Raw genomic sequence first — 52,526 nt, 5'->3', positions numbered from 1 at the left:
GAGATACTACACCCCCGCTCAATTTCCTGAAAGCTTTCCACCAACACCCGCCCCGCCGTCGCCCAAACACTCCAGCGTTGGGGAAAACGATCGAGCATCTCTTCTACTATTGATGCAAGGGTTACTTCACGGTTCGATCGCCCTAAATCCCCCAGGGCTGTTTCATTATCCGTAGGGGCCGTGCCCCCGTGCCGGCCCTCTTGGTCTGACCTCCCGATCGAATCGTCTGGGTCGGGGGTAGGCACGGGGGCACTACCCCTACCAAATTCACGTTTTTGGTGAGAATCGTCTGGGTGGGGGGTAGGCACGGGGGCACTACCCCTACAAAATTCACGTTTTTGGTGAGAATGAAACTGCGCTGTGGGCTGGGGGGGATCGAGAGGGGTTGGGGAAGAAGTCATCCCCGCAGCCGGCAAAATCTCACACAACGCCCGATAAATTTCACAATCCTGGGGATACAGACGATAAGCCTTCAGTATCGCCTCAGCCGCCCTCTGATATTCCCCGGTATGGAACAAGAAACGCCCGTAGGAATACCAACCCCTCGGATGATTCGGGTGTTCCTCAGTAAACCGTTCCAACACCCCAACCCCGTTAGCCGACTCCCCCCGGAACAGGTGATAATATGCCAGCAACTCGCGGGCATCCGCCGCATCAGGAGCCAGTTGCAGCACAGAACCAATCATCTGTTTAGTCTGCTTCCCCTCCTCACCGGATACCAATCTCATCCGGCAACGAGTATCCGCCAGTCGTTTGAGCGCTCGGAAATCACCCGGAGCCACCTCTAGCGCTTTGCTCAACCGCCGCTGCGCTTGGCGCACGTTCCCCACCGCCTGACTCGCGTCATAGCTGTCAATCAGCGCTACAACATCATCCGGGTTCAGTGACAAAACCCGATCGAACGATCACAAAGCTGCAACCGCATCCCCTCTCCCCATTTGCACCTGCCCCAACGCCAGCCAGTGAGCCGCATTATCTGGTTCTAGGGTTGCCGCCGACTCAAAAGCCAGTATCGCTGCCTGAGTGTCATTTCTACAGAGTGCGATCGATCCGCTGATATGCTGCCGAGTCGCCTCATTGCCTGCATTGGCCAAGGCACTTTCATAAACCGCTACTGCCTCAGCCTTTTGTCCCATAAGCTGCAAGAGTTTCCCCAATTGCAACCGCACGCCAATCAATGGTTGCTGCCGATCGATCACTTGGCGATACTCCTCAACCGCCTGCTCAATACGACCCATTGCATACAGCAGATTCGCCAATTCCAACCGTTTCTTCCATCCCGAAGGATACTGCTGCACGTACTCACTTAATGTTTTCAGCTTCTGGTCAATTCGGGCTGGCTTGGAGTCTAGAACCAGGTAAGCATTCAACTCCACCCCAGAGGACTGAGTGAGGGATACCACCCGGAGTGTAGTGTTTCTAGACATATTGCTGCTACCTGATAATTAATTGTCTCGCCAATGTTCTCTGTCATCGGGGCGATCGAGTCGGATGCGATCGTTTCATCGGATTGTAGGGGCAATCGGCCTGCGATCGGCCCACCCACGCGCGGCGAAGCTATCCCGTAGGGAATCGGCCCACAATCTTGACGGGGTAGGCACGGGGGCACTACCCCTACAGCAAAATCATTTGCGATCGAGGCAACGTCCCCCTTTTTAGACGACTCGGAGGAATCTAACAAACCATCATCCAACCCTGACAAATACCTTCTCAAACGCTTTTGCAGAATTTCTCGTGCCTGTTGAATGCGCTTGTAAACGTTATTGAGCGAGAGAGCAAGTTTTTGGGCAATATCTTGATAGGCAATCTGGTGGCAGTAACGCAGGATAAACGGATTGCGTAATCGAGAAGGAAGAGTATCAATAGCGCGGCGAATGTACTGTCCCAACTCATGATGTAGAAGTGCCTCTTCAGGAGAGTTCAAACCAGAAATAAATGCTGAGCTTCCTGTAGCAGCTACTTCTTCAATATCCTCGATCTGCATTGCCTTCCGGCGACGTTCTCGTTGTATATCTATACATAGATTATGGGTTAAGCGGGTGAGCCAAGCTCGGAGGTTGGTGATTTTTTCGGCATAGTCTGGCAATTTATCCCAAGCTTTGAGCATGGCGCGACTGAGCACTTCTTCGGCATCAGTAGGATTCCCCCCCATCCACCTGAGACAGCAACGGTAAAGATCATCTCGGTTCTGTTCCCATAGCTGCCAAAATGCTTTCTCTATATCTTCAGGACAACACCGAATGGGGTGCATCTCAGTTTGGCAAATACATCAAATTGAAAGTTGACCGTTGAGATAAGCACAGCGAAGAGCAAGGATAGACGAAACGTTCTCAATATTCCATTGTGCTCCCGATATTTTTACCCTTAATCCTATGCGTTTAATTATTGATTCAATTGTTCCCGAACCAATCGAACTTATGGATTCTTCTTTGTAGTATTGGTAATTTACTATTCGGCAGCGATGGGTCTCTAAATAATTACAAAACGTTTTAAATGCTTGACCTTTAAAGTCTTTAAATATTTTTATAACTTCATCTATTTTGCCTTGCCATAACATAGTTTCTGCTGATTTTAATCGTTTTATTGAACCCCCTACCTTGTAGAGATTTTCTTGTTAGATGATACCAATCTAAGATTTCTTGTCTTTGTTCATTATCTCCAATTTCTTTAAATATGTTCCAAATTCCGGCATGACCATCTCAACCGTCAATACAGAGGGTGTAGTAATTTTTGGCTATTAGTCCAATCAATTAAGTCTTGATTATTTTGAAAAAAGGCTCCCGAATAAACATTATCTAAACACACGGCTTTATAGTCTTTCCAGTAACAGCTCTCGCCCTTGGTTTCGTTGCGGAGTCTAACTTTACCGCCATCTAATGTAATTTCTTTGACTCCTTGTTTAGATGTAGGCAATTCAAATTCTTGTCTTTTGACTAATCTTTGTAATGTACTGTGAGAAATTTTGATTCCCGTAAATTTTTCCAAATCTTTTTCTGCCATTTGATAAGATTCATTCGCACTGATTAATAGACAGCAATTTTCCATGAGGGGGCTAAATTGACTGTAAGCTTTTAAGTCAAAATATTTTGCCTGATTATCTGTAATGTCGAGCGATCCAATTATTGATTTTATTTTTCGGGGCTTTCCTGTTTTAATTCCTGATACTGATGAAAAAAAAAGCTACCTAGTTCTGGGCCGACTTCTTCTAACATTTTCTGACGCAGTGATTTTTCTATACTTTCAAAACTTTTTAACTCGGTTGGATCTGTATTTCTGTAAAAAATTTCTGCTACCGCTTTTAAGTGGGCTTTTAGCTGTTGTTGGTCTGATGGTGTCATTTTATTTGCCTCATCTTTATTTAACGATTTTACTAGCTTTTTGATTTTATCTCTTTTTTGACACATTTGCCAAAGTGAGATGCACCCACCGAATGTCTGTTGCAATAACCGATTGAGAATTTGACATGATTTTAAAGGTGGTGAAAAATAAATTTGAAGGAACATTCCTCTGTTGCTTTTTTCGTTGCACCCCAATCCCGCAAACATCTAGTTCAGTGTGGTATCAGTATTTATGCGGATAAAGATTGGATTCAGTTGCTCTTTTTTTGAGGCTGCATCCTTTCCATGTTTGTATCAGGACTCCCCTCCGCCGCCCCTGTCAGTCGGGAAAGTCGGATCGGAAAGTCGGAAAAGTCGGACGGCCTGGTTTTGCTATCTCTCTTTAGATAGAGCCGATCGACAGCAGGAGTGGTACTCTTCTATTTTTTTTGGTAGATGCTATTAATAGTATGTTTGGCATAACGGCATAAAGCAAGTCGGAAAAGTCGGATCATAAAGTCGGAAAAGTCGGATCATTTGGAGCGTTATGTAAATAGGAATGACGCATGGGGCCGGTGAAACCGGGTTTGATGGAGGAAAATACACAGGTTGCAGCCCGCACACTCGGTAAAAAACCCGGTTTCGAGGAGTCTGAGTGCCTCCAAGACTGGTGAAGAAAGAGGTGGGCAAAAATGTCAGCGAACAAACTCAAAAAGCTGACCGGGGGACAAGCAACTTAAAAGCTTTGCAATTTAAGGGTTTAAGCCATCGCCCTCAAAAAGAATTAGGCGGCCGCGATCCCCTTTTTCGGGTTTCGACAAGGTGGAATCGGGATCGGGGGCGATCGTCCCGGAGCGTAATTGTCAATAAGTCTGTCATAATAGCTATTAGAAATTTCTCCACCGACTTAGTACGGTGCATAACTCAAAGCTAGGGTGCAAAACTGAAAAACCTTACCCGATGAGATTGATTTGTATATGACTTTTGAAGAAGCCCTAGAATTTATCGAATCTGCCTTAGAGTCCAAAACCAGTAAACCGTTAAATTTTCTTGAGCAGGAAATCTTAAAAGCTGCTTGGAAAAACGCAACTTATAGTGCTGTTGCTGACAGCTTGTACCTCAGTGTAGGACATATCAAAGATTTATCTTCCATCCTGTGGCACCGCATTTCAGAGGTAATGGGGGAAAAAGTTACTAAGAATAACTTCCGCTCTCTGCTAGAGAAGCAAAGCACTACCACTGCGCTCAGCGAGGCCGAAGTCGAAGGCGAACCTATGACGATGGCTTCGGTAGGAGAAAGTGACATCAATGAATTAGAAACTTACAAAGGCAACATTTTAATTGTTGATGATCTCCCAGAGAATCTGCGTTTTCTCACAAGAATTCTCACTAAGGAGGGGTATAAAGTTCGCTGCGTCACCAATGGTGCGATGGCCTTGAGGACTGTTCGCCATTATCCCCCCGATGTTGTATTGCTGGATATTAAAATGCCAGACATGAACGGCTATCAAGTCTGCGAAGCCCTCAAATCCGATGAAAACACCTCAGAAATTCCGATTATTTTCTTAAGCGCACTTGACCAAGTTTTTGATAAAGTTAAAGCTTTTAAGGTAGGGGGGTCTGACTACATCTCTAAACCTTTTCAGTTGGAAGAAGTGGTAGTTCGCCTCGAAACTCAGCTCACTATCCAGCACCAAAAACGCCAGCTTAAAGAAGCAATTGAGCGACACCAGCAAACCGCAGAAATTGCCTACCAATCTCGCAGCCTGCTGGCAAATTTGCTAAACTCATCTCTGGATGGCATAGCTGCGGTGGAGGCGGTGAGGGGAGATATCGCTGGAGAAATTGAAGATTTTCGCTGCTTGGTAGTTAACCCTGTCTTTGCCAGACTCTTAGGGAAAAAACGAACAGATTTCGCTCGCGAACCAGTGCTGAAAAAACTGCTCAATCAATTGAGTCCAGGAGTGTTTGATTTATTAGTAGAAGTTGTTGAGACTGGAGAATCGCTTGAAGGAGAGGTTCATCTAGAAAGTGATTACCTTGGCAAATGCTATTATTTCACTGCTGTTAAATTGGGAGACGGTTGCTCAATTACCATCCGCGATATTACAGACTTAAAACACTCGGCATTAAAGTCAATGATCGAACAGAACCAACGGCGTGTTATCAAATAGGATAAACGGCGCTTACGCAATCTGACCCAGAAACCGGGTTTATGAAGTGCAGTTCCAGCAGCAAAACGAGGTTGTTAGTAGCTTCCGGGAGGCGAGAACCGGGGAGAAGGGCGATCGTCCGAACTCCCGGCATTAACTGCAAATCTTTGCCCGTAGAATTGAGGTTGTCCATGACAGGATTGCCGACAAACTGAGCTTTCTTTAAACCCTGTCGGTTTAAGTCAGCAGCAGTCAAAGCATCTCTAGTAAAAACCGCCAGACATTTCTCTGAGCAAAGCAACTGCCACAAGATTAAACCCAAATCGACTCGCCCCTCGTAATAACTAGAATGGGCCGATAGAAAAATTATATAGGGGCGGTTGCTGGCATGGGCGATCGCAGCCGCGACAATATCCCCAGTGGCCACCACCAAATCGCAGTGGCGCGAATGCGTCCAAACAGCCTGCAATTGCTGCTTTCGTCAAAGCAATCAGCCCGGCCCCAATATCTTTGAGGAAAAACAGGGGATTCATGTAAAAAACGCCCCCAGACGGCATTTGACTGGTGGGCCCATTGGCACGGTCGATCGGCGGTAAGCAGCCCCGTCACCGACAACCGGCATGGCCGAAACATCAACATCCGCGCCAGATGCTCTCAAAGCTTGAGAATTTGACAGTTAATCGAGTCTTCCCCGTGGCCGTTGCTGAGGAAAAGAATCCCCTTCGATTTCATAAAATCCAATCAATATCAGGCTTTTTAAACTCATTTGCGCGATCGCTACCTGCCGACAGGCTACGATTTTGTTACTCTAATTTAAATACATTGTGGAAGTGAAACAGCGTGAATATTGAAATTGGGCGGGGCAAAAGTGCTCGCCGAGCTTACGGCATAGATGAAATCGCGCTCGTACCAGGACAGCGCACCCTCGATCCGAGTTTGGCAGATACCAAGTGGCAGATTGGCGGGATCGATCGAGAAATCCCGATTATCGCCAGCGCAATGGACGGAGTAGTCGATGTCCGCATGGCCATTTTGCTGTCGGAATTGGGAGCAATGGGGGTGCTCAACCTAGAAGGAATTCAAACCCGCTATGCCGATCCCCAGCCAATATTAGAGCGCATCGCGAGTGTCGGGAACCACGAATTTGTTTCCCTGATGCAGGAACTCTATGCCGAACCCATCAAGCCAGAATTAATCGAGCTCAGAATTAAAGAAATTAAAGCAGGAGGAGGGATTGCCGCCGTCAGCGGTACACCGGCGGCGGCGAGCAAATACGGCCGGGCGGTTGCTGAATCGGGAGCCGATATATTTTTTGTGCAAGCAACAGTAGTCTCGACAGCTTTCCTTTCCCCTGAGTCGATCGCGCCTCTAGACTTAACTCAATTCTGTCAAGAGATGCCGATACCAGTAATTTTGGGCAACTGCGTCACCTACGAAGTCGCCCTGAATTTAATGAAAACTGGCGCTGCGGGCATTCTCGTGGGCATTGGGCCGGGGGCTGCTTGCACATCTAGGGGCGTATTGGGTGTCGGCGTTCCCCAAGCCACAGCGGTAGCAGACTGCGCCGCCGCGCGGGACGACTACTATCGCGAAACAGGCAAATACGTGTCGGTGATTGCTGACGGCGGTTTAATTACCGGCGGCGATATCTGCAAGTGCATTGCCTGCGGTGCCGATGGAGTGATGATTGGTTCGCCCTTTGCCAGGGCCGCCGAAGCTCCCGGCCGCGGCTTTCACTGGGGAATGGCGACTCCCAGCCCAGTTTTGCCGCGCGGCACTCGCATTCGCGTGGGGACTACGGGTACTGTGGAGCAAATTTTGCGCGGGCCGGCCCTCCTAGATGACGGTACGCACAACTTGCTCGGAGCTCTGAAAACTAGCATGGGCACCTTGGGCGCTAAGGATCTTAAGGAGATGCAGCAAGTGGAAGTGGTCATTGCTCCTTCTCTGCTGACTGAGGGTAAAGTCTATCAAAAAGCTCAGCAGTTGGGCATGGGTAAGTAGATTTACTGATCGAATCCCAGCATACCTTGACAAAATTTGTTCAAGAGTTGGACTTGCACAGCCCAAAAGTTCACCAAAGTTTGTCATACTTAACTTGACTAATTAACATTCTGGGCGGCATGATTAAATCAATGCCGAAAAAAAGGCTTAATTATCTGGGAAAGTAAACCGATCGTGCCAGTCAAAACTGACCAGCCTGTCACAAGGTCGAACGGGAGCCCGCGTTTCGTTAAATTGGTTGAAAATAGTGGATGACTCATGGCTAAAAGCTTCAACCAGAATTAATTCAATTAGGGCGTTGCTCCACCCGAATTAACGCCTGTGGACAAGTTGCGAGCCGGCTTTCTTGGGTGAAGCAGGAAACAGACCCTTCAGGAGTCATTCTGATTGAATGGTGAGGCTTAAATAAGTTTAGCCAAGTTTTGTGTAGCAGTCTCGAAATTTACAGAATATTGTGGAATTATCGAGAAGGAGATGTCACAATAGAAGAAGCGGAGACGCATGTTTCCGTTCACTCCTCACACCACACTCCGCCCGGACTACTGTTCGGGCGGTTCCTTTTTTGCCGGAAATCTTGGCTCTTGCTTACTAGATACAGAATTGAGGGTTTTAGCTCCGGAGAGGCGGAGAGTGTCCGAGTGGGAGAGTCTGGGATGGGGAAAATTTTTCTTCTACATATAGCGGTTCTCAAGCGTGGTGAGGTATGCCCACGGAGGCCTATGCCCACGGAGGCCTATGCCCACGGAGGCCTATGCCCATGAGTACCTCATATGAGAGCTCGAAAGGCTATAAGTGCATTCTGCCTTCGGAAACATAAGTGCCTTCGGAAACATAAGTGCCTTGTTCCTTCAGAAACCTTGTGCCTTCTTCCTTCTACCGTCTTCCTTCTTCCTTCAGAAGCCTTCTGTTAAAATCGTTGACGCAAGTGGTTACACTTTTTGCTAAACTTGTTATCCGAGAAATAGTATTTACAAGGATGGCTAGGGATGTCAGCAGCCGCGCAAGTAACCGACTCTACCTTTAAGCAGGAAGTGCTCGATAGCGAAGTTCCAGTTCTAGTGGATTTTTGGGCTCCCTGGTGCGGGCCCTGTCGGATGGTGGCGCCCGTCGTAGACGAAATTGCCCAGCAATATGAAGGGCAGGTCAAGGTAGTAAAAGTTAATACCGACGAGAATCCTAACGTGGCCAGCCAATACGGTATCCGCAGCATTCCGACGCTGATGATATTTAAGGGCGGTCAACGTGTGGATATGGTGGTTGGGGCAGTTCCGAAAACTACTCTGGCCAACACTCTGGAAAAGTACATTTAACTCAACTGCGAGCGGTTTCGCGCTGTTCTTTTTGGGCAGCGAAAGCTCACTCGCTTCAGAACCGGGGCAAAGCTACTGGAAAAGTTATTAGTGGCCAGCAGGGCAATTTGCTGGTCGCTATTAGCTTCTAAATTTAGCTTGCCCCTTAATTTTTAGTAGCGACAATTTGTTATCGTTTCGGAAAAATTCATGATTCGTTCTGGGTCTGGTCAAGGTTTTGAGTCCCTCCAAGCTGAAGTGATGGATTTGCTCGATCGCTTGCCAATGTTGAAGCACTCTGAGTGGATCGAACGATCGCTCTCTACTATAGTGCAAATGGCCAGAGAGGATCTCGATCGCCTAGACTTGAAGATTATTGCGGCGTCGCTCCGAGATATGGAGAGCGCTTTTGAGATGTTTTATCCTTACCGCCACGTTCGCAAAATTGTGATTTTTGGTTCGGCGAGGGTGTCACCGCAATCTGCGGAATATTTGATGGCCAGAGACTTTGCGCGGGCGATGGCCGAGCAGGGGTTTATGGTGATTACTGGCGGCGGCGGGGGAATTATGCAGGCGGGGAACGAGGGGGCGACTGCTGAACGTTCTTTTGGGCTGAACATTCAGTTACCTTTCGAGCAGAGTTCTAATCCTTTTATTGCCGGCGATCGCAAATTGCTCAATTTTAAATATTTTTTCACTCGCAAGTTATTTTTTCTCCGGGAGAGCGATGCTTTAGCTCTGTTTCCGGGCGGTTTCGGCACTCTGGACGAGGCTTTTGAGTGTCTGACTTTGATTCAAACTGGCAAGTTCGGGCCGGCTCCTGTGGTATTGATCGATCGACCGGGAGGAGATTATTGGCACGATTGGAATTATTTTGTGCAAAAACAATTGCGCGGCCGGGGTTTGATTTCAGTCAACGATCGCAGCCTGTATACGATTACTGACGATGTAAATGTCGCTTGCGAGGCGATCGGTAGTTTTTATCTGGTTTATCACTCCTGCCGCTACGTGCGCGAAAAATTGGTAATTCGCTTGAAAACAGAGCTTTCTGAGGAGAATGTCGATCGGTTAAATACTGATTTTAGCGATATTGTTGTTACCGGAAAAATTGAAAAAAGTCAAGCTTTGGAACCGGAAATAGGAGATGCAAGTTTCGATATGCCGCGCCTAGTTTTGCATTTCAACCAGCGGGATTTGGGGCGGCTTTATCAGCTAATTGCTGCTATTAATCAAATGGGTGCAGCTTCGCCGGCGGCGGCGCATCCAGAACAAAAGTAGTTATTAGTTATCAGTCATTAGTCATTTTAAATATGGGTGAGATTAGATAGAAGTTGGACAACTTGTATTTTGACAAAAGCGCTCTGCTGAGATAAGTTTTTGTAAAAAGTAAAGAAAAAAGCGTCCAAGAGCCAAAGAAAATATTGTCAATACCTTGATGGCGTTGTTTGGGAAAAAAACAGCAAAATGCTAGACCTGCTGCTAATTGCAATTTTGGGATTTCTCGGCAGTTTCGGTCACTGCGCTGGGATGTGCGGCCCGCTGACAATGGCGTTTTCTCTTTCTAATTCCCGCAACGATAAATTAGCTGCTTTCCGCTTTCATTTGCTGCTAAATTTGGGGAGAATTACTGCTTACGCTTTGGTTGGTGCTGCAATTGGCGGGCTGGGTTCGGTGTTAATTGCTGGCGGACTTTTGGCAGGTACGGGTAGCGAATTGCGGCGGGCGATCGCACTTCTGACGGGCATGATGCTGATTTGGTTCGGAGTAGTGCAAATTCAACCGAACTTGCTGCCGGGATTGCCGCTGCTGCACCCAATGTCGCACGATCGAGTCGGACAAGCAATGAGCAAGCTTTCGGCACAAAAAAAATGGTGGGTGCCGGTTGCTTTGGGTTTGCTTTGGGGTTTGATTCCCTGCGGTTTCCTCTACGCGGCGCAGATTAAGGCGGCGGAAACCGGAAACCCGGTTTTGGGTGCGGCGACGATGCTGGCTTTTGGACTCGGCACGCTGCCAACTATGCTGGGAGTGGGTTTTTTGGCTGGCAGATTGAGCGCGGACAAGCGCAGTCAACTGTTTCGTGCGGGTGGTTGGGTGACGGTGGCGATCGGGATTCTTACCTTGCTGCGAACCGATGAAATGGTTGATTTTACCGGCCACGCAGCGCTGCTGTGCTTGATGCTAGCACTGTTGGCGCGTCCGGTTAGCAAGTTTTTGCCGCAACTGTTGCGCTATCGCCGCGCCTTGGGTGTGGGCGCGTTTGTCCTAGCACTCGCCCACACGTTTCATATGCTGGATCATACGCTGAAGTGGAATTTTGACGCGCTATCTTTTATGTTGCCGCAGCACCAGTTGGGAATGGTGGCTGGGATGATGGCGCTGCTGTTGATGTTGCCGGCGGCGGTTACAAGTTGCGATCGCATTCAAAGTTATTTAGGCCAACTGTGGCGAATGCTTCACCTGTTAAGCGTTCCAGCTTTCTTGCTGTGCGCTGTACACGCTGCACTCATCGGTTCCCACTATCTCGGCGGTTTTGAATGGAAGTTGCACAATCAACTGCTGACAGCGGTGTTAGCGCTGGTTGTGGTATTAGTTATGTTTGTGCGATCGCGCTTATTTTGGTCAGTTTTATCACTAGAAAATTTCTATGTTTCCCCTGTCAAACAAAAGTAAAAGTTTAGGATTGTTAGTATTTTTGGGATTGCTAGTTGAAGCAGAAATTCCCAGTGCGTCGCAGTTAAACTCAATTTCAGTTTTAGCGCACGAAGTCGAAGTATCCGGGGATGTCGCAGCTACCTTTCACCTCGAACCCAACCACAATCCCCGCGCCGGACAGCCTGCGAGAGTTTGGTTTGCGCTGACTCGCAGGGGCGGTCAAATTATCCCCTTAGAGCAGTGCAATTGCAAATTAGCGGTTTATCCAAAAGAGCGCCAAGAAGGGGATAAGCCACTGATGCAGCCGCCTTTAAAAGCCATATCTGCCGAGAAATATCAAGGGATTCCGGGAGCTGATATCGTGTTTCCCAAGGCTGGAATTTACGAAATTGAATTGAGCGGAACCGCCAAAAATAAAGCTAATTTTAAACCCTTTAAACTGACTTATAGAGTCACAGTTCGCTAAGAGAATCTTTCCATCACCGAACATAAATCTTGTAGGGTCGGGTTCACCGATAAGAATTGCCTAAAACCCACAATCTCATAAACCCGCCCCCACCCAACGGCAAATCATAATCTAGCTATTTTAACATACAAGAAAATACAATCGAAATCTGTATAAAACCTTAAAAATTCCCAACTCTACAAAATGTCACAAATTTTTACACTACATTATAACCAGTGTCCATTATGGAATTTGTGCAAGCTAACCTCTTTTGAACTGAGCAAAGGATATAACGATGGATATCTTATCTAACACCGTGGCGCTATCGCGGATGCAATTTGCGCTAACCGCCATATTTCATATGCTGTGGCCAGTTCTGACAACTGGAATGGGGATTTATCTGGTAATTGTTGAAGGAATGTGGCTGAAAACTCGCAATCCCGACTACTACCATCACGCTCGTTTTTGGTCTAAACTCTACGTCCTTAACTTCGGTATTGGAGTAGCTTCAGGAATTCCGATGGAATTTCAGTTTGGCACTAATTGGGCACCATTTTCTGAAGCTGTTGGTGACTTTTTTGGCAGCATTTTGGGCTTTGAAGCTTCAATGGCATTTATGCTAGAAGCCGGCTTTTTAGGAATTATGCTGTTTGGTTGGGAGCGCGTTCACCCGATCGTCCATTATTTCGCTACAATCATGGTAGCCTTCGGCGCTAACCTATCCACAGTCTGGATTTTAGTCGCTAACTCTTGGCTGCAAACTCCTGCGGGCGGAGAAATGGTCAATGACAAGTTTATTGTCAGCGATTACTTTCAAGCAATTATGAACCCGTTCGCATTAAACAGCATTCTTCATATGTTTTTTGCGACGTTAGAAACTTCGCTGTTTGTCATTGGCGGAATTAGCGCGTGGTACATTCTCAATAAGCGCAATCAAGCCTTTTTTTCCAAGTCTTTAAAAATTGCCATAGCGACAGCAATCGCCGTTGCACCTTTGCAGATATACATCGGACATTTGAGTGCCGAACAAGTTTATCACTATCAACCCACTAAATTAGCAGCAATCGAAGCTAAGTGGGAAACTTCACCAGCGGGAGAGTCAGCCGATTGGACTTTGCTAGCTTTGCCTAATGAAAAAGCCCAAAAAAATGATTGGGAAATTAGCATTCCCAATGGCTTAGGATACGTTCTGGAATTCAAACAAAAACTCTCCGAACCCGTACTCGGATTGAAGGAATGGAAGCCAGAAGATAGACCCCGGATGGTGGGTTTAATCTACTATTGTTTCCGCATCATGTCCGGGATTGGATTCTTCTTTTTAGGACTGATGCTGTTCAGTATAATTCAGTGGCTGCGAGGCAAACTTTCTGCTGAAAATATTAGCAGTCAACCTTGGCTGATGCGCGCTTGGGTATTAGCTGCTCCGCTGGGATATATTGCTGTAGAATCGGGTTGGATTGTCCGCTGTGTCGGCAGACAACCGTGGGCTTTATACGGGCAAATTCGCACTGCTGACGCGGTGTCAAACATCCCCGCCAGCAATGTTTTAACTTCTCTGAGTCTCTTTGCCGTTGTTTACAGCTTTTTGTTTGTTTGTGCCTTGTATTTTGGCAGCCGAATTATCCGCACAGGCCCTAATTTAAGTCTGCCTGTGCCAGGTTTAGACAATGAACCTGCAATCGAAACTCAACCTGCAGAACACATTCCCGATCAACGTCCCGTAGAAGCACAACAATAGGAGATTTTATGCAAGCTTTGGAGCATTTTCTCCCACAAGTTTGGTTTGTAGTTTTGGCTTTGTTTCTCCTGCTATATGTCATGCTAGACGGTTTTGACTTAGGAGTAGGCATCCTGTCTCTGACTGCTGACGACGAGGAACGCAGGGGCATTTTAATGACGAGTTTGGGCAACGTTTGGGATGCTAACGAAACTTGGCTGGTGTTGATGGGAGGCGCTTTATTTGGCGCATTTCCCCTCGCTTACGGCACGATTTTAACAGCGCTGTACATACCGATTTGCATGATGCTTTTTGGTTTGATATTTCGCGCTGTAGCCTTTGAATTTCGCGAGCATTCTAATCGCAAATTATTCTGGAATTATGCCTTTGGTGCTGGCAGTTTTTTAGCAGCTTTAGCTCAAGGATTTGCCTTGGGGGCCGTGCTCGAAGGCATTGCGGTTGATGAAGCCGGTCACTTTGTAGGTTCTACTTGGGATTGGCTGGATTGGCGATCGCTCTTGGTTGCTTTGACGCTGATTCAAGGCTATGTTTTGATCGGTTCAACCTATCTAATTATGAAAACGGAGGGCGAACTGCAAACAAATCACTACCGCACGGCTAAAATTGCGGCGGTGACAACTTTAATCGGAGCGATTTTAATTACAATTGCCACTCCGATTTTTTACGAAAGTGCTAGATCCAGGTTGTTTGAGAAACCGCTAGTTTATGTCTTTGCCGCGATTCCTTTGTTGGGAGTGCTGTTGGTGGGACTGCTGCTGAAAAGTCTCGAAAACAAAGAAGAACGCACGCCGTTTGTCTGGACGATTCTGATTTTTTTGCTTACTTTCATCGGCTTGGGATTGATTGTTTTTCCCTACATTATTCCCTCGCAAATCACGATTTACCAAGCCGCAGCTTCCCCCAGCGCCCTGGTATTTATGATTGTGTTTATGGGCATTCTGATCCCGATTATGATTTTTTACAACATCTACAATTATGTTGTGTTTCGGGGTAAGGTTGTCGGTGGCCACTACGGGGAGTAAAGCATAATAAAACCGCCGATGCAGGCAAATATACGCAGATAGTATCAAGTTTATATACTGGTTTATCTGCGTATATTTGCGGTTAAAAATTACAAAATATTGTTTTATGATACCATCAAAACTTACGCAACCATACTAGACATAACATAGCGCCAATAGTGCAGAATAGGGAAAGGAACTGGTCGAGAATTAGCGATCGCACGTCATGCGATTTGAAATTTGAGATGTGAGATTTGAGATTGCTCGCACGGATGAGTCCGGGGCTTGCGATCGGGAGGCGCAGCTTTTTCCACAGGTACACGGCTGAATCTGGGGGCTTGTGACCAAATTGCTTGATTGTCAAATAATAGTTGATAAACATAGGGAAAAAATTACAGTTAATTCTGTGCCTAGCGAGGGTGCAGAGTTGGCGATCGCTATCTTTGTCAAATAATAAAATACAATGGAATAGAAGGTTTTAATTTAACTGTTTTATAATAAAGGGTCAACCAGTTATGGATGCGATCGCCCATTTGTCAGGTTATGAGATTACAGAGCAACTTTATGCAGGTACACGTACCCTAGTCTATCGAGGCATCCGTACCCGTGACCAATATCCAGTCGTCCTCAAACTGCTGCGAAACGAATACCCCACCTTCAACGAACTCGTCCAGTTTCGCAACCAATATACCATTGCCAAAAATCTAGACTTCCCTCACATCGTCAAACCCCTGACGCTGGAAGTATACCAGAATAGCTATGCCCTAGTAATGGAGGACTTTGGCGGAGTCTCCCTACCTACTTATCTCAAAACAGCAACAAATCAAACCCAATCATCTCAAGCTTTACCTTTAGCAGAATTTCTCCAACTCGCCATACAACTAACAGACATTATCCAGTATCTCTACCAAAAGCGAGTCATTCACAAAGATATTAAACCCGCTAATATTCTCATTAATCCCGACACCAAACAAATTCAACTAATTGACTTTAGTATTGCATCCCTCCTACCACGAGAAACCCAAGAAATCCAGAATCCGAATATTTTAGAAGGAACATTAGCCTATCTCTCCCCCGAACAAACAGGACGGATGAATCGAGGTATTGACTATCGTAGTGACTTTTATTCTCTGGGTGTGACCTTTTATGAATTGTTAACAGGACAGTTGCCATTTATCTCTGATGATCCGATGAAATTGGTGCATTGTCACCTCGCCAAACAGTCGAAACCTATCCATCTAATAAATCCAGAAGTTCCCATAATTTTATCAAAAATTGTCAGTAAGCTGATGGCGAAAAATGCCGAAAAACGCTATCAAAGTGCATTAGGACTAAAGCACGATTTAGAAAATTGTTTATTTCAGTTACAAAAAACAGCCAAGATAGAAGATTTTGAACTCGGAAAGCGAGATATTAGCGATCGCTTTACTATCCCCGAAAAGCTCTACGGTAGAGAAAAAGAAGTCGATCGACTATTAGCTGCCTTTGAGCGAGTTAGCACAGGCAGCACCGAAATGATGCTAGTAGCAGGTTTTTCGGGAATTGGGAAAACCGCCGTTGTCAATGAAGTTCATAAACCCATTGTCCGTCAGCGCGGCTATTTTATCAAAGGCAAATACGATCAATTTCAACGGAACATTCCATTCAGTGCCTTTGTGCAAGCCTTCCGAGACTTAATGGGTCAATTGCTATCAGAATCGGATACCCAACTGCAAACATGGAAAACCCAGATTTTAGCAGCAGTGGGAGACAACGGACAAGTCTTGATTGATGTGATTCCTGAGTTAGAACGCATAATTGGCGCTCAACCTCCTGCAACAGAATTGTCAGGAAGTGCAGCCCAAAATCGATTTAATCTGCTCATGCAGAAATTTATGCAAGTTTTCACGAGCAAAGAACATCCTTTAGTGATGTTTTTGGATGACTTGCAATGGGCGGATTCAGCCTCCCTGAATTTGCTACAATTATTGATGAAGGAGACAGGATATTTATTAGTATTGGGGGCATATCGAGATAATGAAGTTTCGCCAGTGCATCCATTTATCTTAACAGTGGATGAGATAGTTAAAACTGGGGCAACAGTGAATACGATTACTTTGCAACCGTTAAGCGAACCCGATATGAATTTGTTGGTGGCGGATACGCTGAATTGCGAATCATCCCTTGCCCAACCTTTGACAAAATTAGTCTATCAAAAAACTCAGGGCAACCCTTTCTTTGCCACTCAGTTTCTCAAGGCATTACATGACGATAAGCTAATTACTTTTAATTGGGATATTCGCCATTGGCAGTGTGATATGGCCCAAGTCAAAACCTTAGCTATCACTGATGATGTCGTGGAATTCATGGCATTGCAATTGCAGAAGTTGCCCAGAGAAACTCAGGATTATCTCAAATTAGCTGCTTGTATTGGCTCGCAGTTTGATTTGAATACGTTAGTAATTGTCAGTGAGAAATCTGCTGGAATGACGGCTGCGGCTTTATGGAAAGCATTGCAGGAAGGTTTGGTGATTCCCACAACCAAAATCTATAAGTTCTTTACCCAATCGGATAGTAATGAAGTTTTCAAGGCTTCAGCTAATCCAACTTATCGATTTTTACACGATCGCGTCCAGCAAGCTGCATATTCACTCATTCCCGATTCACAGAAAAAAGCAACGCATCTTAAAATCGGACAATTACTCCAGCAAAATTTATCAGAAATAGAGCAAGAGGAAAAACTCTTTGAGATTGTCAGGCATTTGAACCAAGGAGAAGAGTTAATTACCCAACATAGCGAACGAGAAGCATTAGCTCAAATAAACTTAAAAGCGGCACAGAAATCCAGAAGTTCTACAGCTTATGCTGCGACAATAATCTATGTACAAACCGGGATTGAGTTACTGACAGCTAACTGCTGGCAAAGTCAGTATGAATTGACTCTAAACCTCTATGTTGGTGCTACCGAAGCTGCTTATTTGAATGCTGACTTTGACAGCATGGAACAAATGGCAGAATTGGTGTTGAAAAAAGCTCAGTCGATTTTAGACAAAGTTAAAATTTATCAAATTTCAATCACTGCACAGACAGCTCAGGGCAAAATATTAGAAGCGATCGCAGTGGGCAGAAACGCGCTAGGACAATTAGGAGTTGAACTCCCCACTGAACCTGACGAAGCCTCGATCGGCAATGCACTACAAGCCCTGGCCAGCCAACTCCAAAACAAACGGATTGAAGAACTAGCTAATTTGCCAGTAATGACCGATGCCAAGGCTAAGGCAGCAATGGAAGTGATGGCAATGTTGTTTTCACCTATTTTTATTGGAGTACCAGGTTTGCTGCCCCTACTTAGCTCGGCTATGGTGAGTTTATCGCTCTCCTTTGGGAATACATCCGCATCGACGGTAGGGTATGTAATTCATGGCATGGTGCTGTGTGCCTTTTTTGGAGATGCAAAAAGGGGCTACGGTTTTGGCAAATTGGCGATCTCATTGTTTGACCAGTTTAATGTACAGGAATTCAAATCCGTAATTGCCAATCTATTTGGAAGCTTTGTTCAGCATCACCAGGAAGCCGTGAGGGCAACGATACCGATGTTGAAAGCTGGATACACGGCTGGCATGGAAACTGGCGATTTTCTTAGCGCTGGCTTCAGTATATTGGATTATTTCTACGCCAACTTTTTCAGTGGGGTAGAACTAGACACTTGGGAACCGGAAATAGCAGGTTATAGCGCTGCTTTGGCTCAGGCAAAACAATATACTCCTCTGGCTTATTTGGATATGAAGCGGCAGACGGTACTGAATTTGACTGAAGCCGTTAGTCAACCGGATTGCTTAATGGGAACTGCCTACGATGAAACAGTGATGCTTCCCAAGCACCATCAGGATAATGAACTCAGTGCGATCGCTCTTGTCTACATTTACAAACTACTGCTTGCCTACTCCTGGGGCAATTATCCGGCTGCCTTAAACTACATTTGCCAAGCCAATCCGTATTTGATGGCATTATCGGGATTGGTTCATGTTCCCATTTTCCATTTCTATGCAGCCCTGACGCACCTGGCACTTTTACCCACACACCCAGAAACCGAGCAAGCTTCCATTCTTGCCTCTGTGGAAACCCATCAAACGACTCTGCACCAATGGGCGCAAAATGCTCCTATGAATCATCTGCATAAGTGGTATTTGGTTGAAGCAGAACGGCAGCGGGTTTTGGGCAATAAAGCAGATGCACTTGAAATGTACGATCGCGCCATCCAACTAGCTCAAGAAAATCAATTCATCAACGAAGAAGCCCTCGCCAACGAACTAGCAGCGAAATTCTACTTGGAATGGGGCAAAGAAAAAGTAGCTCAAGCCTACATGATTGAAGCATATTATTGTTATGCCCGATGGGGAGCTAAAGCCAAAATTGAGGATTTGGAAAAACGTTATCCTCGCCTACTCGGTATTATCCTTCAGCAACCTCAATCCTCTACTTCCTTTAAGGAAACGATCGCCCGGGGAACGATTACTTATACCCACTCTTCTAGCAGCCACTCGGAATTTCTAGATTTGCCTACTCTGATCGACGCCTCTCAAGCCATTTCTGGGGAAATTGAACTAGATAAACTCCTGACTACTCTTTTAAAAATAGCGATCGCGAATGCTGGCGCCACTAAGTGTGTCTTATTGCTCAAACAAAAACAGTATTTACAGGTAGCGGCGCTTGTAGCAGAGGGACAGGAACCTGAGCTATTACCATCAATACCTCTAGAATCCAGTAAGGATGTAGCAATTAGTTTGGTTAACACTGTCAAGCGTAGTTTGAAACCTTTGGTAATAGCTGATGCTAGGGTAAGTTCCCAGGTTGCGAGCGATCGCTATATTGAACAGCACCAGCCGATCAGTGTTCTGTGTATTCCAATTCTTAATCAAGGGCAGTTGATAGGAGTTTTATACCTGGAAAATAACCTGACGGTTGGCGCATTTACGAGCGATCGCATAGAAGTGCTAAATTTGCTGGCTTCTCAAGCTGCTATTTCCTTAGAAAATGCCCGTTTGTATCAACAATCTCAACAAGCATTTACCGCTCTCAAACAAGCACAAATAAAAATAGTTCAAAGCGAAAAAATGTCAGCGTTGGGAAACTTAGTGGCAGGGGTTGCCCACGAAATTAATAATCCCGTTGGTTTTCTGGGTGGTAATATTCAACCCGCCTTAGATTATATCAAAGATTTGTTTGGATTGCTCGATTTGTATGAACAAAAATATCCCCAACTCGATCCAGAGATTCAAGAGGAAATCGAGAACATCGATCTTGACTACATCCGGGAAGACTTACCGAAATTAGTAGGTTCGATGCGGGAAGGCGTGAAGCGGATTCGGGATATTAGTACCAGTCTACGGACATTCTCCCGTGCGGATACTAACTATCCCGTAGCTTGCAATATCCACGATGGCATCGATAGCACCATTATGATCCTGAAACATCGCCTCAAGGCTAACGATACTCGTCCAGAAATCAAAGTGATTAGGGAATATGGGAATTTGCCACCCGTGGAGTGTTATGCCGGACAGTTGAATCAAGTATTTATGAATTTGTTAGGTAATGCGATCGATGCTTTGGAGGAATCAAACCAAGGAAGACCTTATGCAGAAATAGTCAATGAAATTACCATTAAAACAGACATTTCTCTCGACAAAAAACAAGCGGTGATTTGCATTAAAGATAACGGTGTAGGCATGAGTGAAACCGTGCAAGAGAACATTTTTGATGAGTTATTTACTACCAAGGAAGTAGGGAAAGGGACGGGGTTGGGATTGGCGATCGCACGGCAGATTGTGGTTGAGAAACACGGCGGTACAATAGAGGTAAATTCAGTATTGAGAGAAGGGACGGAGTTTACAATTTTATTGCCGATGAAAGGATAAGACTATCTTGATAGATGACAATCTTTCTCTTCAAAGGTGAAAAAGAATAAAAGCGGTAGAGTCGATCGGCTGGGGATGTCGCAGTTCTATTTTCCTCAGACTCGACCAATAAAAGTATATACTTAGTTACAAGAGTCAATGTCTAAGATGGAGTAATCCATAGGAGTACCGCAGTGGATTTGACAAACCGAATTTCTGGATATCATCTGCTTGAGGAACTATACTGCGGTTCGAGAACCCTAGTTTATCGAGCCATCCGAGAAAAAGACCAGCTTCCGGTTGTCATCAAACTATTAAATCGAGACTATCCCAGCTTCAGCGAACTGCTGCAATTCCGCAACCAGTATACCATCGCCAAAAACCTACGTCTGCCTGGAGTAGTTGAACCCTACAATTTGGAGTCCTATCGCCACAGCTATGCCCTAGTAATGGAGGATTTTGGCGGTATTTCCCTACGAGACTACGCCCAAGAGGCCTCGCTGACTCTAGCAGAAATATTAGAAATAGCCATTCAAATAACTGACATCCTTCACGGATTGTACCAAAACCGAGTCATCCACAAAGATATTAAGCCAGCTAACGTCCTGATTCATCCCGAAACTAAACAAGTCAAACTGATTGACTTTAGCATCGCCTCCCTACTTCCGAGAGAAACTCAAGAAATTCAAAATCCCAACGTCTTAGAGGGAACCCTCGCCTATATTTCTCCCGAACAAACCGGACGAATGAACCGAGGTATTGACTACCGCACCGACTTTTATTCTCTGGGAGCAACCTTTTACGAATTGCTGACAGGAAAACTGCCATTTGAATGTGACGACCCGATGGAGTTGGTTCACTGCCATATTGCCAAACAACCTCCTTCAATAAACAGCAAAGAAATCCCGCAGGTGGTTTCGGATATTGCCATGAAGCTGATGGCAAAAAATGCCGAAAAGCGCTATCAAAGTGCCTTGGGATTGAAGCATGACTTAGAACGGTGTTTGCAGCAGTGCCAAGAAACTGGAAAAATTGAAACTTTTGAGTTAGGAACGCGGGATGTATGCGATCGCTTCCTAATTCCAGAAAAGCTTTATGGTCGAGAAACTGAAGTATCAACTCTCCTGCAAGCATTTGATCGAGTGAGTGTGGGTGCAACAGAAATGATGCTGGTAGCAGGTTTTTCGGGAATTGGTAAAACTGCGGTTGTCAACGAAGTTCATAAACCGATTGTACGTCAGCGTGGTTATTTCATTAAAGGCAAATATGACCAATTTCAACGTAACATTCCCTTTTCAGCCTTTGTACAAGCCTTCCGGGATTTAATGGGGCAATTATTAACTCTAAGCGATGCTCAAATCCAACAGTGGAAAAATAAGCTTTTAGAAGCTGTTGGGGAAAACGGACAAGTAATTATTGAAATCATCCCCGAATTAGAAATAATTATTGGTCCACAGCCACTCCCCATAAAATTATCAGGAACGGCAGCCCAAAATCGCTTTAATTTATTATTTCAAAAATTTACTAAAATTTTTACCAGCTTAGAACGTCCATTAGTGATGTTTTTAGATGATTTGCAATGGGCCGATTCAGCATCCCTAAATTTAATGCAGGTTTTAATGGGTGATACAGGTCATCTTTTATTAATTGGTGCGTATCGTGATAATGAAGTCCACCCCGCACATCCATTAATGTTGACTTTTAGTGAGATTCAAAAAACACGAACCACGATTAATACGATTAGTTTAGCACCCCTAAATCCAGTTACAGTGAATCAATTAGTTGCTGATACCCTTAAATGTACAGAAAGTGTGGCAGGGAATTTTTCGGGATTGATCTATCAAAAAACTCAAGGAAATCCGTTTTTTGCCACTCAGCTTCTCAAGGCCTTACATCAAGATAAACTGATTCAGTTTAACTTTACTGAGAGTTGTTGGCAATGTGATATTGCACAAGTAAATCAGCTTGTGGTTACAGATGATGTAGTTGAATTTATGGCGTTGCAATTAGGAAAACTGCCTCCCTCAACTCAACAGGTGTTACAGCTAGCTGCTTGTATAGGGAATCAGTTTGATTTGGCGACGTTGGCGATCGTTTCAGAACAATCCCCAATCGAAGCGGCTGCAAGTTTATGGACAGCCATGCAGGAAGGTTTGATCTTACCCCAAAGTGAAGTTTATAAGTTTTATGTTGGAGAAGAACCTCAACCAGTTGACCAAGAAAATTCTGAGATTGTTGCATATAGATTTTTACATGACCGAGTGCAACAAGCGGCGTACTCCCTAATCCCCGCCCATGAAAAACAAACCGTTCACCTGAAGATTGGACATTTACTCCTGAGTAACACACCTGAAAGCAACCGGGAAGAACACATTTTTGAAATCGTCAGTCAACTCAATGTTGCTGCTGAATCAATCGCCCAATCCGCAGAACGTCAAACATTGGCGCAATTTAACCTGATGGCAAGTCGCAAGGCAAAAGCGGCGAGCGCCTATACTTCCGCCTGCAAATATGCCCAGGTGGGTATTGGGTTACTCACTCAAAACAGTTGGCAGCATCAGTATGAGTTGACCCTAGCACTCCATCAAGTCGCCACAGAAGCCGCCTATATGAGTGGTGATTTAGAGCAGATGGCAGCCAATGCCCGCCTTGTCCTAAATCATGCCAAAACCCCATTAGATCAAATCAGCGCCTATGAAGTGAAGATTGAGGCATTGACTACTCAGGGTCAATTTACTCAAGCGATCGCGGCGGCACTTGCGATCTTAAAGCAATTGGGAGTGGAACTGCCCGCAGTCCCTAGCGAGGAAGATGTGGCGGCTGCCTTTAGTACCGTCTCAGATGCGATTGGAGAGCGTTTACCTGGTGAGTTACTCAACCTCAGCCAAGCAAGGGATGTGAACATCCTGGCAGCGGCTCGAATTTTGACAACGGTAGCACCCTGCGCTTATCTGTCTTTGCCACGGTTGTATTTATTGGTGATTTTAAAAAAGGTTTATCTGTCCGTCGTGTATGGCAATGAGTCAACCTCGACCTTTAGTTATGTCTCTTATGGGATATTGATGTGTGGTGTGTTGGGAAACGTTGAATTAGGTTATGAATTCGGTCAGTTAGCCCTCGACCTGCTATCACGTTATCCAAATTCCGAATTAAAGGGGAAAACTTTATCAATGGTCTATGTGTACACCAGGCATTGGAAAATGCACCTGCGTGAGACATTACACCCCTTGCAGATGACCTATTGTAGTTGTTTAGATGTAGGCGATTTGGCTTTCGCGGGCTACTGTGCCTATAACTACGGTTTTTACTCCTATTTTGCAGGGCAGAATTTAACGCAACTGGAGCCGGAAGTTGCCGGATATTGTGAAGCGCTCAAGCACCTCAAGCAAAATCTAACTCTGACTTATTCCCAGTTGACTCGACAAATTCTGCTGAATTTAATGGGGGATGCAGATAACGTGGTGCTGTTGAGCGGTGCAGCGTACAATGAACAGCATCAACTTCCATTACATGAAACAACGGGCGATCGCACCGGATTAGCATTGCTTTGGGTTAACAAACTGGTTTTGTCCTATCTGTTTTCAGAGTTTGAACAAGCTGTAGAACAGGCTGGGCAGGCAAGACAGTATTTGGATGCTATTCTTGCTTTTTTCTATGTACCAATCTTTCATTTCTATGAGTCTTTAGCCCAATTAGCATGGTTGGGGCAACTCTCAGATCCAGAACAGCAGCAAATGAAAGAAGGCATCGCGGCCAACCAAGAAAAACTCAAATACTGGGCAATTTATGCGCCCATGAATTTTTTGCACAAGTTTCATTTAGTCGAGGCGGAACGAGAGCGAGTACAAGGTAATAAAGCTGAGGCAATAGATTTGTACGATCGCGCCATCCAACTAGCTAAAGAAAATCAATTCCTCCAAGAGGAAGGATTAGCCAACGAATTAGCTGCCAAGTTCTATCTAGATTGGGGCAAACAAAAAGTTGCCGCAAGCTATATGCAGGAAGCGTATTACTGTTATGCCCGTTGGGGAGCAAAAGCCAAAATAGAAGACCTAGAACAACGCTATCCTCAATTACTTGGGCCCATCCTAAATCAGCCAAAACTTCGTTTTAATCCTCTAGAAACGCTGGCAACGATTAGCAAGCCTTCACAGACTTCTAGCAATAGCAGTACCAGTATTTCCGATGCCCTGGATTTCGCATCTATTGTGCAAGCTGCTCAAGCTTTATCCAGTAAAATTCAGCTTGAGGAATTGCTCAGCACCCTCAATCAAATTATTTTAAAAACTTCGGGCGCAGAAACTTGTGCTTTGCTACTCCCCCATCAGGATGAATGGCAAATCCGGGCAATCACTCACATCAATCCAGATAACGAGTTACCCACAACCTTACTGCAAACCCAACCCATAGAAGGCTCGGCGGTGCTTCCGCTCAAGCTGATTTATTATGTCAAACATACCCTGGAAACTGTGGTTATTGAAGGTGGCAAAACTGATATTCCAGGTTTAATGAATGACTGTACGCTCCAGTATCACTCTCAGAGTATGCTATGTACTCCGATTCTCGATCGCGGGAACTTAGTTGGGATACTTTATCTCGAACATAGCTCGACAAAAGGAGTGTTTACTCGCGATCGTCTGCTCATCCTCCACTTCCTCTGCACTCAGGCTGCCATTTCCCTAGAAAATGCGCGATTGTATCAGCAAGCGCAGGACTATGCCCACCAGGTGGAACAATCACAACTGCAATTAGTGCAGAGCGAAAAAATGTCGGCGTTGGGGAATTTAGTGGCGGGGGTTGCCCATGAAATTAATAATCCAGTTGGATTTATTTCTGGCAATATTCATGAAGCGATCGCCGCCGTCAAAGATATTACAGAATACTTGCAACTCTATCAAGAAAAATTTCCCTCTCCGGGTGAGGAGATTGAAGAAAAAGCAGAAGAGATGGACATTGAATATCTCTTAGAAGATTTACCCAAAATGTTGAATTCGATGCAAGTCGGGTGCGATCGCATTCAAGGTATCAGCACCAGTCTTCGTACCTTCTCCCGCGCCGACAAAGATTACAAAGTTCCTTTCAATATTCATGACGGAATTAACAGTACGATTTTGATTCTCAAACACAGATTGAAAGCGAACGAACAGCGTCCAGCGATTGAAGTTGTCAAAGACTACGGGAACTTGCCCTCAGTGGATTGCTTCCCCGGACAATTAAATCAGGTGTTTATGAATATATTGGCCAATGCCATTGATGCACTGGAAGAATCAAATCTGGAACCGAGTTTAGAGAAGATTAAAGCCCCAGCCCATTGCATCACGATTCGCACAGAAAGACAGTCTAAGGAATGGGTAACGATTCGCATTTCTGACAACGGCCCAGGGATAGCAGATGAGATAAAAGGTCATATTTTTGACCACTTATTTACAACGAAAGGTGTGGGTAAAGGCACGGGATTGGGTTTGGCGATCGCACGGCAGATTGTAGTTGAGAAACACTCTGGTATGCTAGAAGTCAACTCAACTTTAGGTAGAGGTACAGAATTTATAATTTCACTGCCATGTTGAGCATTACCTTGGTAATTTATATCGTTTCCGGTTGCATCGGAATGATTTAACCGCAGAGGGCGCAGAGAACGCAGAGGGAGAGAATACAGAGATGAATAATTCCGATGCTACCGGATTTGATATTATAGCCAATTTGGGGATTTTTCTTGAAACTTAAAAGTTTTTTACACCCCACTTTACAATTTATAGTGAGCGATAACTTTTGCCAAATTCTTGATTCTTCCGTCGCACTAATTCATAAAGGAATCTCGATCGCAAATTCCGTACCTTCTCCTACGGTGGAACGGCAGATCAAGGCTCCGGCGTGTTTTTCCGCGACAATTCGGTAACTGATGGCTAACCCCAAACCAGTGCCTTTTCCCATCGGTTTTGTCGTGAAAAACGGGTCAAATAATCGGCTCCGCACGTCTTCTGTCATGCCGATCGCATTATCGGCAATGCGGATACAAATACTATTTTCGTTCAGGGCTTCTGTGTGAATGCTAATAGTTGGTTTCCAATCGTCGCCGTCGGCTGCCGCTCGCCTTTTTTGGTTGCAAGCATCTTCCAAGGCGTCAATACTGTTGCTAAGCAGGTTCATAAATACCTGATTAAGCTGACCTGCATAACATTCAATTAAAGGGATTTTACCATAATTTTTGATTATTTGAATTTCGGGATAGTCGCCTCTGGCGCGAAGTTTGTTGTGTAAAATTAGGAGCGTATTGTCTATGCCTTCGTGAAGGTTGGTAGGCTTTTTTACCGAGTCGTCTAAACGTGAGAAATTTCGCAAGCTCAGAACTATTTCGCGAATGCGATCGGCTCCCATTTTCATCGAACATAATATTTTTAGTAAATCTTCTCTCAGAAATTCTAAATCGATATTGTTAATACATTCTTGAACTTCTACCACGGGCTGAGGATAGTGTTTTTGGTAAAGTTCCACAAGCTGCAACAAGTCTCTGATATATTGGCTGGCGTAGGAAATATTGCCGTAGATAAAACTGACAGGGTTATTAATTTCGTGAGCTACTCCCGCTACCATTTGACCGAGACTTGACATTTTTTCGGTATGAATTAGGTGAGCTTGAGTTTCTCGGAGTTCTTTGAGAGCAATTTCTAGCTGCTGGGCTCTATTGTTGGCGATCGCCTCGGAGAGCCGCAAAGCATCCTCCGCTGCTTTGCGCTCTGTTATGTCAAAAATGGCGCCGTTGAGGGATAAAACTTCACCGTCTGCGTTGAAAAGGGCTTGACCTTTCTCTACAACCCACCGCACATTTCCGTCGCAGTGCATTAGGCGATATTCGATGATGTAAGGTTGTTTTGTCTTAATAGCCAGATCGATAAAATTATCGATATACTCAGCGTCCTGGGGATGAACTATACTGGGAAAAGCCTGCACCGGTTTTTGCATAAAGTTAGCGGCGGGATAGCCAGAAATAGCTTCTATGCCACTGCTGATAAAAGTTAAGCTCGCTCGCCCAGCAGCACTACATCGGTAAACCGCACCGGGAATGCTAGAAACTAATGACCTAAATTCTTCTTCCCTTTCTCGCAAAGCTGCCTCAATCCGCTTGCGTTCGCTAATGTCGCGAGCAAACGCGCACTGATATTCTTTGCCGTTAAACTCCAAATGGTTGATCGTGATTTCTACCGGAAAAATGCGACCGTACTTAGTGAGGTGGTGAACTTCAATATTAACCGAACCGCAGCGTTTTAAGACTTTCCAATGCAAACTCCAAGCAGTTTGGGGAAAATCTGGATTGATGTCGTGCACGGTCATTGAGAGCAATTCAGCGGTAGAATATCCCAATGAAGTGCAAGCGGCGTCGTTGACGTACAAAAATTTACCATCGGGCCCGATCCAGAATATCGCATCTGCCGATCGGTCGATCGCAAACTGAGTCAGTTGCAACTTTTCCTCAACCCGGTGGCGATCGGCAATTTCTTTTTCTAACTGTTCATTAAGCGAATTGAGAGCTAAAGCGCGATCGACAATAGTATCTGAAGCATAAAAATTGAGCGCTTGTTTTGCCAATTCTCCTTTCTCGATATCATGCTGGTGCTGATTTTGTTCTACCTGTTTTAACGACTGTTGTTGAAATTTTTCTTTTTGATTTAAACCAGACTCGGCAAGTGCTTTCGGCATCAGGGCGAGGGCGGTTGCGGCTAAAAGCCAAGATATCAAAGCACTTGCAGCTTTGAGAGTTACCGACAGCCAATATATGGAATGCCAAAGCGTCCAAACTTCCGTCAATTTAGCCGCGCCCCAGGCAAAAAAAACAACCGCAAACAGCCGGAAAATCTTGCGGTGAGAACCTTGGCGGGTAAAATAAACTAAAGATAGGGCGATCGAGCAATAAGCCAGTGCCGTCAGCGAGTCAAAAACAGCGTACAGTCGCAACTCCGGCACCACGTTGCAGGCGAGTGTAGAAGATAAAGCAAGTGTGGAAAAAAAAATTGTTAATTGTTCTTGCATAAAGTTCAAGAAAAAAATTATCTGTACCAATGCAAATCAGATCAAATCTAATTATTTGATTTCGGCTAGTGAAATATTTACATAATTATATACTTTTTTCATTTTTTATGAAACAGCGATTTTTTCAGGAAATGTCAAAACAGTCGAGGTGGGGCCCTGGGAACGAAGCTTTGCCCAAGTATGAGCAATGGGGAGCCTCACGGCTAGCAACGCTTACGTTGCTCCCTGTGACGGAATACATAGGTTCGCCTACCTATTGCTTCAGAAACATTTAAATTGTTAATGATCGCTATTAAATTTTCTTTTAGATTACTTAAGCCGTGAGCCAGGGGTTTTTAACCCCTGGCTCACAGATGGACTAGCAGACTTTTAAGGCAGAGAAAATCTCAATTTTTCCGCTGGCAATCCACAATTAAGCACCGCCCAGCGCCCAATGCACCAAAGTCCGAACTCCAAAACCGGTAGCCCCAGGGCCATTGTAGCCATTTTCTTTGTCAGTCCAAACCGGGCCGGCAATATCTAAATGCGCCCATGCAGTATCCTTTACAAACTGCTTCAAAAATAGCGCCGCCGTAATCGAACCGCCGGGACGTGGGCCTGTGTTTTTCATGTCGGCGTGCAATGCTTTCAAGCCCTCAAAATATTTTTCTTCCATCGGCATTCGCCAAAATTTTTCGCCTGCTAATTCTGAGGCGGCGACTATTTCGGCGGCGACGCTATCTTGAGGACTCCACAAACCGGCGATATCGTCGCCTAAAGCAATTACGCAGGCGCCGGTTAGAGTTGCTAAATCGACAATTGCGTCAACTCCCAATTTATCAGCAAATACCAAAGCATCAGCCAGGGTTAAACGACCTTCAGCGTCGGTATTGTTGACTTCAATTGTTTTGCCGTTGGAAGCTGTAAGGATGTCTCCAGGGCGCATGGCGCGGCCGCTGATCATGTTTTCAGTGACGGCGCTGATAAAGTGAACTTCCACATCGGGTTTGATGTGTCCGATCGCCTTTGCCGCTCCCAAAGTAGCCGCAGCGCCGCCCATATCTACTTTCATCATTTCAATGCCGCTTCCCGCACCTTTGATGTTCAAACCGCCAGAATCAAAGGTCAATCCTTTGCCGACAATTGCTATTTTGCGGCGCGGTGTGCCTTCTGGTTTGTAAGTTAAATGGATGAATTTAGGCGGTAAATCCGATGCTAGGGCAACGCCGAGAAAGGCTCCCATGCCTAGTTTTTCGCAGTCTTCCCGCTCCAATATTTCTAATTCTAAACCGCATTCGGCAGCCAGACTTTGAGCGGTTTCTGCCATTGTAATCGGGGTGACAAAATTTGCAGGCGCTGCGACTAATTCGCGTGCTAAAATGACTCCGGCAGTGATTTGGCGGGCGCGGACGATCGCACTTTCGGTACCGGCAAAACCAAGCAAATGAATTTGTTCGAGTTGCGGGCTTTTGTCTTCAGGTTCCGATTTGAAACGGTTGTCTTGATTTAGGGAGAGTTCTACACCTTCGGCGATCGCGCTTGCTGTAACATCCGGCGCGTTTTTCCACACCGGAAAGCTAATTCCGAGGGTTTTGCATTTCTCTTTTTTGGCTAACTTGGCGCAAACGCCCGCAGCTTGCCGCACGGTGTCTAATTTTAAGTCCTCTGTTTTGCCCAAACCGACGATCGCAATTTTGCGAATGGGATTATTGCCGCCGACGCGGGTGATGGCGCTAGTACCCACTTTGCCCTTAAAATCTACTTCCAGTAGCAGCTCTTTCAAAGTGCCTGCCAGTTGTTCATCTAATTGTGCCAGATCGCCCGTGAGTTCCAGGGCGTCCTCAAATAGACCAATTGCCAGGGCGTCTCCCGTCCAAACAGAGCGGGGCGTATCGGTGACTAGAAATTCCATGTTTTGATTTACACTTTAGATTTTAGATTTTTGATTGTACTTTGCAGTGGGTGGTTTGTGGTTTTTCGTTGGTGCGGGTAAATAGATCGATCGCACAAATTTTCCGCTCCACATCAAAATAAATTCTGCTACTATATCAGCCAAGTCCGCCTGCGATCGGATCTTCCACCAATCTCAATCATCTGTTTGGGGGTCGGCTGTCCGTTTTTGCCCCACTCTTAACATTTATTTCTCGTTGAACAGGCATCCTGCCTGTGATGGCGTGGAACAGCCATTCTGCCTGTGATGGCTCTTGACAAACGATGGTTCTCTATATCTTATTCTCTTAAATTTTCCCATGCTAAAACGACGCCGGGCCCGATTTTCTGTTTTAATCAGCGTTTCAGTTTGCGTTATTGCGATCGGCTCTTTGGTTGCTGCGATGAAATGGATGGGTTTGGGCTCGGTCCAGAAGGCTCAGCAGCCCCAGAATGCAGCGAATTCCGAATCGGAAGTCAAGATGCTGGTGTCGCTGTCACCGAGCGAGCGATCGGCGAAATTAGTTGAACTCGCAACCAGTCAGTCTGCAAGTACGAACCCGCAGCAGGAAATCTCCCCTCAAAGCCGCGCCCGCTACCTGCTTGCCAGCGATTTAATTCAGCAAGGAAATGCGGCCAAAGCATTAAAGTTATTGGACAAATTAGAGCAAGAATATCCGGTTTTAGCTGCTCACATTGCCCTAAAAAGGGCGCAAGCTTACCAATTAAGTGGCGACAAAGGCAAAACTCAAAAAGCTTGGGAGGAACTGCTCAAAAACTATCCGAGCGACCCGGTAGCAGCGGAAGCTTTATATGTTTTAGGCAAGTCAAAACCGGAATATTGGCAACAGGCAATTAGTGAATTTCCTGGTCATCCCCGCAGCGTAGAAATTGCCCTCCGCAAGTTAAAAGAAAATCCCAATCAGCCGCAGTTGATGCTGCTCGTAGCAAAACACGGTCATTATGTCAAAGATTACGGGACAATTTTGGAACAACTGGTGCAGCGAAACAGCGCAGGTTTGAAACCGGAAGATTGGGAAGAAATTGCCTTTGGCTATTGGGAAAAACAAAATTACGGCAAAGGAGCTATTGCTTACGGGAAAGCTCCCCGCAACGCCAAAAATCTTTACCGCAAAGCTCGCGGTTTGTGGCTCGACGGAAAAATCCCGGAATCGAGAATTGCCTATCAAGAATTAGTGCGCGAGTTTCCCGATGCCGAAGATACTGGTTTGGGTTTAATTCGGCTGTCGCGGCTGAGCGAACCGAAAGAAGCGATCGTTTTGCTCGATCGAGTTATTAGCAAATTCCCCAATTATGCCCCCGAAGCTTTGTTAGATAAATCGCAAATTCTCGACAAAGCACGCAGCGGTCAATCCGCCTCAGAAACCCGGAAATTGCTCTTGACAAAATACAATAATTCTGATAAAGCAGGAGAATTGCGGTGGACGATCGCCCAGCAGTTTGCCAAAGGCGGAGATTTAAAATCAGCTTGGCAGTGGGCGAGAGAATTAACCACCCACAATCCCGACAGCGAACAAGCTCCAGAAGCCGCATTTTGGGTCGGGAAATGGGCACAGCAACTCGGCCGCCAACAAGACGCCAAGACTGCGTTTGACTACACGATCTTACGCTATCCAGAATCATATTTTGCGTGGCGATCGGCTGTACTTCTTGGCTGGCCAGTCGGCGACTTTACCACAGTCCGAGATTTGTCTCCCAATGTAGTGCGGCCCCCTCAGCGCCCCGAACCAACCGCCGGTTCTCCTGCGTTGAAAGAACTCTATCAATTAGGTCAAGATAGGGATGCTTGGACGCTGTGGCAAGTAGAATTTATCGACCGCGTAGAACCAAGTATTGCCGAACAGTTTACCGACGGTTTAATGCGAGTAGGAGTTGGAGACAATTTAGACGGTTTGTGGATGGTTGGTAGTTTGCGGCAGCGCGATAAACCAGATGATAGAACCCAATACCTCGAACTCAGACAGCAACCGATTTATTGGCAAGCACTTTATCCTTTTCCTTACTTAGAAACCATTGTCAAATGGTCGCAAGATCGCAAAATAAATCCAGTATTAGTAACAGCATTAATCCGGCAAGAATCCCGCTTTATGCCCGCCATCAAATCATCAGTTGGCGCTACCGGTTTAATGCAAGTAATGCCGGAAACAGCAGCTTGGGTTGCCGCTCAAATCAGCCTCAAAAAGTATTCATTGGAGAATGTGGACGACAACGTTAAACTCGGTACGTGGTATTTGGATCACACTCACGACGAGTACAAGAATAACTCGATGTTAGCTGTGGCGAGTTACAATGCCGGGCCAAATGCAGTAGCAGATTGGTTGAAGAGGTTTAGTTTTAGTGACCCGGATGCTTTTGCGGAAAAGATTCCCTTTCCTGAAACGAAAGGATACGTGAAATCGGTGTTTGAGAATTACTGGAATTATCTGCGGATTTACAATCCAGAAGTTAATCAGTTAATGAGTGAGCATTATGCGGCTGCTCAGAAAAAAGCAAAGTGAATTATTCGTGGTGTGGGGGCGGGTTTATCTAAATTGTTGGTAATCGTTATATCTTTTTGGTGGAACCCGCCCCTACGAAACCATATTTTGTAGGGGCGGGTTCCACCAACTATAATCGCCCCAAACAAACAATCTCAAAAACCCGCCCCCACCCAACAAACAATCATCAGTAATTGACGGGAAATGATATCAGCGGCATCCCAAAGAATCGCGAGTAGAAATCCCAGTTTGAGAATTAATACCGCTGGCTTTTGTGCACAATTCTTTAACTTGTGATCCGTCCATAATTGCATCAGTAAAGTCAGCGCCGGTAATATCAGCCCCCTCAAAAGTAGACCGCAGCAAAATTGTTTCCGCTAAAATTGCATCACTTAAATCGGCTTTAGTAAATTTAACTTGATCCATCATTGCATTAGTTAAATTTGCTCCGTGCAAATTCGCCTCAGTCATCACCGAAGCGCTCATAATTGCTCCCCGCAAATCGGCATTAGAAAAATTAGTCAAGTCCATATTAGCGTTAGAAAACTCGGCGGCGCGCAACATTTGACCAGAAAAATCGCGTCTTGTCAGTTCGGCGTTGCTAAAGGACAACGGCGGAGCGTAATATTTAGATTGAGCCAGGGCTGGCCGGGGCAGGATGAAGATAGTTAGCGCCAAGAGGAATGCTGCTAGTTGCCGGAGTTTCATAAGTCGGATATTCTCGCAAGGTGGGTATTTCGTAGTGTATCCCGAACTTTGGTCGATCGACTAAACAGGTACAATCTTAATTAATAGTGATGGAGATGAAAAAAAAGATATGCTAAGTTTTTTCTTAACTTGGATAGTAGCAGCGGTGTCGCTGATCATTACCGCTAACATTGTACCAGGTATTTCGGTGGTTAGCTTTCCGGCGGCGATGCTGGCTGCTGTTGTTATCGGATTGGTGAATGCGGTTGTCAGACCGATTCTGACATTGCTGACGCTGCCTTTGACTATTATTACTTTAGGTTTGTTTTTATTCGTTGTGAATGCAATTTCGCTTTCCCTGGCTTCGTGGTTGGCGGGTGCGTTCAATATCGGCTTTGTGGTTGGCGGTTTTTGGCCGGCTTTGGTGGGTTCGATTGTTTTGTCATTCGTTTCTGGGTTGATTGGTCGATTTGTGAATGCCAATACTTTGTCTCAGTAATACATTATCCCAGATACTCGATCGGGCAAACTGCAACCGCTACTGTTACCGCAGAACCCGCCCTAGCCCCTCCTTGTGAAAGGGGGGGATTTTTGCTGCGAAATATTTGTTTAGGAACTAAGAGGGGATTTGAACCGCAGATAAACGCAGATGGACGCTGATGATTGATGGATATCTGCGTATATTCGCGTTCATCTGCGGTTAAATTTTCTTTTCTAACTGCACAAAGTGCGGCAGCTTCTGCTACGCTGGGCGTCCCGACTTCTTTGACTACAATATTTGAAGGATTGGGGACTTCTACGGAACTTAAAATGTCAGCCGCAAAGGTTTGTAACGGCCAATTTCGCTCTTGACAAAGTTCTAGCAAGCCGACTTCACCTGCTTTAGTGTCTATTGTAGCAATACCGGCGATCGCACTTTCCGCTAAATGATTAGCACGGCATACTTGTTTAATCGCAGTTTCGATTAATTCTCGCCCTGTTCCGCGTTCACAACCTATCCCTATCCACAACACTCTCGGATGCCACTGAACCTTTGGCAAAGAAGATTCCGGCGAAAATCTTCTCTGCGTGAAACTAATCCAAATTCTGGCTTTGATAGTTGATAGATTTTCCCCATCCCAATACAAAGAATGTTTTTCTGGCAGACTGTTTTGCCACAAAGTAGAACCAACTTCTTGAATTACTTCGACAGTTTCCCCTCTAGCCATAGCCGCCGCCACTCCTGTCCAGTCACCTTCGCCCCGCCTCCAACCGCTGGGAAGGTCTAGCATATCTAAAGTAAATTCATCGCTCATTATTCAGTTATCTATTCTGTAGTTTCACTGCCACCGCAATCTTAAAAAAAGATTAACACTTTGTTTATTGAAATTTATGGTATAATTGTAGCACAAAATACAAAAAATCAAACATTTAAGATGGTAGAACTAAATCAGTTAGTGTTAGAGCTTGAAAGCAACCTCAAATCGGAAGGAGTGAAAAAAGAATGGAAAGAGCGCCGGTCAAGTTGGGTTAGCGGTGTGGCAGCATCAGTTAACCTGACATATCTAGCAGAATTGCTAGTTGAATGGGAATCAAACTTGCAGGGAGAATCAGTTGATATTCAGTGGCAAGAGCGTCGCAACCTTTGGGTAGAAGAATGTCTGGGAGCATCGATTGTTCAAGAAGTATCAAGTTTATTGCTGGAACTTGAAACCAATATAAATTCGGAAGCTATGGCTGATGAATGGCAGCAGAAGCGGGAGAAGTGGGTACAGCAATTGCACAAGTTTAACGAGTAGTTTCGAGGAGTCAGAGCCTGTAGATATGCGTTTTCAGGCTCTATAATTTCCTAATGACTAATAACTAATTCTTCATCTTTCTGCCAAACCCCATTCAGAAAAATATCTGCGAGTCCTTCAGCCATTTCCTGTATTTGCTGCCGAGAAGCATTCGGCTCCATAATAGTATTTTGCCTGAAGGGCGCGACTGCAAACATTCCCACAAATACCTGAGCGACAATTTTCGGATTCGTCTTTGGATCAACTTGTTTTTCCATCGCCGTTTCCAAATAAATCCTCAGCCACATATCTCATTATAAAAAACCCACCGTCTAAATTACTAAAATTTGTACAATCATAGCACAAACTGCAAAGAAGACAAAATTTAATATGGTAGAACTAAACCAATTACTGTTAGAATTTCAATCCCACCTAAACTGGGACGCAGTGAGGGAAGAATGGAAAGAACGTCGCGACTGTTGGATGAGCGAGGTGTCAGCAGCAAGTGACGAAAAACACCTAGCCAAATTGCTAGTTGAATTAGAATCAAATTATCAGCGAGAAGCGGTACAAAGTCTCTGGAAAATGATCCGTGAAAGTTGGGTAGAAGAATGTCATATAGCATCGACGCTGGAAGAAGTATCAAGTCTCTTGCTGGAACTTGAAAGCAATACAACTTGGGAAGTAGTGACGGATGAATGGCAGAATAATCGGGAGAAGTGGGTACAGCAAATGTACCAATTTATAGAGTAATAATTCACTTAGTCAAAATCCACTTTCATGGTGAATGATGTCCCTCCTGTGCGGTTGATTGTCTCGCTTCCCTCAATTACTTTAAATCCCGATCGCTCGTACAAACTCAGGGCCCGATTTGAGCTTCTGACACTCAGGGATACCGATCGATAAGAGACTTTTGCTGCTGACAACAAACGATCGAGCAACTGCGTTCCTACACCCTGATTTGTATATTCTGGAAGAACGGCGATCGCCAATTCCGGGATAGTATCGTCAACCCAGCCAAACCCCTTGTCATCCTCTGTAAACAAACGCAGCCAGGCGGCTCCTACTGGCTGGCTGCCGTTCAATTCGATTGCTGCGAAGCCCAGATCGTTTGCACGTCCCCAATTCTTGACATATTTCGCAATTAAAGGATGATTCACAACCGCTTGCACCGTTGATTCACCTTCTTCGGCCATGTGCGCCGCCTCATACAGCATTTGCCACAGAAAAGGCTCGTCTTCCTGCGTTAGCGGCCGAATAGAATAGTGCAAAACTTTGCTCATAATAAGTTTTCCCTGTTGCCCTAATCATTCATCTTTCTGTAAAACCCCATTCAGAAAAATATCTGCGAGTCCTTCAGCCATTTCCTGCATTTCCTGCGGTGAAGCATTCGGCTCCATAATCGTATTTTGACTGAAACCTGCAACTGCAAACATTCCCAAAAATACCTGAGCGACAATCTTCGGATTCATCTTCCGATAAACTCCTTTTTCCATCGCCGTTTCAAAAAAAGCCTCAGCCACATTGGTCATTTTTCCGATGACTTCCAACTGAATTCTGTCGCGCAAATCCGGGTGAAATTGCGCCTCCAAAAAACACACCCGCATCATGTCGCTATTCTCGCGGATATTCAGCATCCGTCGCCGCATCACCTGAGCCACTGCTTTGTAACTGCCCATTTCGCTTAATTCAGTCAGCAAATCCGTCAGCAACTCCACCCATCCTTCCGTCGCCACCTCAATCAAAATCGCTTTTTTATTATCAAAATGCCGAAATAGCGTACCCTCGGCCACCCCCGCCGCCGCTGCTAAATCGCGAGTTGTCGTGCCGTCGTATCCGCTGCGGGCAAACAACCGCTGAGCGGCTTGTAAAATCCGCTTCTTGGTTTCTGTTTCAGAAGGAGGAGACTGATTAAAAATTCGCATGGCTTTGCAATCGGTAATTGGCGACTGGGAACTACGGGATCGGGACGGAATGGCTAAATAATGTTAAGTTTTAAGTTGTGCGCGGCTTTGATCCCAAACTTAAAACTCCTCGCCGGGCTCCATACCCTTTTTGAGATTTGCTGTATCAGCCTAACATCTGGGGCGCAACAGATCGCTTATGCCTCCAAAAATCTTTATCCTGAGAAAAGAATCCCTGGCCACCGAGCACAAACATTTTTTTGTCTGACAATCCAAAATCTAAAATCTAAAATCTAAAATCGAATGACCCTGCAGTTCCAAAAACCCCGTGAAGCGAAGCTATCCCGTAGGGAATCGCCCGATCGCCAAACTCGATTCATCGCCTCCCTGCTGGCCGCTGTACTACTGTGGTGGGGCATTTCTCCCGAAATCGCCCTCGCCCGCCCCAACCCCGCTAGCGGCTCCCAAGCAGTCTCTGTTCAACCGTCGCTCGATCGAGTAATCAGCCAAGTCAGCGAATTTAAGCTCGACAACGGCATGAAATTTATCGTACTCGAAAGGCCCAGAGCGCCCGTAGCATCGTTTCTGATTCACGCCGATGTCGGCGGCGCAAACGAACCCGACGGCCAAACAGGCGTCGCTCACTATCTCGAACATTTAGCCTTCAAAGGCACGCCAAAAATCGGCACTACCGACTACCAAGCCGAAAAGCCGCTGCTAGAAAAACAAGACCAACTCTTCGAGCAAATGCAAGCAGCCAAGGCCAGCGGCAAAACTGAAGAAGTCGCCCAATTAAAAGCAGAATTTGACAAAGTTGAAGCCGAAGCTTCGCAATTTGTCAAGCGCAACGAACTCGGCAAAATAGTCGAACAAGTCGGCGGAGTCGGACTAAATGCTGCTACTTCCACCGACGCCACAATGTATTTTTACAGCCTTCCAGCTAATAAGTTAGAACTGTGGATGTCGCTGGAATCCGAGCGATTTCTAGAACCTGTATTTCGGGAATTTTACAAAGAAAAACAGGTAATTTTAGAAGAGCGCAGGCTGCGAACCGAGAATTCTCCGATCGGGCAAATGGTTGAAGCTTTTGCCAACAAAGCTTTCTCTGTTCATCCCTACCGCCGCCCTGTAATTGGCTACAGTGAAGACATTAAAAACCTCACCCGCAGCGACGTGCAGAAGTTTTTCGAGACTCACTACGTCCCCAGCAAGCTGACTGTGGCGGTGGTAGGAGACGTGAAAGCTTCGGAGGTGAAGCGACTCGCTCAAATTTATTTCGGCCGTTACAAGGCGAAACCAGCGCCTCCAGAATTGCAACTTGTCGAACCTCCCCAAACGCAAACTAAGGAAGTCACGCTGCAATTAAAAACTCAACCTTGGTATTTGGAAGGGTATCACAAACCGGCGATGAATCATCCCGACAATGCCATTTATGAAATGATTGGTTCTTTGCTCAGCGATGGCCGCACTTCTCGGCTCTACAAATCTTTGGTAGAACAACAGCAATTGGCGCTGGCTGCTCAAGGTTTCAGTGGTTATCCGGGGGAAAAGTATCCGAATTTGATGTTATTTTACGCTCAAACTGCCCCGGGCCGCACCGTTGATGAAGTAGCCTCCGCTTTGAGCAAGGAAATCGATCGCCTGAAAACAGAGCCGGTTTCTGCTTTGGAATTGGAGCGAGTGAAAACTCAGGCGAGAGCCGATTTGTTGCGATCGCTCAATTCTAATATGGGCATGGCATTTGCGCTGGTGGACTATCAAGTAAACACCGGTTCGTGGCGAAATTTGTTCAAGGAATTAGATGCGATCGCGGCTGTTACTCCCGCTGACATTCAGCGTGTCGCTCAGGCAACTTTCCGCCCGGAAAATCGCACGATTGGTAAGCTTTTGCCGCTTTAAGAAGAAGGAAGGCACGACACGGATTTTGACACGGATACACGGATGAATTGTCGAGCGTGAGGCATTCATTAGAAAGAAGAAAGACTCGTTCCTAGGCTAGGCCCATTCCTGAAAACTTAAGACAGAAACCCCTAATAAATGTCGCTTTTAGTCGAGTCTAGATCCCCCTCGCATCCCCCTTAATAAGGGGGGACGAAAGAGAACACTCTTGTCCCCCCCTTCTTAAGGGGGGTTAGGGGGGATCTAGACTTCGCGACAAACAAGAGAGACGGTAGGTTTAACGTTAAGTTGTCACGCCTTGGGCAGAGCCGGGGAACGCAGATCCAGAGGCTCTGCCTCGAATTGTCAACTTAGGAAACATTGGAGAAAGAATGAAAAGGACTAAATTGAGACTGAAAAAAGTAAAGTTATTTCTGCTATCGCTTTGCTTTTTTACTGTTTCACTTGGCACGTTTAATTTGTTACCTTCCTTTGCGGCGGCACCCAAACACTACGACGAATTAACATTTCCCCCGCTGGCAGAAATTCAACTGCCTAAATACACTCGCTTCGAGCTGAAAAATGGCATCCGCGTGTATCTGATGGAAGACCGGGAACTCCCGCTAATTGAGGGAACGGCGCTATTTCGCACGGGCGAGCGCTTTGAACCTGCCGAGAAAATCGGACTGGGAGGTTTGACGGGAGAAGTGATGCGAACTGGTGGCACGAGCAGGCATACGGCTGATGAATTAAATCAGTTGCTAGAACAGCGAGCAGCTTCGGTAGAAACGGGGATTGATGTTAGTTCGGGCAGCGCTAATTTTAGTGCTTTAGCTGAAGATTTGGCACCCGTATTTGACTTATTTGCGGAAGTGATTCGGGAACCAATATTTGCTAAGGAAAAGTTAGATTTAGCGAAAAACCAAACTCAAGGTGCGATCGCCCGCCGCAATGACGATCCTGACGGTATTACCGGCCGCGAGTTTCAAAAATTAATTTATGGAGCTCGCAGTCCTTACGCGCGCACGGTAGAATACAAAACCCTCGCCAATATTTCCCGCGACGATTTGGTGAGTTTCTACCAGAAATATTTCCATCCCAAGAATATGATTTTGGGTATTTCTGGTGATTTTGATACAGCTAAAATGCGATCGCTCATCGAGCAAAAATTCGGCAATTGGCAACCGAGTCAGAGTGCAGAAATGCCTGCGTTACCAACGGTATCGCCAGCAAATGGCGGCGGCGTATTTTTGGTAAATCAGCCACAATTAAGTCAAAGTTACGTGCAAATGGGACATTTGGGCGGAATGCTCAGCAGTCCAGATTACGGTGCTTTGGACGTAATGAATGGGGTTCTCAATGGTTTCGGTGGCCGTTTGTTTAATAACGTGCGATCGCGCCAAGGCTTAGCTTATTCAGTATACGCTGCTTGGAGTCCGAGATATGACTATCCGGGGGTGTTTGTCGCTGGAGGCCAAACGCGATCGGATGCCACAGTACCATTTATCCAGGCGATTCGCGCCGAGATCGATCGTATCCGCACCGAACCAATTACCCCGGAAGAATTAGCTTTTGCTAAAGATTCCGCCCTGAATTCTTTCATTTTCAAATTTGAAAATCCCAATCAAACTTTGTCGCGATTAATGCGCTACGAATACTACGGTTATCCCGAAGATTTCATTTTTCGCTACCGCCGCAGCATCGAAACAGCAACAATTGCCGACGTGCAGCGCGTAGCTAAGACTTACTTGAAACCGGAGAATTTGGTAACATTAGTAGTGGGAAATACTGCGGCAATTGAACCGCCGTTATCGAGTTTGGGAACTTCGGTGAAAGTGCAATCTGTTGATATCACAATTCCCCCAGCGACTTAATCGGTAATCGGACATCATACCTAATACTGGTTCGTTATCCCTGTTATGAAGGAGGTGATTGAAATCGCTTTTGACCTCAAATTCGTATGTGGCGAACCGCCCCTGGAATGCGAATTTGAGGTCAAACTACACAAAAGAAGTTCACTCCAAGCTGACTAAGATATCAAGGAAGTATTTAACCCGGATTTGGTATAAGTTCGTAGCAAAAACTTGCGGTACAGCCGTCCTTATTCTTTCTTAATCAGGTGTTCAGTATGCGTTTAAGTCCTATTTATTCCCGGTTTTTGAAACTGCTCGCGATCGCACTTCTCACAAATCAATTCATGCAGCCAGGTGCGATCGCCAATCCATCGACTCCCGAACCAGTTAATTCTCCCACCAGTACCGCGCCCCAAAACAGCCCAAAGGCATTAGTGGAAGAAGTTTGGCAGATTGTTGAGCGTGCATACATTGATGGGAAATTCAATCAACAGGACTGGAATGCGATTCGTCAACGCTATTTAAATCGGTCTTATGGTTCCTATGAAGAGGCATATCAAGCAATTGGAGAGATGTTGAATTTGCTGGGAGATCCACTTACTCGCTTCCTCGATCCTTTGCAATTCAAGAATTTGCAGGTTTCTAGTAGTGATGTTGTGGGAATTGGTCTGGAACTTACAAAAGATCGGGAGACTCAAGCCGTTACGATTATCCAACCTATTGAAAATTCCCCAGCACAGAAAGCCGGAATCTTGCCACAGGATATCATCACTGCGATTGACGGTAAACCGGTCGAAAAGAAAATTGTCAGTGAAGTCGTGACAATGCTGATGGGCAAGGTGGGAACCTCTGTTACTCTAGACATTCTTCGCAGCGGTAAACCCATTACTTTTCGAGTTCAACGTGCCAATATAGAAATTATTCCTGTACGGTATCGTACTGAAGAAACTGCGTTCGGTCGGATTGGTTATATTAGGTTAAATCAGTTCAGTGCCAAAGCTGCCCAAGAGATGAAAGGGGCGATCGGATCTCTAGAAGCACAGAATGTAAAAGGCTATGTGCTTGACCTTCGCTCTAATCAAGGCGGTTTGTTTTTTGCAAGCATTGACATCTCTCGGATGTGGCTCGATCGAGGCATCATAATGAGTACGATCGACCGCAATGGAATACAAGACCATCACCAGGCAAATCATAGCGCACTCACCCAGAAACCTTTAGTCATCCTAGTTAATCGTAATTCTGCTAGTGCCAGCGAAATCGTGGCGGCAGCCTTGCAGGAAAATAAACGAGCAAGCTTGGTCGGAACAAGAACCGAAGGTTATAATTCGATTCAGTCTGTACGGGGACTCAGTAATGGATCGGGTCTAGCAGTCACGATCGCAAAATGGTTGACACCCACAGGACGAGATATTAACCGAACTGGACTCAATCCTGATGTAGTCGTAGAACTGACTGATAGGCAACAGCAAGACCTGTTTCGCGAGCGTAAAATTGGGACTACCGCCGATCCTCAATTCGTGAAGGCGTTACAAATCTTAAATCAGAAGTTGCGACCTTCCAGGTAATCGATTCAGGACTTACGCACGAGCCGTCAAAACCCGGTTTCTATGTCAATATTTCTCGCAGATGTGCACGATTTTTTTCAGAAACCGGGTTTTTTGCGTAAGTCCTGAATTAACTAAAAATCAATACTCAAAGGTGCTCTCGGAAACGGAATCACATCCCGAATATTCCCCATTCCCGTCATAAACTGCACTAACCGCTCAAATCCCAAACCAAACCCAGCGTGAGGCACAGTACCGTAGCGGCGCAAATCCAAATACCACCACAATTCCTCCTTATTCATACCCTGGGCTTCCATGCGCCGCTCCAACACATCCAGCCTTTCTTCCCGCTGCGAACCGCCGATAATTTCCCCAATATTAGGAGCCAAAACATCCATTGCTCGCACCGTTTTCTCGTCATCGTTTAAACGCATATAAAATGCTTTAATCCCGACGGGATAATCGCTGACAATTGTCGGCTTTTTAAACAAGTCCTCAGCCAAATAACGCTCGTGTTCCGACTGCAAATCCAAGCCCCAACTTACCGGGAAATCAAACTTTTTGTCGGCCTTTTCCAAAAGTGCGATCGCCTCTGTATAAGTAATCCGCTCGAACTGATTGTTAATGATATTTTCAGCAGTAGCCAAAACCGTTTTGTCAATGCGCTCGTTGAAAAACTCCATATCTTCCGGGCAACGATCCAAAACGTATTTAAAAATGTACTTTAAAAACGCCTCAGCCAGATCCATATCTCCCTGCAAATCGCAGAAAGCCATCTCCGGTTCAATCATCCAAAACTCAGCCAAATGTCGCGAAGTATTAGAATTTTCCGCTCGAAAAGTCGGGCCAAAAGTGTAAACATTTCCGAAAGCCATCGCCATAACTTCCGCTTCCAACTGGCCGCTAACTGTTAAATAGGCGCGCTTTCCAAAAAAGTCTTTAGCATAATCAACCTCTTGCGAATCAGTGCGCGGCACATTCTTTAAATCAAAGTTGGTAACGGCGAACATTTCCCCCGCACCTTCGCAGTCGCTAGCAGCAATAATCGGAGTGTGAACCCACAAAAAACCGCGTTCTTGAAAAAATTGGTGTACCGCCGCCGAACAAGCATTGCGGACTCGAAAGACAGCACCGTGGGTGTTTGTGCGAGGCCGCAAATGCGCGATTGTCCGCAAAAATTCAAAGGAATGGCGCTTTTTTTGCAACGGATAAGTTTGCGGGTCTGCATCACCGTAAACTTGTACTTGTGAGGCTTTCAACTCAATTCGCTGTCCCTTCGCCGGAGATGCTACCAGCACTCCCGACACTTCTAGAGATGCACCTGTATTCAGTTGTTTGAGTACATTTTCAAAATCTGGCAAATCGGAATTTATGACTACTTGCAAGTTAGCCATCGCCGAACCATCGTTGACTTCCACAAAGGCAAATTCTTTCAATTCGCGCTTAGTGCGAACCCAGCCTTGAACAGTTACAGTTTCGTCGGGTTCACCGGCGCGCAAAATTGCTGCTATACGTTGATTTGCCATAATATCCACTCCTGTTTATTTAATATTTTGCACCATATTTCTCTCTTTTCTCTGACTCTGCGCCCTCTGCGCCCTCTGCGGTAAATAAAAAAATCAAAAATCCGAACCCCCAACATCCTTCAACCTGCATAGGATTTCAAAATCCAACCGATCAAAATGCCGAGTCCCCCAAAGCGAACTGCTTGCCAAAAAGGTTGTTTTATGCTTCCCCAAGAAAACAGGCTGCTTTCTAAATTCAACTCGATAGTTTCCAATTCTTGCTCAATTTCCCGCAATTCTTTTTTGAGTTGCGGCAATGGATTTCGGCGTCCCGACTGGCGGATTTCTTCGCGCCGATGGCCGAGTTCGACTTGGCGCTGTCGATCGACCTGAATTTGAGTGTACCGTTCTTTGACTGCTGCGAGCGATCGCTCAACTGCTGCGAGCGCTTGAACAAACTCGCTTTCTTGGTCTTCGGGATTTAACTCTGACGGCTGTTGAGGCATTTCGATCTGCAAACCTGACAATAATAATAAAAAAAACCGATTTCCAATTAAGTTGTTATTATATGCAGTATATTTTTTAAATTCAGAAACGGCAGCCAAATCCGTATAATTGCCAATTATGCTTGAAACTACACAAACAACCCAAACTGTCAACCTCAACGAGCTGAGCACGGTAGAACTAGCCCAAGCTCTAGCCGCGCGCCTCGCCATCCACGAAAAAGATTGGCACCGCCTCAAAGCCAACCGTTCTGCGCGGGCCTGCGAGCAAGCTGCGGCCGCTTTGGTCTTTTTGCTCAAAAAACAGCCAGAAGAAGCTCTCCCGCGCTTAAACCAAGCAGCAGGATGGCTGGATCGATCGATATCTGCTCCTCCCTGTCCAACCCACGGCAAATAATTTTGAGTTTTGAGTTTGGAGTTTGGGCTTGATTAGTCGCTCAAAACTTAGACAATCGCGCCGCTCGATCGAGCAGCGCGATTGTGAGTTCAAAAGATTTATACTTTTTTAACTCAAAACTCACATTTTGCATTATGATCAGCTATCAATAGCCAGAACGTTCAACTTCTCACTGCCAACTTCAGCCCGAGAACGAAAAATTTTCCCGGTTTAGCTGAGGTGAAAACTGCTGCTTTCATAGCAGTTCTAGCGCAAGCGAGGCAGCCGGTAGCGACTGGGAAGTTCTTTGCACAGCCGTAACTCTGTACCTTGAGAATTCCACTCTACCCGATCGAATATTTGGTAAAGAATAAACAACCCCCTACCACATTCCTGTTCCACATGGGGTAGTCCAGAGTCATCTGCAACGTCCTCTGCTAGGAGACTGTCGCAATCATCGGTATAAAGGTTACAACTGCAAGGGGCTTTAAAGCCAGAACCTTCATCCGATATCACCCACCAATATTGGTTTTGGACGATCGAAAAACGGACTCCAACAGTTTTAGCCGGGTCTAATTTGTTTCCATGCTTAGCAGCATTTACCAAAGCTTCTTGAAGCCCCAACCGCAATTCCGCTTGCCAGTAATCTGGCACCTCTGCTAGGAGCAGATCCAAAATAGGACAAAGGTATAGAGTAGAAGCGAAGCTAATCGTAATCCAATTGCGTCCGACGGGACGAGGTGAAATAGCAATCACTCAGAAAACTCCCTAACTTTCAGGTGGATAAAGTTCACACCCTGCATAGTTGGCTCCCTAGTATTCAAAATGCTAATTAATTGAGCGGCGCTGCTCTACTTCTATCTTAGAGTATCAAAGCAATTAAGAACAGCAAACAACGTCACAAAATATTCTGCGATTCTGAGAAACTTCTGCAGAGAACCATCAGTAATTCTACTTATAACTTCTTCCAGTAGCGAAATTTTTGAGGTCGGCTTTTGCCAACTAGCAACCAAACGGCTCGCTGCATCCTCCAAGCCATTAACAGCTACCTAACAAACGATCCCCACGTTGAAAAGCTCGGAAATAACTATAAAAAAGTCGATCCCTTCACCCTCGCCCATCAGGTTCGACCCTAGCAGCCGCTGCTTTGCGCCATCGCCCAGAACTTGATGTTGCCGCCAAACAGCCAAATCATCATACCTAGGTATGTTGCAGCCCAAACCCGATTTATTTTCCCAAATGCGATCGGGCAACATATCTCCCATTGCTGCGCCCCTCACAAAATCAATATTCGTTACAAAACTTATTAAGCCTGAGTGCCGGCAAGCGCGAGAGCCCAACTCGTCCAAATAGACCTATCCTTTGCTGGCGAAACTCCGGGGCGTTGTTCCAACTAGATAAATCTGAATGTCGCGATACAATAGTTAAAGTAAATAATTATTTCTTTACATTATGCAAGCAACCCCAGCCATAACCGCAGCCCCCATAGCCGGCACTTAGTGGCAGTGGCGGGGTAAAGTCACCATAACCATGCTATATTAGTTTTACAGTTTCATTCACGCTATGCACATAGCTCGATTTACCGAGATTTGCTAGAAAGTTGATAGAGGCTACAACCCTTACAGAACCTTGAAAAATCAATATGTACGCCAAAACACAAGCCATCCCTGAGACGGTCAAAGTTCAGTCTGATAACGGTACTCTCCGATTGCAGTTCAGTACCAAGTACAACCCTATTTTTGGGGGGAAGCGCAAGCATCAGGGCTTAAGCCTGAAGGATACACCGGACAACTGGCAAAAAGCGATCGCAATTGCCTACCGGATCGAAGGTGATTTACAGCATCCAGACTGGCAACAGTTGTTTGACCCCAGTTTTGCTAAGTACGGCTTAAAAACTAAGTATGCTGCTGAACTCAAACTAGCAGCACCAATACCCGAACCGGAACCTGAGATGACTGTTGGGGCGATGTGGGAGGATTACTTGACTTGGAAGCGGCCGCAATTAGAGGAAACAACCTATCGACTAAAATTTGTCTCTACCTATAGCAATGTTGTTAAAGGTTTAGTATGGGATAGTAAATTAGCTAAGTTTACTGAATCCAATAACACTGCATGGAATCTTCCTATTTCTCCTGCTGCAAGTGAAATAATTTTGCAACACCCCGTAAGCGACAGCACTAAAACGGCTGTATTACAAGCGCTTTCAGAAGCGTTTAAACGCTTACAGTCATTAGGCAAGATTAATAATTTACCGGCTAATCCCTTTGTTTGTACTGGTAAATTTTTAAAAAACACAGCGGACAAATATAAACCAATAATTTCAGCCACAGGTGATGAGCGGGAATGGTGGGACACAGAACACAAAGAAAGCGGTTCAAATGGGGATTACAGAGCGTTTACCAGAGAGGAGAGAGATATCATAATCAAAACCTTTTATGAGTCTACTAGGCTTAGTTGTCAGCAAGTAGCACCTTTGATTGAGTTTTTGTTCTTGACAGGTTGCCGACCAGGTGAAGCCTTCGCCTTGAGATGGCAAGATATCGGAAAGGGCAAGGACGGTCAATATATAGTTTTCGCCAAGTCATACAATGGCAAATTGAAAAATACTCAAGTCACAAAAACCAAAGAAACTCGCTTATTTAGGATTTATCCTAAACTTGAGTATTTACTGTCGAAAATTAAGCCTACAAATCTCAAATCAACTGACTTGGTGTTTGTCAATACAGAGGGTAATCCTTACAACACTGGCAACATAAGTGAATTATGGCAAGAAACATCCAGCGGCAAGGGAGAGAATCGAAAATCTCGAAATGGTATAGTTACTCAACTAGCGAAAGACGGTAAAATCTCAAACTATCTCCCCCCTTACCATACCCGGCACACGTTTATCAGTTTACAAGCCCACGCTGGCACAGATTTGTTACTTTTAGCTACAGCTTGCGGTAACAGTGTCGAAATTATTCAGCGCCACTATTTGGGAATTAATACCACAGTAGAGATGGTAGATATCTAACCCTACCTACCCTACCTACCGCCCCCTAAAAAGGGCGGTTTTTTATTGCCGATCGTCCCGGTCGTAATTCAGAAATTCTCACTCGAGCTATGTGCATAGCGTGAATGAAACTAGGTGAGTGTCACTTAGCCTTTGCCAGCATTTTCTGGTGTAGCGGCCTACAGTAGGCGGCTACTTGTAAAAAAGCACCAAAATAGCCACTAAAAAACCCGGCTGTTACACCGGGACATTATCACTTGTGTCACGTGATTAACGGTAGTTAGTTCCAACCTGTCGGTAACAAAACTTAACCCTATCAGGGATTGACAAATCTACTTACTCTTTGCGATCGTCTAGTAACGAGGAAGAATTCCGCGCAGCCAGCAAGGTTTCTGACACCGAGCTAACTGCGACTTCCCCAAACGTTAACTAACAACGGTTGAGGCACATTTATTATGACTGTCCAGAACGCCTGCGGCAATGTACAGCCGCAATTCTTAACGCGCGACGCGCTTTTTACTTCACAGTTAGCGCGTATCCATACATTTGACGGCATCACCCACGACAAGGCACTTGAAATACTTTACGACGCAACGGTAGCCCGTCAACTCGAAACGACTCGCGAACCAATACCCAGACACCAGTGGGGCAAATATTTCGAGCTACCCGTAATGTCGGTAAATGATGTGGCGGGTTATTACGGCTTAAAAGCAAAAAAAATCAAAACTGTAATTAGTGGAGTCCCCAGTTACCTAAAGGAATTATTCGAGGGCGGGTTACTGGTATTGCGCGACAAAGCTATAGAGGATGCTTGCAAGCAACTAGGTACACCATTGACTACGAACGAACTCATTTTGCTACCGCCGCAAGCGGTCTTAAGAATGTGCCTGTTTCTACCTGCTATCCCTACCGTAGTGGCAACCGTTGATACACTGTGGAATTATGCGGTGAGTGAAGAGTTGAGTGAAACCACATCTGCTGACTGGGAAAAAACCTGCTATCGTTACCGCGCGATTCACTGCGATCGGATAAGCGATCGAGAATTGGTTGAGTGTTTGGTAAAAGCAAAAGAACTCAATTTATACCCCTATGTCCAACATTTTGGACAGCAAGACTGCCTCAAAACTTGGTCGAGCCTGTTTGCTTATGAAGGGGAGTTCCCACCGCCGCGAGGTGATTTTTACAGAAAAAAGCACACTTGGCTTGACAGAATATCCGACGTTTGTTTGCGCGAGTAATTTACGCGAGCAAGTCCTATAAGTAATAGAAGACCTAGGTTTAGTTGCCTAGGTTTTTTTGATTTGAGTATTTTTACCTTGACCTCGAAATACTTGAGGTTTACACTTGCTCTCTCTAGTCTATTTTTTCACTTAGCCGCCTACAGTAGGCGGCTACGCCAGAAAATAGAGAGATGTGGCAAATGTCACCGTAATACACCGTAATAAAAATCAACCCTATCAGGGTTAGGACGGTGACTCACCGTGATAAAAGTAAGTGACTGTAACTGCCTAAACCTTATGGGTTTGAACAAAAAAGTATAGCGTTGTATAGCAAAAAAAAATGTTCAAACCCTATGGGCTTATGCAAGTCCTTTTTCGCTATTGATTGCCACATTTTGCTACCCCTGCCATCATCCGATAGATTATAATCGGAGTCAGGACTGATTGATGCTTCCCGCAGAGATTAGTTCGCCCGGTCTGCGGGCAAAAAAAAGAGCCGCGAAGCCTTTGACGAGGAACGCGACAAAACAAAAATAATTCTAGATTCACTTTAACTCGATCGTGCCGCCAGCGGCAAAAAATTTAAAGTCCTACAACTCAATTTTTTTAATTTTTGGGTTTTGCGGATTTTGCGTTCCTCGTCTTTGAGCATAGCGACTCTCCTTGTATAACTACTTTGGAGAACGTTATGTATAGTATATCTACTCTTGGTACATCCATCAACTCTGTCGGTAACAATTATTCACAATTAAGCGAAGATCACGAATATCAGATCGTTGCAAGGCGTGCGATCAAAGCTGAATGGGCACGGGCTAACTGTCAGACCTGCGACATCCCGAAAGCTTCGGTAATGTTGGGATATGATGCAAAATCAGCAGGCATTATGCTGATATCGGATGAGTACGGTCAGTGGCAATTTCGTCCCGATGAACCTTGGGCTTCATCCGATGGCAGTAAACCCAAGTACCGCACCCCAAAGCACGAGTACGATCTATTCCTAGCCAAGCACCCCGAAATGAAGGGATACTGGCGAGACCTAGACGCACTCAAAGCTCGATGCTTCACTATTGACGGCAAACCCTACCTACTCATCACAGAAGGTGGGTTCAAAGCAATAATGGGTTGCCAGCACGGTATCCCTACTGTTGCCCTGGTTGGAGTAACAATGGGTTTGACACCAAAAGCCAAAGGAGAACCCGATTTAGTACCAGGGTTAAAACGGTTGGCTGAAGCTGGTTTTAATTTCATCATTACTTTTGACTCCGATGACCCGGTAAAAAAACCGGAAACCGTAAAAAATGTTCGTTATGCAGAAAAAAAACTTGCAGAACGCCTGAAAGTTTACGGCTGTGAGGTATTGTCAGTTACGGGTAAATGGAATCACGAGGACGGTAAAGGGATGGATGATTTCATCCAAAAGAACGGGATTGAGGCTTTCAGGGCAATCCTGATGAAAGCGACAGAGATGGGCGCTGAAGCGCGTGGCACAGGTGATAGCGGTTCACTGAGTAAGTCCAAAAAACCACCTACTCCCCGTGAGATTGGAGCACAACTGGCCGAGCAATATGGGCATCAGTGGAAATATGATGATGAGCAAAAAACGTGGCGGGTATACTCCGGTAAACACTGGGAAAAGATAGGACTGGGTGCTTTCACCAGCTTAGTTAAAACTACTATTGACGCAAAGGGCGTAAACTACACCGGAAGTGCATATATCAAGGACGCTGTTGAACTACTCCAATACGACTTGCGCCAAATTCGCTGGCAATACTGGGACAGAAAGCGATATATCAATTTCAGCAACACCGTACTGGACGGCGAAAAACTCGCTACTCTGGAACACTCACCCGGAATGGGGTTCACCTCATTTCTGCCGTTCAATTACAAGCCTCTCGAAGGTGATTTAAACGATACTTTAGAGGCTTTACGGGTAAACTGCCCAAGCATCCATAAATTCTTCCGCACGGCAATGCAGGACGATGAACGCAAGATGCTCAAATTACTGGCCATCTGTAATGCCATCCTCAAACATCGGTTCTTTGACTTGCAGATGTTCGTTCACCTGGTAGGTGCACCGGGTTCCGGCAAGGGTACTTTTGCCCGGTTGATGGAGAAGTTAGTCGGACGGGAGAACTTTAAGGGATGTCAACTAGATCGCCTTTCAGATGGCTCAACAAGGGCATCGGTAGTCGATAAGCAATTGGTGGTTTTTGCTGATGAGAGGAAGCCTGTAGGTATTGACTCAATCCTCAGCTTTACTGGGGGCGATGCCGTAAGTTACCGGGAGTTGCACACTCCGGCTGCTGACGCTTTTTTTTACGGCTGCCTTTTAATCTGTAGTAACAAACCCATCTTTGTTGGGGATACCACCGGACTAGAACGCCGACTTTGCCTAGTTCATTTTGATAACCCCATTCCTACCGAAAAACGCGACCACAGCATCGAAAGCCAGTTCGAGGGTGAAATACCCGCATTAATAGGGATAGCGCTCTCGCTGACCGATACTGCCGTTACTCAGGCTATCCGAGGCATCGGCTCAGAACGGATTGCTGAGTTTAAGTACAAAGAATGGGAGATGAAGTGCGAGACGGACTCGATCGCAGCTTTTTTTGATATGGAGTTGGTGTTAGACCCGACTGCGACGACATCTGTTGGCAAGCTTTACGATGCCTATAAGTATTTTTGCCAAGAGGGGGGGAAATTGAAAGCCTTCAGCGTCGTTAAATTCCCGAAAATATTGGCTGACATCTTGGCTGACGAGAATTTGCCTGTAACTCGACACCAGGGACGTATCGCAACCTTCGAGGGGCTGAGGTTGCGAGAAAGGTCGGACACGCACCCAACCCATTCCGAGATATTAGCGGGAGTTGATGCGGGAGTTGATGCGGGAGTTGATGCGGGAGTTGAATCCGCACGGGGTATACATCAGCGGGAGTTGCGGGAGTTTGGCGCTAAATATTTAAGGGAAAGTACAAACGATGATAATTACCCGATTGAAGCGGAGGAAAGTGAATCAGAAATAGATTTATCCCTCTCAACTCCCGCAACTCCCGCTGATGCCCTATTAGCAAGGGATACAACCCCCGCTGAAGTGGTGCAACCTACCCCCTCAAGTCCTGCAAGTCCTGCGGGCTCCCTGCAAAACGCTGCAAACAAACGTTGGGCTAGCAAACTGGCTGACGATATGCGGGAGGCTATTGCTGATTGCGATCGCGAGAAGGCAAAGGAAGTTATGGATCGAGTTAAAACATCCGCCCCTCAAGTCCGAGGATTTTTTGCTAAAAGCTTTACCGAGGAAGAAAACCGGAGTATTCGCCTGTTAAAAAATTCTAATTCTGATTCACCCTCAAATTCGGTGTCTGAACCAGTAACAACCAACCAGACCCATCTTGCCATCGGTGACT

At 45.6% G+C, this 52,526-nt stretch carries 38 protein-coding genes and 1 pseudogene; 22 read left to right on the top strand and 17 right to left on the bottom strand.

Translation table 11 applies throughout. The features are described from left to right. From QUB06_RS17090 to QUB06_RS17075, 4 genes and pseudogenes are all read right to left on the bottom strand, one after another. The coding region (locus tag QUB06_RS17090) for a tetratricopeptide repeat protein (protein WP_333436286.1) at positions 1-890 on the bottom strand (890 nt) is incomplete at its 3' end. A gap of 15 nt (positions 891-905) precedes the next feature. Further along, positions 906-1,427 (bottom strand): tetratricopeptide repeat protein, encoded by a 522-nt coding sequence (locus QUB06_RS17085; RefSeq protein ID WP_333436271.1) that lies wholly within the window; start codon positions 1,425-1,427, stop codon positions 906-908. Next, positions 1,367-2,251, bottom strand: coding sequence for an RNA polymerase sigma factor (locus tag QUB06_RS17080; RefSeq protein WP_333436270.1), 885 nt, complete (start codon positions 2,249-2,251; stop codon positions 1,367-1,369). The genes QUB06_RS17085 and QUB06_RS17080 overlap by 61 nt, the downstream gene beginning before the upstream one ends. Before the next feature lie 18 nt (positions 2,252-2,269). Further along, positions 2,270-3,338: pseudogene (locus tag QUB06_RS17075) on the bottom strand (ISKra4 family transposase). A 634-nt stretch (positions 3,339-3,972) separates the two neighbouring features. On the opposite strand from QUB06_RS17075, the gene QUB06_RS17070 reads away from it, so the two are divergent. After that, the gene (locus QUB06_RS17070) at positions 3,973-4,251 is read left to right on the top strand and encodes a hypothetical protein (RefSeq protein ID WP_333436269.1); all 279 of its coding nucleotides are present in this window, start codon (positions 3,973-3,975) and stop codon (positions 4,249-4,251) included. A gap of 43 nt (positions 4,252-4,294) precedes the next feature. Next, on the top strand, positions 4,295-5,491 hold the full coding sequence (locus QUB06_RS17065; RefSeq protein ID WP_333436268.1) for a response regulator: 1,197 nt from the start codon (positions 4,295-4,297) through the stop codon (positions 5,489-5,491). Here QUB06_RS17065 and QUB06_RS17060 read toward each other — a convergent pair. Continuing rightward, the gene (locus tag QUB06_RS17060) at positions 5,484-5,939 is read right to left on the bottom strand and encodes a hypothetical protein (RefSeq protein ID WP_333436267.1); all 456 of its coding nucleotides are present in this window, start codon (positions 5,937-5,939) and stop codon (positions 5,484-5,486) included. The genes QUB06_RS17065 and QUB06_RS17060 overlap by 8 nt on opposite strands. A gap of 371 nt (positions 5,940-6,310) precedes the next feature. Here QUB06_RS17060 and QUB06_RS17055 point away from each other — a divergent pair, with 371 nt between their 5' ends. From QUB06_RS17055 to cydB, 7 genes are all read left to right on the top strand, one after another. Further along, positions 6,311-7,474, top strand: coding sequence for a GuaB3 family IMP dehydrogenase-related protein (locus QUB06_RS17055; RefSeq protein ID WP_333288032.1), 1,164 nt, complete (start codon positions 6,311-6,313; stop codon positions 7,472-7,474). A 986-nt stretch (positions 7,475-8,460) separates the two neighbouring features. Beyond that, the gene (gene trxA / locus QUB06_RS17050) at positions 8,461-8,784 is read left to right on the top strand and encodes a thioredoxin (RefSeq protein WP_006631199.1); all 324 of its coding nucleotides are present in this window, start codon (positions 8,461-8,463) and stop codon (positions 8,782-8,784) included. A gap of 189 nt (positions 8,785-8,973) precedes the next feature. After that, positions 8,974-10,041, top strand: a complete 1,068-nt coding sequence (locus tag QUB06_RS17045) for an LOG family protein (RefSeq protein WP_333436266.1) — start codon at positions 8,974-8,976, stop codon at positions 10,039-10,041. Between the two features lie 186 nt (positions 10,042-10,227). Beyond that, entirely contained in the window at positions 10,228-11,433 is a 1,206-nt protein-coding gene (locus QUB06_RS17040) for an urease accessory protein UreH domain-containing protein (RefSeq protein ID WP_333436265.1), read from the top strand. Then, on the top strand, positions 11,408-11,881 hold the full coding sequence (locus QUB06_RS17035) for a hypothetical protein (protein ID WP_333436264.1): 474 nt from the start codon (positions 11,408-11,410) through the stop codon (positions 11,879-11,881). Before QUB06_RS17040 ends, QUB06_RS17035 begins: the two co-directional genes overlap by 26 nt. A 274-nt stretch (positions 11,882-12,155) precedes the next feature. Then, positions 12,156-13,598 (top strand): cytochrome ubiquinol oxidase subunit I, encoded by a 1,443-nt coding sequence (locus QUB06_RS17030; protein ID WP_333436263.1) that lies wholly within the window; start codon positions 12,156-12,158, stop codon positions 13,596-13,598. Between the two features lie 8 nt (positions 13,599-13,606). After that, the gene (gene cydB, locus QUB06_RS17025) at positions 13,607-14,620 is read left to right on the top strand and encodes a cytochrome d ubiquinol oxidase subunit II (protein ID WP_333436262.1); all 1,014 of its coding nucleotides are present in this window, start codon (positions 13,607-13,609) and stop codon (positions 14,618-14,620) included. 115 nt (positions 14,621-14,735) lie between these two features. On the opposite strand, the gene QUB06_RS17020 is transcribed toward cydB, so the two are convergent. Further along, positions 14,736-14,981 carry a hypothetical protein gene (locus QUB06_RS17020; protein ID WP_333436261.1) on the bottom strand — a complete coding sequence of 82 codons (246 nt, stop codon included), beginning with the start codon at positions 14,979-14,981 and terminating at the stop codon, positions 14,736-14,738. A gap of 133 nt (positions 14,982-15,114) precedes the next feature. Here QUB06_RS17020 and QUB06_RS17015 point away from each other — a divergent pair, with 133 nt between their 5' ends. Beyond that, positions 15,115-20,493 (top strand): AAA family ATPase, encoded by a 5,379-nt coding sequence (locus QUB06_RS17015; protein ID WP_333436260.1) that lies wholly within the window; start codon positions 15,115-15,117, stop codon positions 20,491-20,493. Between the two features lie 173 nt (positions 20,494-20,666). Then, positions 20,667-26,039 carry an AAA family ATPase gene (locus QUB06_RS17010; RefSeq protein ID WP_333436259.1) on the top strand — a complete coding sequence of 1,791 codons (5,373 nt, stop codon included), beginning with the start codon at positions 20,667-20,669 and terminating at the stop codon, positions 26,037-26,039. A 235-nt stretch (positions 26,040-26,274) separates the two neighbouring features. On the opposite strand, the gene QUB06_RS17005 is transcribed toward QUB06_RS17010, so the two are convergent. Both QUB06_RS17005 and QUB06_RS17000 read right to left on the bottom strand, forming a co-directional pair. Continuing rightward, the gene (locus tag QUB06_RS17005; RefSeq protein WP_333436258.1) at positions 26,275-28,497 is read right to left on the bottom strand and encodes a PAS domain S-box protein; all 2,223 of its coding nucleotides are present in this window, start codon (positions 28,495-28,497) and stop codon (positions 26,275-26,277) included. Between the two features lie 412 nt (positions 28,498-28,909). Continuing rightward, on the bottom strand, positions 28,910-30,388 hold the full coding sequence (locus QUB06_RS17000; RefSeq protein ID WP_333436257.1) for a leucyl aminopeptidase: 1,479 nt from the start codon (positions 30,386-30,388) through the stop codon (positions 28,910-28,912). 337 nt (positions 30,389-30,725) lie between these two features. Between QUB06_RS17000 and QUB06_RS16995 the strand changes: the two genes are divergently transcribed. Then, positions 30,726-32,924, top strand: coding sequence for a transglycosylase SLT domain-containing protein (locus tag QUB06_RS16995; RefSeq protein WP_333436256.1), 2,199 nt, complete (start codon positions 30,726-30,728; stop codon positions 32,922-32,924). Between the two features lie 189 nt (positions 32,925-33,113). On the opposite strand, the gene QUB06_RS16990 is transcribed toward QUB06_RS16995, so the two are convergent. Next, positions 33,114-33,611, bottom strand: coding sequence for a pentapeptide repeat-containing protein (locus QUB06_RS16990; RefSeq protein WP_333436255.1), 498 nt, complete (start codon positions 33,609-33,611; stop codon positions 33,114-33,116). 109 nt (positions 33,612-33,720) lie between these two features. On the opposite strand from QUB06_RS16990, the gene QUB06_RS16985 reads away from it, so the two are divergent. Then, the gene (locus QUB06_RS16985; protein WP_333036939.1) at positions 33,721-34,089 is read left to right on the top strand and encodes a phage holin family protein; all 369 of its coding nucleotides are present in this window, start codon (positions 33,721-33,723) and stop codon (positions 34,087-34,089) included. A 4-nt stretch (positions 34,090-34,093) separates the two neighbouring features. Here QUB06_RS16985 and QUB06_RS16980 read toward each other — a convergent pair whose 3' ends face one another. After that, positions 34,094-34,885, bottom strand: a complete 792-nt coding sequence (locus QUB06_RS16980; RefSeq protein ID WP_333436254.1) for a cobalamin biosynthesis protein — start codon at positions 34,883-34,885, stop codon at positions 34,094-34,096. A gap of 120 nt (positions 34,886-35,005) precedes the next feature. Here QUB06_RS16980 and QUB06_RS16975 point away from each other — a divergent pair, with 120 nt between their 5' ends. Then, on the top strand, positions 35,006-35,368 hold the full coding sequence (locus QUB06_RS16975) for a hypothetical protein (protein WP_333436253.1): 363 nt from the start codon (positions 35,006-35,008) through the stop codon (positions 35,366-35,368). A gap of 50 nt (positions 35,369-35,418) precedes the next feature. On the opposite strand, the gene QUB06_RS16970 is transcribed toward QUB06_RS16975, so the two are convergent. Then, entirely contained in the window at positions 35,419-35,625 is a 207-nt protein-coding gene (locus tag QUB06_RS16970; RefSeq protein ID WP_333436252.1) for a hypothetical protein, read from the bottom strand. Positions 35,626-35,737: 112 nt separating this feature from the next. Here QUB06_RS16970 and QUB06_RS16965 point away from each other — a divergent pair, with 112 nt between their 5' ends. Continuing rightward, on the top strand, positions 35,738-36,100 hold the full coding sequence (locus tag QUB06_RS16965; RefSeq protein ID WP_333436251.1) for a hypothetical protein: 363 nt from the start codon (positions 35,738-35,740) through the stop codon (positions 36,098-36,100). Between the two features lie 8 nt (positions 36,101-36,108). Here QUB06_RS16965 and QUB06_RS16960 read toward each other — a convergent pair whose 3' ends face one another. Together QUB06_RS16960 and QUB06_RS16955 are read right to left on the bottom strand one after the other, a co-directional pair. Beyond that, positions 36,109-36,630, bottom strand: coding sequence for a GNAT family N-acetyltransferase (locus QUB06_RS16960; protein WP_333436250.1), 522 nt, complete (start codon positions 36,628-36,630; stop codon positions 36,109-36,111). A gap of 24 nt (positions 36,631-36,654) precedes the next feature. After that, positions 36,655-37,272 carry a TetR/AcrR family transcriptional regulator gene (locus tag QUB06_RS16955; RefSeq protein WP_333436249.1) on the bottom strand — a complete coding sequence of 206 codons (618 nt, stop codon included), beginning with the start codon at positions 37,270-37,272 and terminating at the stop codon, positions 36,655-36,657. A gap of 282 nt (positions 37,273-37,554) precedes the next feature. Between QUB06_RS16955 and QUB06_RS16950 the strand changes: the two genes are divergently transcribed. The 3 genes from QUB06_RS16950 (at position 37,555) to QUB06_RS16940 (ending at position 42,547) form a co-directional block, all read left to right on the top strand. After that, positions 37,555-39,150, top strand: coding sequence for a pitrilysin family protein (locus QUB06_RS16950; protein ID WP_333436248.1), 1,596 nt, complete (start codon positions 37,555-37,557; stop codon positions 39,148-39,150). A gap of 371 nt (positions 39,151-39,521) precedes the next feature. Further along, positions 39,522-41,003 carry a pitrilysin family protein gene (locus QUB06_RS16945; RefSeq protein WP_333436247.1) on the top strand — a complete coding sequence of 494 codons (1,482 nt, stop codon included), beginning with the start codon at positions 39,522-39,524 and terminating at the stop codon, positions 41,001-41,003. A 254-nt stretch (positions 41,004-41,257) separates the two neighbouring features. Beyond that, positions 41,258-42,547 (top strand): S41 family peptidase, encoded by a 1,290-nt coding sequence (locus tag QUB06_RS16940; protein WP_333436246.1) that lies wholly within the window; start codon positions 41,258-41,260, stop codon positions 42,545-42,547. A 113-nt stretch (positions 42,548-42,660) separates the two neighbouring features. On the opposite strand, the gene asnS is transcribed toward QUB06_RS16940, so the two are convergent. Further along, positions 42,661-44,052 carry an asparagine--tRNA ligase gene (gene asnS / locus QUB06_RS16935; RefSeq protein WP_333436245.1) on the bottom strand — a complete coding sequence of 464 codons (1,392 nt, stop codon included), beginning with the start codon at positions 44,050-44,052 and terminating at the stop codon, positions 42,661-42,663. 119 nt (positions 44,053-44,171) lie between these two features. Then, the gene (locus QUB06_RS16930; protein WP_333436244.1) at positions 44,172-44,537 is read right to left on the bottom strand and encodes a DUF2203 domain-containing protein; all 366 of its coding nucleotides are present in this window, start codon (positions 44,535-44,537) and stop codon (positions 44,172-44,174) included. A 118-nt stretch (positions 44,538-44,655) separates the two neighbouring features. On the opposite strand from QUB06_RS16930, the gene QUB06_RS16925 reads away from it, so the two are divergent. Further along, positions 44,656-44,931 carry a DUF6439 family protein gene (locus tag QUB06_RS16925; RefSeq protein WP_006631172.1) on the top strand — a complete coding sequence of 92 codons (276 nt, stop codon included), beginning with the start codon at positions 44,656-44,658 and terminating at the stop codon, positions 44,929-44,931. A gap of 246 nt (positions 44,932-45,177) precedes the next feature. Here the strand turns inward: QUB06_RS16925 and QUB06_RS16920 are convergent, their stop codons facing one another. Together QUB06_RS16920 and QUB06_RS16915 are read right to left on the bottom strand one after the other, a co-directional pair. Continuing rightward, positions 45,178-45,666 (bottom strand): anti-sigma regulatory factor, encoded by a 489-nt coding sequence (locus tag QUB06_RS16920; RefSeq protein WP_333436243.1) that lies wholly within the window; start codon positions 45,664-45,666, stop codon positions 45,178-45,180. A gap of 293 nt (positions 45,667-45,959) precedes the next feature. Beyond that, entirely contained in the window at positions 45,960-46,259 is a 300-nt protein-coding gene (locus QUB06_RS16915; RefSeq protein WP_333436242.1) for a hypothetical protein, read from the bottom strand. Positions 46,260-46,552: 293 nt separating this feature from the next. On the opposite strand from QUB06_RS16915, the gene QUB06_RS16910 reads away from it, so the two are divergent. The 3 genes from QUB06_RS16910 to QUB06_RS16900 form a co-directional block, all read left to right on the top strand. Next, positions 46,553-47,923 (top strand): tyrosine-type recombinase/integrase, encoded by a 1,371-nt coding sequence (locus QUB06_RS16910; RefSeq protein ID WP_333436241.1) that lies wholly within the window; start codon positions 46,553-46,555, stop codon positions 47,921-47,923. Positions 47,924-48,357: 434 nt separating this feature from the next. Continuing rightward, the gene (locus tag QUB06_RS16905) at positions 48,358-49,140 is read left to right on the top strand and encodes a hypothetical protein (protein WP_333436240.1); all 783 of its coding nucleotides are present in this window, start codon (positions 48,358-48,360) and stop codon (positions 49,138-49,140) included. A gap of 670 nt (positions 49,141-49,810) precedes the next feature. Next, positions 49,811-52,526, top strand: a 2,716-nt coding sequence (locus QUB06_RS16900) for a DUF3854 domain-containing protein (RefSeq protein WP_333436239.1), incomplete at its 3' end; no start/stop codon positions are given.

Origin of the sequence: Microcoleus sp. D2_18a_D3, assembly GCF_036702455.1 — a bacterium.
Taxonomy (GTDB): domain Bacteria; phylum Cyanobacteriota; class Cyanobacteriia; order Cyanobacteriales; family Microcoleaceae; genus Microcoleus.
The sequence above is the reverse complement of the archived record's forward strand: the minus strand, read 5'-3'. Positions and strand labels throughout refer to the sequence as shown.

What these genes read in the sequence shown, in the direction of transcription:
- asnS (WP_333436245.1), bottom strand. Translation starts at nt 44,052, where the DNA reads ATGGCAAATCAACGTATAGCAGCAATTTTGCGCGCCGGTGAACCCGAC.
- QUB06_RS16995 (WP_333436256.1), top strand. Translation starts at nt 30,726, where the DNA reads ATGCTAAAACGACGCCGGGCCCGATTTTCTGTTTTAATCAGCGTTTCA.
- QUB06_RS16965 (WP_333436251.1), top strand. Translation starts at nt 35,738, where the DNA reads ATGGTAGAACTAAACCAATTACTGTTAGAATTTCAATCCCACCTAAAC.
- QUB06_RS16990 (WP_333436255.1), bottom strand. Translation starts at nt 33,611, where the DNA reads ATGAAACTCCGGCAACTAGCAGCATTCCTCTTGGCGCTAACTATCTTC.
- QUB06_RS16975 (WP_333436253.1), top strand. Translation starts at nt 35,006, where the DNA reads ATGGTAGAACTAAATCAGTTAGTGTTAGAGCTTGAAAGCAACCTCAAA.
- QUB06_RS16960 (WP_333436250.1), bottom strand. Translation starts at nt 36,630, where the DNA reads ATGAGCAAAGTTTTGCACTATTCTATTCGGCCGCTAACGCAGGAAGAC.
- QUB06_RS16905 (WP_333436240.1), top strand. Translation starts at nt 48,358, where the DNA reads ATGACTGTCCAGAACGCCTGCGGCAATGTACAGCCGCAATTCTTAACG.
- QUB06_RS16945 (WP_333436247.1), top strand. Translation starts at nt 39,522, where the DNA reads ATGAAAAGGACTAAATTGAGACTGAAAAAAGTAAAGTTATTTCTGCTA.
- QUB06_RS16970 (WP_333436252.1), bottom strand. Translation starts at nt 35,625, where the DNA reads ATGGAAAAACAAGTTGATCCAAAGACGAATCCGAAAATTGTCGCTCAG.
- QUB06_RS17030 (WP_333436263.1), top strand. Translation starts at nt 12,156, where the DNA reads ATGGATATCTTATCTAACACCGTGGCGCTATCGCGGATGCAATTTGCG.
- QUB06_RS16940 (WP_333436246.1), top strand. Translation starts at nt 41,258, where the DNA reads ATGCGTTTAAGTCCTATTTATTCCCGGTTTTTGAAACTGCTCGCGATC.
- QUB06_RS17080 (WP_333436270.1), bottom strand. Translation starts at nt 2,251, where the DNA reads ATGCACCCCATTCGGTGTTGTCCTGAAGATATAGAGAAAGCATTTTGG.
- QUB06_RS17035 (WP_333436264.1), top strand. Translation starts at nt 11,408, where the DNA reads ATGTTTCCCCTGTCAAACAAAAGTAAAAGTTTAGGATTGTTAGTATTT.
- QUB06_RS16910 (WP_333436241.1), top strand. Translation starts at nt 46,553, where the DNA reads ATGTACGCCAAAACACAAGCCATCCCTGAGACGGTCAAAGTTCAGTCT.
- QUB06_RS16955 (WP_333436249.1), bottom strand. Translation starts at nt 37,272, where the DNA reads ATGCGAATTTTTAATCAGTCTCCTCCTTCTGAAACAGAAACCAAGAAG.
- QUB06_RS17065 (WP_333436268.1), top strand. Translation starts at nt 4,295, where the DNA reads ATGACTTTTGAAGAAGCCCTAGAATTTATCGAATCTGCCTTAGAGTCC.
- QUB06_RS16950 (WP_333436248.1), top strand. Translation starts at nt 37,555, where the DNA reads ATGACCCTGCAGTTCCAAAAACCCCGTGAAGCGAAGCTATCCCGTAGG.
- QUB06_RS17085 (WP_333436271.1), bottom strand. Translation starts at nt 1,427, where the DNA reads ATGTCTAGAAACACTACACTCCGGGTGGTATCCCTCACTCAGTCCTCT.
- QUB06_RS17020 (WP_333436261.1), bottom strand. Translation starts at nt 14,981, where the DNA reads ATGTTTATCAACTATTATTTGACAATCAAGCAATTTGGTCACAAGCCC.
- QUB06_RS16985 (WP_333036939.1), top strand. Translation starts at nt 33,721, where the DNA reads ATGCTAAGTTTTTTCTTAACTTGGATAGTAGCAGCGGTGTCGCTGATC.
- QUB06_RS17045 (WP_333436266.1), top strand. Translation starts at nt 8,974, where the DNA reads ATGATTCGTTCTGGGTCTGGTCAAGGTTTTGAGTCCCTCCAAGCTGAA.
- QUB06_RS17000 (WP_333436257.1), bottom strand. Translation starts at nt 30,388, where the DNA reads ATGGAATTTCTAGTCACCGATACGCCCCGCTCTGTTTGGACGGGAGAC.
- QUB06_RS17040 (WP_333436265.1), top strand. Translation starts at nt 10,228, where the DNA reads ATGCTAGACCTGCTGCTAATTGCAATTTTGGGATTTCTCGGCAGTTTC.
- QUB06_RS16925 (WP_006631172.1), top strand. Translation starts at nt 44,656, where the DNA reads ATGCTTGAAACTACACAAACAACCCAAACTGTCAACCTCAACGAGCTG.
- cydB (WP_333436262.1), top strand. Translation starts at nt 13,607, where the DNA reads ATGCAAGCTTTGGAGCATTTTCTCCCACAAGTTTGGTTTGTAGTTTTG.
- QUB06_RS16980 (WP_333436254.1), bottom strand. Translation starts at nt 34,885, where the DNA reads ATGAGCGATGAATTTACTTTAGATATGCTAGACCTTCCCAGCGGTTGG.
- QUB06_RS17015 (WP_333436260.1), top strand. Translation starts at nt 15,115, where the DNA reads ATGGATGCGATCGCCCATTTGTCAGGTTATGAGATTACAGAGCAACTT.
- trxA (WP_006631199.1), top strand. Translation starts at nt 8,461, where the DNA reads ATGTCAGCAGCCGCGCAAGTAACCGACTCTACCTTTAAGCAGGAAGTG.
- QUB06_RS16930 (WP_333436244.1), bottom strand. Translation starts at nt 44,537, where the DNA reads ATGCCTCAACAGCCGTCAGAGTTAAATCCCGAAGACCAAGAAAGCGAG.
- QUB06_RS17005 (WP_333436258.1), bottom strand. Translation starts at nt 28,497, where the DNA reads ATGCAAGAACAATTAACAATTTTTTTTTCCACACTTGCTTTATCTTCT.